Raw genomic sequence first — 56,506 nt, 5'->3', positions numbered from 1 at the left:
CCGCCCACGGCGACCCAAAATGGTTATAAGCCATTTGGCTTGTCTACTTTGTGACACAGTCTTGCCAGATTTGCCAGCGATTCCCCGGCGACAATCATTCCAGATTTGGAAACAATTGGAATTATCCCGAAAAACCGTTTGAAGGCAGTGGATTATACAATCTTTGAATTTCTGCGTTACTGTTCCCACCTTGGGTCACGTTTGCCCAAGAAGGCCGCAATTCCTTCTTCGGTGTCGCGGTCCAGCATATTCTCGACCATGACATTTCCGGTGAATGCATAGGCGGCATCGGTGGGCATTGCGATCTGGTCATAAAAGGCCTGTTTGCCGATTTTCACCGCAGAGCCCAATTTTGACGCCACAAGATCGGCCAGCGCCTTTGTCTCTGTTTCCAGATCCTCGGGCGGCACCGCGCGGTTGATCAGGCCAAGCGTTTCGGCGCGCGCAGCGTCGATGAATTTTCCGGTCGTTAGCATTTCAAAGGCATGTTTGCGCGCAATGTTGCGGGTCAGTGCCACCATCGGAGTCGAGCAGAAGAGGCCAATGTTCACACCGTTGACGCCAAAGCGGGTGTCTGAGGCCGCGATGGCCATGTCGCACGTCGCCACCAGTTGACAGCCCGCGGCTGTGGCGATTCCATGCACCTGCGCGATAACCGGCTGGGGCAGGGACTGGATGCGCGCCATCATGGATGCACAGCGGTTGAACAGGTCTGCAAAGTAGCCGCGCCCGCCGTCGGGGTTCTGACGGCCTGCCGTCATCTGTTTCAGATCGTGGCCTGCGCAAAACGCCTTGCCACTGCCGGACAGAATGACGGCGCGGATGCTTTTGGTTTCCGCGATTTCATCCAGGGCCTTGTGCAGGATCAGAATCATTTCGTCCGACAGCGCATTCAGCCGGCCGGGCGCGTTCAGTGTCAGATGCGCCACGTTGTTCGTGACCTTACGTTCAAGAATTGCCATCTTGCCCTCCGCCTGTTTCAGGAGAACCTTAGGCCAGAGGCAGACAGAGGAAAACCCATGCAAACGGTGATGGACGCAGAGGCACTGACCGCCTTTTTGGCAGCCGAGTTCGATCAGGTCGCGGATGATTTCGTCATCGAAGAGGTGAACGGCGGCAAGATTCGGGTGCGTTTGGCGGTGGCCGAGCGGCACTTGCGCCCCGGGGGCACCGTGTCGGGGCCGACGATGTTTGCGCTGGCGGATGTGGCGGCCTATCTGGCGACGCTGGCCCTGATCGGGCCCAAGGCGCTGGCGGTGACCACGAATTGTTCCATTGATTTCATGCGAAAACCGGCCGCTGGCGTCGATTTGATCGCCACTGCGACGGTTTTGAAGCTGGGCAAGCTGTTGTCGGTCACAGATGTATTGATACATTCCAAGGGCATGGAGCAGCCCGTGGCGCGGGCCACGCTGACCTATGCGATTCCGCCGCGCTGAATGCGAAAAGACCGCCGGGGCGAACCCGGCGGCAAGGAAGAGGTCTGGTTGACGTCACAGGGAAGTTACGCCTGCCAGAATCCCCTGCGCGACTCGGTAAAAGCCGCCCGCGGGGTCAGTCCCACATCGTCCAACTGCTGCGGTGACAGTTGGGTGAGTGCCAGGCGCGTGCGCCGGCGGGTGGCCCATTTTGACAGAACAACGGCCAGCTTGATCGCCAGGACAGAAATCACCGGCATCGTGCGTGTGTCACGCAGATGCGTCAGGATGTCAGCGGGCAGGGCGGTTGTCTGTGTCATGGGAAGTCTCCTTTGGTGTTCCGATGAATTGTATTGACACAATTTGGCGTTATTGCCATAATTATTGATACAAACTCTGGTACAAAGAATCTACGGAAATATTGTAATGGATACAATTTGGCCTCAGACGCTGCCGACAGGGGCGGGACCCAAATACAAGGCTGTGGTGCAGATCATTCGCGATGCGGTTTCGGGCGGCACGTTGACCCAGGGCACGCGGTTGCCGCCGGTGCGCGATCTGGCCTGGCGGCTCAAGATCACGCCGGGCACTGTGGCGCGGGCCTATACCGTCCTGACCGACGAAGGGTTGCTGAATGCCGAAGTCGGGCGCGGCACATTTGTGGCGGCACCCGTGGATGAAGAAGCTGCATTTGCCCCGCCGATCGAGGTCGACAGCGCCGCGCACAACCGCGAGGCACAAAGCTGGCGTGTGAACATGATGTCTCCGCATCTGCCCAGCGTCGGGCAGGCGGCGCTGATCCGCGGCCTGCTGGCTGACATCGCCCGTGATCCGCCGTCGGGCATGATGCACTACCCGAACCGTACAAATGCACGGCCCGCCCGCGAGGCGGTGGTGCAATGGCTTGCCGATGCGCAGGTGGGGCATCTGGATCAGGGCGACGTGGTGTTGGCCAATGGTGGGCAAAGTGCCATTTTGCTGGTGATGCAGGCGTTGCTGAAAGGGCGCAAGCCCGTGGTTCTGGTCGAGGAACTGTCCTATCCCGGATTCCGCCGTGCCGCCGAACTGGTGCGCGCCGATGTGGTTCCGGTGGCGATGGATGCACAGGGCGTCATTCCCGAAGCTTTGGCCCGCGCCACCGCCCAGCATGATGCGCAGCTGTTCTGCACCTCTCCGGCCGTGCACAACCCGACGTGTCTGTTCACGCCGCTTGAGCGTCGTCTTGAACTGGTCGAAGTGGCCCGCGCCCATGACCTGCAAATCATTGACGACGATTGTTATCAGATTGCCGCGGCCAAATCGCCCTCTTACCGGATGCTGGCACCGGAACGCGGCTGGTATGTCACGTCGATCTCGAAGTCGCTGACGCCCGCCTTGCGCGTTGGGGCGGCGATTGCGCCGCATGGCCGGGCGGCGCCGCTGCGGCGCGCCTCGGAACACGCCTTCTTCGGGCTGCCCACGCCGATCCTTGACCTGACGGCGGCCTTGCTGACGCATCCGCAGTTGCCTGTCCTGACCGAGCAGGTGCGGACGGGCATCAACCAATATGTGCAGGCCGCGGCGAATATTCTGGGCGGCTATGATCTGCACTGGCGTGAAAATGTCCCCTTTGTCTGGCTGCCATTGCCGGAGGGCTGGCGTGCCACGGCATTCTGTCAGGCCGCCGAAGCGCAGGGCGTGCAGGTGCGTGCCGGCGAGGAATTCGCCTGTCGCGAGGCGCGCAGCCCCCATGCGATACGTTTTGCGGTGAATGCCGGTGTAAAACTGGAGGCCTTTGAGGCCGCCATGGGCCGCCTGCGGGTGCTGTTGGACAATCCGCCCGAGCAGATCAACGTGTAAGGGGCTGGGGTATTATAATACCTTATTTGCAATGCGCTGATTTATAACGGTTTTAAAAGGTTTGCGCCGCTTGACCGCCCGCTTGCGTGCTATATAACCCGCCCATCGCATATCAGGGACACGTCCTGCGTGGCCCGCAACAGCAAACAGGAAACTCCTGCAATGAAAACCTTTACCGCAACACCTGCGGACATCGACAAGAAATGGATCCTGATCGACGCCGAAGGCATCGTTCTGGGCCGTCTTGCCTCGATCGTCGCAAGCCGCCTGCGCGGCAAGCACAAGCCGTCGTTCACACCGCACATGGACATGGGCGACAACGTGATCATCATCAACGCTGAAAAAGTGCAGCTGACCGGCAAGAAGCGTCAGGAAGAGCATTTCTGGCACACCGGCCACCCCGGCGGCATCAAATCGCGCACCAAAGAGCAGATCCTCGAAGGTGCACACCCCGAACGCGTGGTCACGCTGGCCGTCAAGCGGATGCTGCCCGGCAACCGTCTGAGCCGTCAGGTCATGACCAACCTGCGCGTCTATGCTGGCACCGAGCACCCGCACGAAGCGCAAAACCCCGAAGTTCTCGACGTTAAGTCGATGAACAAGAAAAACACGCGGAGCGCATAAGCATGGCCGACGAAATCAACACACTCGAAGACCTGCAAGCAGCCGTGACCGAAAACGCAGCTGCCGTGCAAGAAGCCGACCTGACCCCGCGCGAGCCCGTCCGTGACGAGTTTGGCCGGTCTTACGCCACAGGCAAACGGAAAGATGCGGTTGCCCGCGTCTGGATCAAACCCGGTTCGGGCAAGGTCACCGTGAACGGCAAAGAGATGAACGCTTATTTTGCCCGTCCGGTTCTGCAAATGATCCTGGCACAGCCCTTCACCGTTGCCGGTGTCGAAGGTCAGTTCGACGTTGTCGCAACTGTCAAGGGCGGCGGTCTGTCCGGTCAGGCCGGCGCGGTCAAGCACGGCGTGTCCAAGGCTCTGCAACTGTACGATCCCTCGCTGCGTGGCGCGTTGAAAGCCGCAGGTTTCCTGACACGCGACAGCCGCGTTGTGGAACGTAAGAAATACGGTAAAGCCAAAGCGCGTAAGAGCTTCCAGTTCTCCAAGCGTTAAGGCGTTTTTTACTGTTGGAAATCGGAAGAACCCGCACCTTGGTGCGGGTTTTTTCATGTCTGGCCTCCGGTCACAAAAAAGGCGCGCAATCCGTCAGGATCACGCGCCGTTTTCCGGTCAAGTGGCTGGCTTAGCCGCCGAATTCATAGGACACGGTAAAGCCCAGCAGGCCGCCGCTGTCGTTGGTGTCTTCGTACAGAACCTGAAACGCGGTATTGTCGTTGATCGCATAGACCGCGCCCAGTTCACCGTAGACGTTGTCGTCACGGTCCGAGTTGCCGACCAGACCCACCAGCGACCAGCGGTCGTTCAGGGGGGCTTCGAATGCAAATTCCTGATCGCTTTTGCCGGTGTCGGGGTCGACGATCACGGCAAAGGCACCATCAACGCTGTCGGTAACGGGGAAGGCCAGCGTCGCGGTGATCTCTTCGGAATGGCCCGACGTGTTGTTCAGCCAGATATAGCCATAGGTCAGATCCCACGACATGCCGTTGCCGAATTCCGCGCCGTAGCCAAGATTGGCTTCATATTCCACGTCATCTGCCGGATCCTGATAGAGCGTCGTGATGGTCAGACCGCCGTGAAAGCCGGAATAGGCCAGTTCGACAAAGCCTTCGATTTCGTTTTCGGCATGGTCGAAATCATCCGACGTGGCAAAGCGTGCCGTGGCCGCGATGCCTGCGGTCCATGACAGAACGGGACGGTCCTGAACCGGATCAAAGATCGGATCGGCGCCGACGGTGATGTTGTCTTGGGCCAAGGCGGCACCGGCAAGCAGCGTCGCGGACAGGCCCGCGCCGAGGAGGGTTTTAAACATCATAAGTGTGCTTTCAGTGAAAGGTCCGTAGCTGTTCGGGAGGAGTGGCTGGGACGGATTTTTGAGTGAGTCTTTCACTAAGGTACATGTGGGGGGCTTGCAATGTGAAAGCCTGCTGCGCGCGAGGGGCAGGCTGTTGAGCGGTGAAAACGCCGCTTTTTATGGCAGGTTACAAGTTCTTTCTTCAGACGGGTGAATGTCTGGTCTTCAGCTGTCCGGCGCCACCAGGCCCAAACCACGCAAATAAATGCCGATACCGCTTTCCAGCAAATCCTCGGGCGAAAACGGGCTGGCGCGGCCGGGGCTGTTGCGGGCAAACAATTCGACAACGCCGTGGCTCATTGCCCAGATGTGGGCGCTGAACATGGATGCAGGCGGGCGTTTGTCAGCCGGAATATGCTGCGACAGATCGCCCGCAGCCTTTTCCAGAACGCCGTTGGCGCGGTTGGCGGCAGCGGCCAGTTCCGGTGTGCGGTTGATCGAAATACCGCTTTCGAACATCGCGATGTAATGGCCCGGATGTTTACGTGCAAAGGCCAGATAGGCGCGCCCTGTCGCCTCGAATGCCGCCAGCGCCGAGGGTTGGCCCGACTGATAGGCGTATTCCATCAGGTCCGCGAAAATCTCGTAGCCTTGCAGGGCAGCGACGGCAATCAGGTCCTCGCGCCCTTCAAAGTGGCGGTAGACGGCGGCGGGGGTCACGCCGGCCTGTTTTGCCGCCTCCGACAGGGTAAAGCCGGTCGGGCCCCTAAGCTCGATCAACTCAAGAGCCGCATCGACCAGCGCCTGCCGCAGGTTGCCGTGATGATAACCGCGTTTAGGCATCCCAGATGTCCGGTCCGCCACAGATTGTTTCATCAATTTCGCCAATGGCCTGGGCGTCCTTGTTGGTATAGTCCAGCCCATGCAGCACACAGCGGATCGCGGCCAGCCGCGCGCGCCGCTTGTCATCCGAGCGCACGACGGTCCACGGCGCGTGGTCCGAATGGCTGAGGTCCAGCGTTTCGCGGATGGCGGCCGAATAGTCGTCCCATTTCTTCAGCCCCTCAACGTCGATCCAGCTGAGCTTCCATTGTTTCAGCGGATCGGCCTCGCGGTCCATCATCCGGCGCAGCTGCTCTTCGCGGCCGACGTTCATCCAGAACTTGAACAGGTGAATGCCGTCCTCGACCAGCATCTCCTCGAAGGGTTGGACCTGTTGAAAGAAATGGGCGCGCTGCGCGTCGGTGCAAAAGCCGAAGACTTTTTCCACGACACCGCGGTTGTACCAGCTGCGGTCAAAAAACGACAGGTTTCCCGCACTGGGCAGACGTCTGATGTAGCGTTGGAAATACCACTCTCCAGCCTCTTTTTCGGTGGGCTTGGGCAGGGCCACCACCTGTGCGCTGCGCGGGTTCAGGTTCTCGCGGAACCGTTTGATCGTACCGCCTTTGCCCGCCGCGTCGCGGCCTTCGAACACACAGGCAATCCGCGCGCCGCTTTCTTGCACCCAGGCCTGCATCTTGACCAGTTCGATCTGCAACCGTTCCATCTGCTTGTCATAGGCCTTGCCCGACATGCGTTCGGAATGCGGATAGCTGTCGGATAGCATATCGTCCTTGTCGGCCCGCGCGATGGTCTTGCGAATTTGCTCGGGGGCTTCGCTCTCGGCAAAGGCGCTGATCGCGCCGTCGAAGGGTTTGGTCACGCGGTATGCTCCCGTGAAGTGATTTCCATTAACATCAATATGGTGCGGCGTGACGATTAACGCAAACCCGCACGTAGCGCTGCACGGTCAATGGCATCGACAACGGCTTGGGGATCGACGTGATGGGGCATGTGGCCGACGCCGGGCAGCACGGTCAGATTGGTACCGGGCACCTGTTGCGACAGCGGGATCGAGTGGACCGCCAGCGGCACCGTGTCGTCTGCATCGCCGTGTATGATTTCCATTGGCATCGTCAGCGTGGGCAACTTGGGTTGCATTGCCACCATATGCGGGCGCAGCGTGTTCACCTGACGCACGTTGGCGCGCAGGGTGGTGCGGCGCATGGACAGGCCTGCGCCGATATAGTCGGCATAGCCTTCGGGGGCGGTCTGCGGGGCAAAAATGCTGTCGATGCGGTCCTTGACGTAAGGACGGGGGGTAAAGGCGGTGATCATCGGCACCACCAGCGCGCCGCCCCACGGGGCGCCCAAAACCGTGTAGAACGGCCCCAGATCGCCCGGCCATGGTTGTGCGACGCCCGCGATCATGACCACGGCAGCAGTGTCGTCGGGCCGCGCCAACGCCCAGGCGAGGGCGACCGAACCGCCAAAGCTGTGGCCCAGCACGATCGGATCGTGCACGTCCAACTGGTCGGCAGCGGCCTGCAACAAAGCGGCCTGTGCCTGGGGCGATGTCCCTTGCGATGCCCAAGCGCCGCTTGGGGCATCATGGGGCAGGTCGGTCCAGCCCAGCCCGGGACGGTCAAACAGGATCACGCGGTAGCGGTCTGTCAGCCGTTCGGCGAAATCAAAGGTAAAGTCGCGCAGGTTGCCGCCGGCGCCGTGGATCAGCACCAGATCGGGACCCTGGCCCATGACCATTGCGTGCACCTTGGTGCCGTCTACATCCAGGATCTGCCCCAAGGGCGGATGCGTCCGCGCGGCCCGTGCTTCGCGGTAACCCGCGGCGATTTGCACGGTGGCCACCAGGGCCAGCGCAAGAACAGCAATGGTTATCAACGCCTTACGTCCCAATTTTCGCCAGATCAAAAGGCGTGGACTGGTAGATTTCGTTGATCCAGTTCCCGTACAAAAGATGCGCATGACTGCGCCAGCGGTTTTGCGGTGGCTGGCTGGGGTCGTTGTTGGGGTAATAGTTGATCGGCACGTTGATCTCGGTGCCCGAGGCCACGTCGCGGTCGTATTCCTGTTTCAACGTGTCACTGTCGTATTCAAAGTGGTTAAAGATATAGAGCGCGCGATGGTCCACATCCTCGACCAGACAGGGGCCGACCTCGTCACTGCCCAGCAGGGTGCGCAGCGCGCCGACGTTGTCGACCTCGGCCTGACGCATTTCGGTCCAGCGGCTGACGGGGATCACGCAATCGTCTGAAAAGCCACGCAGATAGGGCGAGGCAGGGGCAAGGTTCTGGTGCCGGAAGCAACCGAATGCCTTCTTGTCCAGCATGTGTTTCTGCACGCCATGGAAGTGGTTGATCATCGCCATCCCGCCCCAGCACACGCCAAAGGTCGAATGCACGTTGGTCTGGGTCCAGTCCATCACGCGCTGCAATTCGTCCCAATAGCCGACCGCGTCAAAGTCGAGATGTTCAATCGGCGCGCCGGTGATGATCAACCCGTCGAATTTTTCGTCCACTACTTCCGAGACAGGGCGGTAAAACGCCTCCATATGTTCGGCGGCGGTATTCCGGGTGTTGTGATCGGTCATGCGCAGCAGGCTGAATTCGATCTGCAAGGGCGTCGCCCCGATCAGGCGGGCAAACTGGTTTTCCGTCTGGATCTTCTTGGGCATCAGGTTCAGCAGCGCGATGCGCAGCGGGCGGATGTCCTGACTGGCGGCCAGCTCCTCGTCCAGCACCATAACACCCTCGCGGGTCAGCACGTCGTAAGCGGGCAGGGTGGATGGGATTTTGATGGGCATTGGCTTGGTCCGAACTTGTATTGGAAAGGGTCAGATAGGGTGTTGTGCGCGCCGCTCAAGGGCTGTTGCGATCAGGTCGTTGAAATCAGTGGGTGACTTCATCGCAGCCACCTCGTCTGCGGTGACGGTGACACCCCAGCGCGCCATCGCCTCGTAGCGGGGCTGGCGGTGGGCCAACGCACGGGCATAGGTCCAGCGGATGAAGGTGTCGGGATTTACCTTGGCCTCGGACAGCCCTGATTCCGCAAGGTATTCTTCCCAGCACTGTTTCAGAAATGCAGGCTGATAGGCCATGGGTTTCGGCGCCTTGTCAAACCGGCGGATCAACTCGGCCGTGTGAGCGTCGTCGCCTTTGATCCAGACCGGCAGGCAGCTGGCCGAAAGCGCGCTCATCAGCGGATCGTGATCGTCGTCGGCATCCACCCATTCACAGATCGACCCGCCGGTATCGCAGATGAAATGCGGATAGCCGTATAGCTCACGGCCCCGCTGGGCAAAATAGGCGGTGTCGCGCAGGGCGTTGATCTCGGCCTTGCGGAACAGGTCCTGACGGCGGGTGTATTCTGCGATTTCCAGACCACCCAAGGCCGGATCGCCCGGTTTGCCCAGATAGGTGGCAACAGGCGACAGGTTGTCAAAGGTGATGTTCGACCCGATGTAAATGCTGTCGGTCATCAGCAGATCGCGCAGGAAGGGCACCTTCATCGCTTCGGCCTTGGCGTTGTCAGCGATATATTCGCCCATGTAGCGGGTGCCGATGCGGTAGTCGATCGAGTAGTGAAACCAGTCACCGGATGCGCGCAGCAGGGTCGACATATGGGTTTTGCCCAAACCTGACATGCCATAAACAAGCACACGTTTTTCATCGGCGTCGCGCCAGCTTGCGGCATCGGGGTATAGCATCGATCGGGGTCCGTTATCTGTTTGACCCCGTTCCTAACCGAGCGCTGCGAAAGACGCCAGTTCAGGCACAGCATCAGACAGAAAAACCCGCAGCCTTTGAGGCCACGGGTTTGCAAGTGTTCGCAACCGGGGTGGGGTCAGAATGTGTAACCGACCTTTACGCCGATGGCGATGGCGTGGTTGTCCTGAAAGTTCGAGGCCGCAGTCACGCCGTTCAGTGTGGTTTGGGCATCACCGATGTTGATATAGCGGATGCCGGTGGTGATTTTCATATTGTCCTGCGTATAGACCGCTGCCAGGGCGAGGCTCTTGAAGCCGTCGGTGGGGCCAAGGTTGCTGGCAAAGCCGCCGTTGGATTTTTCATAGCCGACCGAGGCCGACACAGCCCAATTGTCGTTCAAACGCCGCCCGACGCCCAGAGTATAGGTCAACACGTCATCGGCGTAGCTGACCAGAGAGGCACCGCCAGTCAGCGTGGCATAGTTGGCGGGGGAAATGTCAAATTCCGACCATTCCGCCCAGCGGATACCACCAAACAGCAATGTGTCCTGGGCGATACCGGTCTGGAAATCCAGATTCACCGATTGCGGTGTCTCGATCTGCGTGGTCGAGGTGGTGGTGCCAAAGGTGCCCGAATTTTCAGTGGTCGCAACGTCGTGTTCGATGCCCGAATTGTAGGTCAGGGCCACCCGCAACGCTATGTCCGGCCGCTCGTAGGCGACACCGGCCAGATAGCCCACACCGATATCGCGGCTGCCGTTCACACTATAGCCGTCAACGAAAGGCACGTTTGCGGCAGCTTCGATGCTTTGTACGCGAATACCGCCGTGAACGCTGAAATTGTTCTGGAATTTATAGCGCAGCAGCCCGGTCAGCGCATGGGATTTCAACTCGGCGGTCGCGCCGCCTGCGAAATAGCCGGTGCCCGTTGGATAGTCTACATCCGCGCCAAAGGGTTGGTCATAGATGAGCGCATAGGACAGACGGTCATTGATATCGGCCTTGTAGGCCGCACCCAGTTGCACAAAGCTGGATGTCATATCGCCCGAGCCGAAACCGCCCAAAGCGGCCACAGCCGTGCCCGAGGTGTCGGGCGACACGGCGCCAAGGCTGAATTCGGCGTAGCGCCCGTTTTCAAACAGGGCCAGAATCGATTGGCCCGAACGGTCGATGCCGCCTGCCTGCGCCATACAGGCCGAGCCAAGAAGTGCCGCAATGGCGACGTGACGAACTTTCATGTAACTCCTCCCCAGAAGTCGCTTCGCAATTTGTTATTTGGCGAAGTAGAAACAAGCTAAACGCAGTGCGTGGTCTTGGGTCAATTGGTGACGCGTGGGCAAGCGAAAGTGGCTTACGCAAAGTTAACCGGGCGCGCGTTCCGGTGGTGTCTGTTGTAAATAGTGCCTGAAGCAACTTCTACCTATAGGTGTGTCTGCGGTCAATCATCTTGCGCGCCACGCCGACCAGATACGCCCGTCCAGAACCAGCAACCCCAGCGCCAGCAGGGCAAATCCAGCATAGGCCTGCGCCCCCAATGTTTCGCCCCGCACCCAGGCACCCAGTGTGATTGCGACGGGCGGGATCAACAGGGTGACGATCATCAGATTCCCGCTGCCCGCCATCTGCAACACGCGATAATACAGCAAATAGGCCCCCGCCGTGGCGACAATCGCGTAATAGGCGATGGCCAGCAATGTGTCGGGGGCCATCGCCAGCGTGACCGGACCTTCGACGCTCCAGGCCAGAGGGATTGTGATCAGGCTGGACCCTGTCAACATGCCCGCCGCCGCCAGAACGGGGTGCAGGCCACCCAGGTATTTACGGGCCCAGACACTGGCCAGCGCATAGCTGGCAGCACCCGCCAGAACCGCCAGTTGGGCAAGGCTTTGCAGATCAAAGCTGCGCAGGCTGTCCAGTCCGATGGCCGTGGCTACCCCGGCAAAGCCCAAACCCACGCCAAGCGCGCGGCGCGCCGTCATGCGTTCGTCTGCAAAGAACAGGGCCGCCGCCAGAACGCCAAAGATTGCCGTGGCCGCGTTAAAGATCGAGGTCAGCCCGCTGGAGATGTGCAACTGGCCCCACGCCATCAGGCCAAAGGGGATCACATTGTTCAGCAGGCCCATCACCAGAAAGGCCCCCCAGACCCTCGTGTCCCGGGGCAGGGAGATGCGGCGCAACGCCACCACGCTCCACAGCACCAGCATGGCCCATCCGGTGCGGTGCGCCACGGCCCACAACGGTCCGATTTCGTCCAGTGCGACGCGGATCGACAGGAATGACCCGCCCCAGATCAGCCCCAGCAACAGCATTTCGGCCCATGCGCGGCCGGATATGGATTTTTGATCGCTCATGGTGCCAGACCTAGCAGGGCACACGCACCTCTGCGATCCGAATGCTGTGCAATCACCGGCGTCGGGTTTCGAACCAGATGTTCATATAGTTGCCCGCAAAGATCACCAAAGCGCCAACAAACACCCAAATATCAATGCTTTCGCGATACAGTAGCATTCCCACAATCGCGATGGTGGGCAGACGGATAAAGTCGATGGGCACCACCACGGTAGCCGGTGCGATTTTCAGCGCGTTGGTCAGACAAAAATGCGCCAACAGGCCCGCCAGCCCGATCAACACCAGAAACGGCAGTGTGGCGGCGGTGGGCAGCATCACGTCGCCGTCGTATCCGGCCATCACCAGCCCCATGACAAGCTGCATCGAGGTCAGCCAGAACAGGATACAGGTGATCGACTGGGTGCGGGTCAGCCGCTTGGTGAACATGATTGTCAGCGCGAAAAAGATCGCGGCGCTGGCCGCCGTAACAACGCCTGCGTTGATCGCACCCATATCGGGACGTGCCACGATCAGGATGCCGACAAAGCCCATGATGGCAGCCAGTGCACGCACCAACGTCAGTCGTTCGCCCAGTATCAGCGGCGACAGCACGATCACCCATATGGGCGAGGTGAATTCCAATGCAAAGACCTGCGCCAGCGGGATAACGGTCACCGCATAGAACCACAGGTTCTGGCCAGTAAAATGCGCCACGTTACGGAACAGATGGGTGCCCATTTGTTGGGTGTTGACCTGCCGCCATGTGCCGGTCACACCTGCCACCAAACAGACAATCACCACGCCCACAAGGCTGCGATACATCATGATTTCAAAGGTATCGAGCTCGAAGGCAACTTCGCGCCCCGCCACAGCCATGGCCGAAAACGACGCGATGGAGCCGCTCATCCAGAGGGCGGCCTTGAGGATGGGGTTCATGAGGTTAGCGCCTTGGCTGGGGTATATAAGACAGCCCCGCAGGCAGGGCTGAAGAAACGTTTATTCCCACTCGATGGTGCCCGGAGGTTTCGAGGTGATGTCATAGGTCACCCGATTGATCCCCGGCACTTCGTTGATGATCCGCGTGGCGGTTTCGCCAAGGAAATCGTGGGTAAAGGGGTAATAGTCGGCGGTCATGCCGTCCACCGATGTCACCGCCCGCAGTGCGCAGGCGAAATCATAGGTGCGCCCGTCGCCCATCACGCCCACGGTACGGACCGGAAGGATGGCGACAAAGGCCTGCCAGATTTCATCGTACAGCCCGTGCTTGCGGATCTGGTCGATATAGACTGCATCCGCCTCGCGCAGGATGTCCAGCTTGGCGCGGGTGATTTCGCCGGGGCAACGGATCGCCAGACCCGGTCCGGGGAAGGGGTGACGCCCGATAAAGCTGTCGGGCAGACCCAGCTCGCGGCCAAGCGCGCGCACTTCGTCCTTGAACAGTTCGCGCAGCGGCTCGACCAGCTTCATGTTCATCCGCTCGGGCAGGCCGCCGACGTTGTGGTGCGATTTGATGGTGACCGAGGGGCCGCCAGAAAAGGACACGCTTTCAATGACATCGGGGTAAAGTGTGCCCTGCGCCAGGAAATCCGCGCCTCCGATCTGCTTGGCGTATTTCTCGAACACGTCGATGAACAGGCCGCCAATGATCTTGCGCTTGGTCTCGGGGTCGCTGACGCCGTCCAGCTTGCCCAGGAACAGTTCGGATTCGTCGGCGTGGATCAGCGGCAGATTGTAATGTTCGCGGAACATGCCGACGACCTGTTCGCTTTCGTTTTTGCGCATCAGACCGTGATCGACGTAGACGCAAGTCAGCTGCTCGCCGATGGCCTCGTGGATCAGCACGGCAGCGACCGAGCTGTCGACGCCGCCCGAAAGCGCGCAGATCACCTTGCCGTCGCCCACCTGCGCGCGGATGCGCGCGATGGCTTCCTCGCGGTAGGCGTCCATGGTCCAGTCGCCCTTGAACCCGGCCAGTTTGACAAAATTCTCGTACAGCGTCTTGCCATTGGGGGTGTGGTGCACCTCGGGGTGGAACTGCACGGCATAGAAATTGCGTGCGACGTCGGCGGTGATCGCAAACGGCGCGTTGGGCGATGTGCCGTAGACCTCGAAACCGGGGGCCAATGCGCTGACATGGTCGCCGTGGCTCATCCAGACCTGTTCGCGGTCTTCCAGGAACCAGCCGTTCAGCCAGTCCAGCGGCTTGGCGCCCTTGCTGACATAGGCCCGGCCAAATTCGGCGGTGCCGTGGCCGCGTTCAACCTTGCCGCCCAGGCAATGCATCATAACCTGCTGGCCATAGCAGATGCCCAAAATCGGAACACCAAGGTCAAAGACCGAGGCGGGCGGCATTGGCGCACCTTCGGCAAAGACCGAAGACGGCCCGCCCGAAAAAATCACGGCTTTGGGCGCGAATTCGGCCAGAAAGGCATCGGTCACCGAATTGAACGGATGGATTTCGCAATAGACATTCAGTTCACGCAGGCGACGCGCAATCAGCTGCGTTACCTGGCTGCCGAAGTCGATGATCAGAAGGCGGTCATGGGAGCTTTGTTTCATGCAAACCTGTTAAGGCTGCGGGCAGTCTGTGGCAAGCGTCAGACGGCCCACAGGCCAACTGGCGCGGGATTATTTTGCAAGTTGGGGACGCACAGGGCCGGGATATGTCGCTTTTTGCCCTTGGCTGCCGTTCAGGGCGTGCTGTCCGGCGACTCGTCGGGTTAATCAGCAGGTCAGAAATAGCTTGAGCACGAGCAAGGGAATGGAATCATGACAGATACAGAAGCACGTGGACGGCGCGGACGCGGTGGTGGCGGAGCTGCACGGCGCGCCGAGCGCAGCGCTGTGTCGTTCGAAACGGCCAAATACATCGAGCGCAACATTCCCAATCTGGAAATCCTGAACGAGGAAGCGCTTCAGATTATCGAAGCCAATGCCGATACGATCCTGGAAGAGATCGGTGTGAATTTCCCCGATAACCCCAAGGCGCTGGAACGCTGGCGCGAAGCGGGTGCAAACGTCGACGGCGAACGGGTGCGCATTCCCAAGGGGCTGGCGCGCGAGCTGTGCAAGACGGCCCCGTCAGAATATACCCAACACGCCCGTAACCCCGAGCGCAACGTCGTCGTCGGCGGCCGCAATCTGGTGCTGGCACCTGTCTATGGCCCGCCCTTTGTGCGTGATGCCGCCGGTGGCCGCCGCTATGCGACGCTGGCGGATTTCCAGAAGTTCGTGAAACTGGCCTATATGTCGAAATGGCTGCACCATTCGGGCGGCACCGTGTGCGAACCCACCGACATCCCGGTGAACAAACGCCACCTGGACATGCTGTATGCCCACATGACCCTGTCGGACAAGCCGTTCATGGGCTCGGTCACCGAACCCAGCCGTGCGCAGGATTCTGTGGACATGTGCGGCGTGTTGTTCGGTGACGACTTTGTGCAGCAGAACACTGTGATGACCTCGTTGATCAACATCAACTCGCCCATGACATTCGATGACGTCATGATGGGCGCGCTGGAAGTCTATGCGCAGAACAACCAGGCCTGCATCATCTCGCCCTTTATCGTCGGCGGTGCGATGGCGCCGGTGTCCGTCGTGGGCACGCTGACGCAGGTGCTGGCCGAAGTTCTGGCGGGCATCGCCTATAGCCAGCTGTGCCGCAAGGGTGCACCGGTAATCTTTGGGGCGTTTGTAACCTCGATCGACATGAACTCGGGCGCGCCGACCTTTGGTACACCCGAAGCGGCGCACATCACCTATGGCGCGGGCCAGCTGGCGCGGCGCATGGGGCTGCCGTTCCGCTCGGCGGGGTCGTTCTGTGGTTCGAAACTGCCCGATGCGCAGGCGGCTTATGAGACATCGAACTCGCTGAACATGGGTCTGTTGTCGGGTGTGAACTTCATGCTGCACTCTTGTGGCTGGCTTGAAGGCGGTCTGGTGTCGTCGTTTGAAAAATTCGTGATGGACGCCGACCAGCTGGGCACGCTGCACCACATTGCCAAAGGCGTTCAGATTGATGAAAACGCCCAAGCCATGGACGCGATCCGCGAAGTCGGTCCGGGCGGGCACTATCTGGGCTGCGCCCATACGCAGGCGAACTTTAAATCCGCGTTCTGGAAGTCCGATCTGCTGGACTACAAGCCGTTCGAGACATGGCAGGACGAAGGCGCGCGCGACACGCAGGCGCTGGCCTCGGTCCGGGTCGAGAAGATGCTGAACGACTACCAGCAGCCGCCGATTGACCCTGCGGTTGTCGAGGCGCTGGACGCCTTTGTGGCCAAACGCAAGGCCGCCGAACCCGATTCGTTCATGTAATCGACCCGCGCATCGCCCTAGTTCTGGGCGGTGCGCAACACGCGCGCCTCGGCCACAATGGCGATCAGAATATCGATGTGACGGGTCAGGCTATAGGCTGCGTCATCCTCCTTGCGCTGGGTATTCAGCGCCGCTTCCATATCCATCAGTTGTATCAGCGCCGCACCATAGCGGGGCAGTTTGCCATAGCCCAACAGGCGCGGCAGATGCACGTCGCGACGGTACTCCTCTGCTCCGAAACGTGCGGCCCGCATCAGCAGGCGCGGGCGTTGAATGGTGGCGAGCATCGACAGGATATCTTGCATGGTCTGGTTCCTTTGCACTGACTGAACTGCGGGCCACAGATGGCCTGCCAGCGGTCACTTTGGCACAGCCAGAGCGGGTGTTGCGCGCAGAGGTTGGAGAGCGTTCGCCGCTTTCACCATAATTTATCTTTTAGAAACAATGATTGCTGTATCACCGGTTCATTAAGAAATGAGTAACCAGTGCACCCCAAGGTTGTGGGGGTAAGTCTGTGGATAACTCAACGGACCCAATTCAGGGGAGAATGAAGACAATGGACCGATTTTCGGATCAGCGGTCGTTGGTTGCTGACGCGCCACGCTGGGTGCCCGAGTCAGCGCAGGCCTATTTGGCCCATACCGAAGCGGGGCTGACCATCAGGGAGCTGGCCCGCATTTCGGGCTGTCATGCATCGACAGTCCTGCGACAGGTCAGACGTCTGGAAAGCCGTCGCGACGACCCGTTGGTTGACGCTGCCTTGCAAAACCTGGGGGCCCGGCTGTTTCAGAAAGCCGCGACAAATGCCCATTTGAACACGCACGCGATTGACCGCTCCGGTGATGCAGTTGGTGAAAATGCTTCAGAACAAAAGGACGGTCCAGACATGAACCAGATCTGTAGAACGAGCGATCTGCAAGACGCAGACCATTTGGCACAGGATGCGTGCAGGGTGCTGCGGCGTATGTGTGAAAAAGGGGCGGTTCTGGCCGTGGCCGAAGATATGGAAAAGGCGGTGGTCGTGCGTGATGGAACCACGCGCACCGCTGTGGTGGACCGTAATGTTGCCGAGGCGATGGCGCTTAAGGACTGGATCGCGCCTGATGGGCAGGGGCGGATCATACGCTACCGCATAACGGCTGCGGGGCGTCAGGCATTGACGCAGATGATCAACGATGCGGGCGAGGGCGATTTGGCCGACGGATTTGCCGAAGCACCGGCGCATTTTAGGGGACAGCACGCGCGGGGGGACACCAAGGCGCAAGAATCGCAAGGGCCGGGTGCACCCGGTCGGATACGCTATAGCCTGTCGGATTCACCGCTGACCGCGCTGGCGCGGCGGCGCGACAAGGACGGGTCGCGGTTTCTAAGTGCCGACTTGGTGGGTGCTGGCGAACGCCTGCGCGAAGACTTTGAGCTGGCCAATATGGGCCCGAACGTCACGCAGAACTGGGAAGGTTTTCTGACCGGCGGGGCGCGTGGCAGCGTCGCACCAGACAACAGTGTCGGCACCGGCCCCGAGGCGGCGCGCGCGCGCGTTTCCGCAGCACTGGCCGAACTGGGGCCGGGGCTGTCGGATGTGGTGCTGCGTTGCTGTTGCTATCTTGAAGGTTTGGAAACGGCCGAAAAACGGCTGGGTTGGTCGGCACGCTCGGGCAAGATCGTGCTGCGGATCGCGCTGATACGGCTGAAACGGCATTATGATGAGGTGACGGGCGCAGGTGGCGGCCTGATCGGTTAGTCTGTGCCTGTGGATTGTCGGGGGCCAGCCCCCGCGCCTTGCGGCGCTCCCCCGGAGTTTTCTATAGCTTTTTGGGAAAATCTAAAACCACAAGGCAGCACTTTTCGCGTTTGAGCCGAAGGCAAAGGCAGCGAACAAGTGATTCAGGCTTTTCCCGAAACGCTTTTGCAAGATGAAGCCGGAGCGTCCAAAGAAAAGGGCGCCCCGGAAGTAAACCGGAACGCCCCTTGGTTTTGTGTGGAAATGATCAGGCCAGATCGAAGCGGTCGGCGTTCATCACTTTGGTCCATGCGGCGACAAAGTCACGAACAAAGCGTTCGCCTGCATCGTCCTGACCATAGATTTCAGCCAGTGCGCGCAGTTGCGCATGCGAGCCGAACACCAGATCGGCACGGGTGCCGGTCCAGACGACCTCACCGCTGCTGGCATCCTTGCCTTCAAAGGACGACTGTGCCTCGTTCGACGCGCCCCAGCGGATGTTCATGTCCAGCAGGTTTGTGAAGAAGTCGTTGGTCAGCTGACCGGGACGATCTGTCATCACGCCGTCTTTGCTGTCGCCATAGTTGGCGCCCAGAACACGCAGGCCACCCACCAGAACCGTCATTTCCGGCGCGGTCAGGTTCAGCAGTTGGGTGCGATCCAGCAGCAGCTTTTCAGCCTTTACGGTGATGCCGTCGGCCACATAGTTGCGATAGCCGTCGGCCACCGGTTCCAGCAGGTTGAAGCCGTCAATGTCGGTCTGTTCCTGCGTTGCGTCCACGCGGCCCGGCGTGAACGGCACGGCGACCTTGTGGCCGGCGTCTGCGGCGGCCTTTTCAATGGCAGCCACACCACCCAGCAAGATCAGGTCGGCCATCGACACGCCGTTGCTGAAAGACGCCTGCACGCCTTCCAGCGCTTTCAGCACCTTGGCCAGCTTGGCAGGTTCGTTGACGGTCCAGTCTTTCTGGGGGGCCAGGCGGATGCGCGCGCCGTTGGCGCCACCCCGGTGGTCCGACCCGCGATAGGTCGACGCCGAAGCCCATGCGACCGACACCAGCTCGGACACCGACAGGCCGGTGGCCAGAATGTCGGACTTCAGCTTGGCAATATCCGACTCGCTCAGCGGCGCGTGGGTCGCGGCGGGCAGCGGGTCTTGCCAGATCAGGTCTTCGGCAGGGACGTCGGCACCCAGATAACGTGCCTTGGGACCCATGTCGCGGTGGGTCAGCTTGAACCACGCGCGGGCAAAAGCATCGGCGAACAGGGCAGGGTCGGCATGGAAGCGGCGCGAGATGGCGGCAAAGCCTTCGTCCATCTTCATCGACATATCTGCCGTGGTCATCATCGGCGGGTGCTTTTTGCTTGGGTCGTGCGCGTCGACGACCATGTCGGCCTCTTCGACGTCGATGGGGGTCCATTGCTGTGCGCCTGCGGGGCTTTTGGTCAGTTTCCATTCGTATTTGAACAGAACGTCGAAATAGCCCATGTCCCACGTGGTGGGGTTGGGTTTCCATGCGCCTTCGATGCCGGATGTGGTTGCATGTGCGCCAACGCCCGAGCCCAGAGCGTTGGCCCAGCCCAGACCCATCTGCTGCAATTCACCTGCTTCGGGTTCGGCACCGACAAGGGCAGGATCGCCCGCACCGTGCGCCTTGCCAAAGGTATGACCGCCAGCAACCAGCGCAACGGTTTCGTCGTCTTCCATGCCCATGCGGCTGAACGTGTCGCGCACGTCAAAGCCGGATGCGACAGGGTCGGGGTTTCCGTCCGGCCCTTCGGGGTTCACATAGATCAGACCCATCTGCACAGCGGCCAGCGGGTTGTCCAGCTGGCGGCCTTCGGAATAACGGGTGCCCGGCTGGTCAGATGTGGCCAGCCATTCGGTTTCGGCACCCCAGTGGATGTCTTCCTCGGGTTCGTAGATGTCGACACGACCGCCGCCAAAACCGAACACCTTGCCGCCCATCGATTCGATGGCGCAGTTGCCGGCCAGAATCATCAGGTCGGCCCAGGACAGGGCGTTGCCGTATTTCTTCTTGATCGGCCACAGCAGACGGCGCGCCTTGTCCAGGTTGCCGTTGTCGGGCCAGGAGTTCAGCGGCGCAAACCGCTGGTTGCCGGTCGAGGCACCGCCACGGCCATCGGCCGAGCGGTAGGTGCCGGCACTGTGCCATGCCATGCGGATGAACAGCGGACCGTAATGCCCGTAATCCGCAGGCCACCATGGCTGGCTGTCGGTCATCAGCGCGAACAGGTCCTGCTTGACCGCTTCCAGATCCAGAGTGCCAAAGGCGGCGGCATAGTCGAATTCTTCGCCCAGCGGGTTCACCAGCGCCGAATGCTGGCTCAGCACTTTGAGGTTCAGCGCATCAGGCCACCAATCGCGGTTGTTTACCTGTTTCTTGCTGTTGAAGGGGCATTTCATTTCGCCGTCCATCGTGGAATCTCCGATTTGTTTCGAGCTTGGTCTATGTTGTGCGACGGGACCCTGCGGGCAGCCGGGGCCTTTCTAGAATCAATCTAAACTAACGGGCGCGGGGGTGAAATACCCCAGTTCGAATATCGCACTAAAATAATCGTGTTTTCCTCAGAGGCATTGAAAACGCTTGAAAATTTGACCGCAGCATCGGAGAAATAGTGCAGATTACGCGCAAACATAGCTGTCATGCGCAGGCTGGTGTTCATTCTTCAATTGCATATGGTATAGACAGTTCAACGTTAAACCATCTGCCGAAAGCGATGTCTGATGCGCGATCTCAAAATCCCCGAGCAACGCCACCCTGAAAAGGCGCGTCGCCCCGACAACCCGCAGCCCAAGAAACCCGACTGGATCCGTGTCAAGGCGCCGGGCGGCAAGGGCTATGCCGAGACGCGCAAGATCATGCGCGACAACAACCTGACCACCGTTTGCGAAGAGGCCGGTTGCCCCAACGTGGGCGAATGCTGGTCGCAAGGGCATGCCACCATGATGATCATGGGCGAGGTCTGCACCCGCGCCTGCACCTTCTGCAACATCGCCACCGGCAAGCCGCCCGAGGCGCTGGACGCCTTCGAGCCGGGCCGCGTCGCCCATGCGGTCGAGAAACTGGGGCTGAACCATGTGGTCATCACCAGCGTGGACCGCGATGACGTGACCGATGGCGGGGCAGATCACTTTGCCCAGACCATCCGCGCCATCCGCCACCGCAGCCCCGACACCACCATCGAGATCCTGACGCCGGACTTTATCCGCTGCGATCCGTCAGTGTTGGAAGTCGTGGTCGAGGCGCGCCCCGATGTGTTCAACCACAACCTTGAAACCGTGCCGGGTCTCTACCCCGAGGTGCGCCCCGGTGCGCGCTATTTCCATTCGTTGCGTCTGTTGCAGCGGGTCAAGGAACTGGACCCGACCATGTTCACCAAATCGGGCATCATGGTGGGCCTGGGCGAGGACCGTCAGGCCGTGATGCAGGTCATGGAAGACATGCGCGCCGCCGACATCGATTTTCTGACCATCGGGCAGTACCTGCAACCGACGCCCAAACACCACCGCGTTGACCGTTTCGTGCATCCAGACGAATTTGCCGCCTATGAAAAAGCGGCTTACGGCAAGGGCTTCCTGATGGTTTCGGCCACACCGCTGACGCGCTCGTCCTATCACGCGGGCGACGATTTTGCCCGGTTGCGTGCGGCGCGGTTGGCCAAGTTTGGCTGAGGTCAAAGCGGGTGCAGGCTATGCGGCGCGCGCGCGCCTGACCGGCGTTCTGTTCGGCCTGTCTGCGGTGGTGATGTGGGCGCTGTATTTCGTCTATGCCCGCGAGGCGGCGCAGACGGGGTTATTGCCGATTGATGTGATCGTTTTGCGCTATGGCATGGCGGGGGTGATCCTGTTGCCGTGGCTGGTGCGCAAGGGCCTTGGCAATCTGGGTGGCGTTGGCTGGGGCAGGGGCATTGTGGTTGCGATCATTGTCGGGCCGCTGTTCCTGATGTTTGCTGCGGGCGGTTTCCACTATGCGCCTTTGGCGCACGGAGCGGTTATACAGCCCTCGACCGCCGCATTGGTCGGCACTTGCGCAGCCATCCTGTTTCTGGGTGAAAAACTTCAAGCGACGCGCATCGCCGGCATTGTCATGGTGCTGGGCGGCATTGCATTGATTTCATTGACCGGCACCACGGCTGCGGCCCCGGATGCGTGGAAAGGCCAGCTGATGTTCGTTGCAGCGGGCAGCTGCTGGGCCATCTTCACGATATTGCTGCGCATCTGGCAGCTGGGAGCCATCGCGGCCACGGCGGCGGCTTCGGTTCTGTCGGCTGTCGTTGTGTTGCCGGGCGTCTGGATGTTTGGCACTTTCGCGCGTCTGGCGGCATTGCCGACGGAAAAGCTGCTGTTGCTGATTTGTGTGCACGGCGTGATGTCGGGCGTTCTGGCGATGGTCTTTTACGCGCGTTCGGTCGAAATTCTGGGCGTGGGATCGGCGGCCTTGTTTCCGGCGGTGGTGCCTGCGGTCGCGCTGATCCTTGGCATTCCGCTGGCAGGTGAAGTGCCCTTGGCGCCCGAATGGCTGGGCGCTGTGCTGGCGACCACCGGTCTTGCGGTGGCGCTTGGGGGCATTCCGGGGCTGCGCCGCGTCGGGGCCTGATCTTCATCTTGCCCGATAAACTCCGGGGGAGACGCGCAGGCGTCGGGGGCAGCGCCCCCGCTCATAAGAAACTTGGGCAGCGCTCCCGCTCATCAAGAACGACGGGCAGCGCCCCCAAGACCCCGCGTCAGGGCCGTGCGCGCGTTGCTGTGGCCTAGTCGGGCCACCAGCCCATTTTCTCGATGCCCCAGATCATCAGCAGCACCGCGATGATCCCGAAGACCAGCCGGACCCGCGCCGATGACGGCGGGTTGCGCGCCCAACGGGCCATGCGCACGAACCAGATCGGGTTCATGTAAAGCGCACCTTGCCGATATAGCCCAGGTTGCGGTTGCGTTGGGCAAAGTCGATGCCATAGCCCACGACAAATTCGTCGGGAATCTCAAAGCCGGTCCAATCCGCTTTCATGTCGATCTCGCGGCGCTCGGGTTTGTCCAGCAGGGCGATGGATTTCAGCCGCGCAGGCCCGCGCGAGCGCAGCAGGTTGACCACATGGTGCAGGGTGTGACCGGTGTCGACGATGTCCTCGACCACCAGCACGTCGCGCCCTTCAATGGCGCCGCGCAGGTCCTTGAGGATGCGCACCTCGCGGCTGGATTCCATCGCATCGCCATATGAGGACGCTTCAAGGAAATCGACCTCGATGGGCAGGTCCAGCTCGCGCACAAGGTCGGCAATGAACACAAACGAGCCGCGCAACAGGCCCACGACGACCAGCTTGTCGGTGTCGCGAAATTCGTCCTGAATTTCCGCGCAGAGCTCTTCGATCCGCGCGGCAATCATCTTGGCCGAAATCATCTGATCAATCACATAAGGCCGGTCCGGCATGGCGTTCCCCTTGAACTCTGGTCTGTTTCGTAACACATGGGCCGGAACCCTTGCCATAACTCATAGCGTGATGCCGACACATTCCGAAACCCGTTTCCTGCCCTATACCGCCCAACAGATGTATGATCTGGTGGCCGATGTCGGCTCTTACCCGCAGTTCCTGCCGTGGTGCGCCGCCGCGCGCGTCAAGTCAACGACGCCACAGGGCGATCATGCGGTGATGGAGGCCGATCTGGTGATCAGCTTCAAAGTGTTCCGCGAACGCTTTACCAGCCGCGTGGTGCTGTGGCCTGCGGCACGCAAGATCGACACCGAATATCTGGACGGGCCGTTCCGCTACATGAAATCGAACTGGGCGTTTTCGGATGCAGAAGGCGGCTGTGATGTGTCGTTTTTCGTCGACTTCGAATTCCGCAACCGCGTGTTGCAGGGCATCATCGGGGTCGTGTTCAACGAAGCGATGCAACGGATCGTGCGGGCGTTTGAACGGCGGGCCGCCGAGCTTTACGGATAGGGGCGGGCCGCCGCGCTTTTACTGCAAAGCGACCCTCCGGGGGGAGTTTTCCTGGCAAGATGAAGGCGGGCTTTGGGGCCTGCCTTTTTCGTTTGCGTCAGCTGGTGATGTCGTAGGCACGTTCGCCGTGCACGGCCAGATCAAGCCCGTTGGTTTCGGTTTCGGCGTCCACGCGCAGCGGGGTGATGGCGCGCACAACAACGATCAGGATGACAGTGACAACCGTGGTGAACACCCCGACAATCGCCAGCGATCCCAGTTGCGCGGCCCATGTGCCTGCGCCAAAGGCCGCGATCATGATGGTGCCAAAGATACCGCCGACACCGTGCACGGCAAAGACGTCAAGCGTGTCGTCGATGACGACCTTGTTGCGGATAAAGTTGACCGCTTCCTGACACAGGATGCCCGCGACCGCGCCGATTACCAGCGCCGCGACCGGACCCACGAAACCCGATGCGGGGGTGATCGATGCAAGACCTGCGATGGTCCCGGTGACGATGCCCACGAGCGACGATTTCCCGAACTTCAACCGTTCCCACAGCGCCCATGTCAGCGATGCGGTGGCCGCCGAGATATGGGTGACCGTCAGCGCCATCGCGGCCCCGCCGTCTGCCGCCAGTTGCGAGCCGCCATTGAAGCCGAACCAGCCGACCCACAGCATCGCGGCCCCGATCATCACCATGCCGGGATTGTGCGGCGGGGTGGTGTGGTTGCGCCGCTTGCCCAGGAAGACAGCGAGGATCAGCGCCGCCAGACCTGCGGTTTCATGCACCACGATGCCGCCGGCAAAGTCGCGCACGCCAACCTCGCCAAAGATACCGCCATCGGCCAGAAATCCGCCGCCCCAGACCCAGTGGACAACCGGCGCATAGCACAGAAGCATCCATAGCCCCGAGAACAGCAGCACAAAGCCAAAGCCGATGCGTTCGACATAAGCGCCGACGATCAGTGCGGGGGTGATGATGGCAAATGTCATCTGGAAGGCAAAGAACAGCACTTCGGGCAGGGTGCCGGTCAGGCTGTCGGCGGTGACACCCAGCAACAGCAGTTTGTCCAATCCGCCCCAGAGTCCGCTGTCGCCGCCGCCAAAGGCGATGGAATAGCCGACAACGAACCACAGCAGGCTCATCAAACAGGCGATGGCATAGACGTGCATGAACACGCTCAGCACGTTGCGGGCGCGCACAAGGCCGCCGTAAAACAGGGCAAGCCCCGGCAATGTCATGAACAGCACAAGGGCTGTTGCGGTGATGATCCATGCTGTGTCAGCGGCGTTCATTTGGGTCCCCTCCCGATTGCTTTCGGGGGACGTGCCAAGGCGGGCAGCAGAGGGAAAGCGTGTTATTGCATCAGGGCGATGAAAAAGTGGGCGATTTTACGATTGCACAAAATTCGGGCGAAAATTGCGCACCTATGCCCTTATTTTACGCATCTTGGAAAGGCACGCTTTAGAGGCGCGTGAGGGCTGCCAGCAGCAGGCCAAGGGCGTGGTCGCGGGCGGCTGCGCGTACATTTGCGCGGCCCTGCGCGCCGAATTCGACTGTTTGTAACTTCACGCCCAGCGGGCCAGCGACGGCGAAACATACGCGCCCCTCGGGTTTGTGGTCGGACCCGCCGGGGCCTGCGATTCCGGTGATGGATACGGCCAGCTGCGCGTGACTGTGGCGCAGCGCGCCCGTGGCCATTTCGGCGGCGGTTTCCTCTGACACGGCGCCGAACGCGTCCAGTGTTGCGGGCGACACGCCCAGCATCTCGACCTTGGCGGCGTTGGTATAGGTGACCATGCCACGGTCGACCACCGCCGATGATCCGGGAATGTCGGTCAGGGCCGCGGCCACCATGCCACCTGTGCAGCTTTCGGCGGTGGCAATCATCACGCCGCGCGCCTTGGCGGCTTCCAATACGCTGACAGGCAGGCTCATCGCATCAGCACCCCATGCGCCAGCCCGGCCATCAGCACCACGCCGATGGCGGCAAAGATGCCCGCGATCACGTCGTCCAGCATCACACCCAACGGATCGCCGCGCCGGTCGGCCCGGCCCACCAGCCACGGCTTCCAGATGTCGAACAGACGGAACAGCACAAATGCCGCGACCCAGCCCGGCCACATGGCCAGCATCGACACGCCGTTGTTCGCAGCACCGATCGACAGCGGCAGCAGGGCGATCCACTGGCCGACAACCTCGTCCGCGACAATCTCGGAGGGGTCATGGTCGGTCTTGCCCTTGGTCATCACACCCGTGGCCCACCATCCGGCGGCAAAGATCACCACGATCCCGGCCATCAACAGCGGCCAGCCGCCGATCACATGCAGCAGCCACGCCCAGGGCAGCGCCACCAGCGACCCCCAGGTGCCCGAGGCGGGGCGGATATAGCCGACACCCAGAACGGTGCCGATGGCCTTTGCGAGTTTGTCTGTCATGTCTTCACCAATGTGCAGGTTGCCAGCGACGCGATGCCTTCACCGCGTCCGGTAAAGCCCAGGCGTTCCGATGTGGTCGCCTTGACCGAGATGCGGCTGCGCTCGACGCCGGTAATCCGTGCCATTTCGTGGCGCATGGCGTCGCTGTGCGGGCCGATCTTTGGAAACTCGCAGATGATCGTGCAGTCGATGTTGCCGATGGCAAAACCGTGCTCTTGCGCCAGTTCAACCGCGTGGGTCAGGAAAATGTGGCTGGCGGCCCCTTTCCACTGCGGGTCCGAGGGCGGGAAATGCTGGCCGATGTCGCCCATCGCCAGCGCGCCGTAGATCGCATCGGTGACGGCGTGCATGGCAACATCCGCATCCGAATGGCCCTTCAACCCCTGATCGTGGGCAATGCGCACCCCGCACAGCGTCACATGATCGCCGTCGTCAAAGGCATGTACGTCAAAGCCGTTACCCAGTCTGATGTCCATTGCGTCCTCTTAAAATGCGTGCGGCACGGTCAAAGTCGGCCGGATGGGTGATTTTCAGGTTGTCCTCGTCCCCCGCGACGATGGCCACGTCAAGCCCTGCGGCGCGCGCCACCTCGACATCGTCGGCGGCGTTGCCTGCATGGGCCGCGTGGGCGGCGGTGATGGCGGCACGCTCGAACCCTTGGGGGGTTTGCGCACGGAACAGGCCGGTGCGGTCCTGTGTGCCGGTTACATGGCCATCTGCGCCGGTCCACAGCGCGTCGGTGACGGGCAAGGCAGGGGCGGCGCCGGAGGCGTGTTCCAGCGCGGCAATCACATCGCTGATGGTGCGCGCGGTGATGCAGGGACGGGCGACATCGTGGATTAGCACATGGGTGATGTCCGGATCTGGCAGCGCCGCCAGCCCCGAGCGCACCGATGCGGCACGGTCGGCACCGCCCGTGGTGCAGGTGACATCGTCAAAGGCGGCCGCTGCAAGGTCATCGGCGTGCAGCACCAGCACCACATGGGAAATGAGCGGGTGGTCTTGAAAAGCCGCCAGCGTATGGTCGATCACGCGGGCCCCTTCCAGCGGTTGCCATTGCTTGGCCACATCCCCGCCGGCACGCAGCCCGCGGCCTGCCGCCACGATGATGGCGGCGCAGGTCATGCAGGGGGCGCGGGGTGTTGAAGTCATGATTGATGTGTAGGGGGAATGGCGCGGACTGGCAATTCACCTGTTGTTGTGCTTAATTATTAGGCTACTGCTGCCGGGCTGGGCGTAATTCGGTCATGCAGCATTGAGGATGACCAGCCGGTCGGCTAACCCGAAAAGACGCACAAGGATTAGGCATTTGCCCCAACCCCATAACCCATTGACCATGATTGCCCCTGTGATGCTGGCCCCGATGGCCGGAATCACCGACCTTCCGTATCGCCAGCTTGTGGCACGGTTCGGCGCGGGCATGGTGGTGTCCGAGATGGTGGCCAGCACCGATATGCTGAACGCGCGCCCCGGCACCCGTGAAAAGGCCGAGCTGGGTCTGGACCAGCAGGGGACCGCTGTACAGCTTGCAGGCCGCGAGGCCGCGCCCATGGCCGAGGCCGCGCGCATGGTCGAAGGGCAGGGCGCTGCGGTGGTCGACATCAACATGGGCTGCCCCGCCAAGAAGGTCACCCAAGGCTATTCCGGCTCGGCGCTGATGAAGACGCCGGATCATGCGCTGGCCCTGATCGAGGCGGTGGTGAATGCGGTTAGCATCCCCGTGACGCTGAAAACACGGCTGGGCTGGGACGACGACATGCTGAACGCCCCGCAGATTGCCGCACGGGCCGAGGCGGCGGGTATCCGCCAGATCGTCATTCACGGGCGCACCCGCTGCCAGTTCTACAAGGGCCGCGCCGATTGGGCGGCGATCCGGGGCGTGAAGGATGCGGTGAGCATTCCGGTGATCGCCAATGGCGACATCGTCGACGTGGCCAGCGCGCGTCAGGCTTTAGAGCAATCCGGTGCCGATGGCGTGATGATCGGGCGTGGGGCACAGGGGCGGCCTTGGTTGCTGGCAGATGTGGCCCATGCGCTGTATGGCACGCCTGCGCCGGACGTCCCCACGGGTGAGGCTTTTGCAGAGATGGTCCTGGCGCATTATGCCGAAATGCTGCGCTTTTACGGCGCGGTTCTGGGCCTGCGCGTGGCGCGCAAACATCTGGGCTGGTACATGGACACGGCAGGCACGTCGCCCGACCTGCGCCGTGCTGTGCTGACGGCCAAAACGCCCAACGAGACGATGCGTCTGTTGACCGATGCGCTGTCGCCCTGGACCGGAGAGGTGGCCGCATGAGCCCTGCCGCAGATATCTGGGCCTCGCTGCCCGTTCCGGCGCTGTTGATTGATGCGGACGACCGTATTCTGGAAATCAACGCCGCGGCCGAAGGGTTCCTGAACGTTTCGGCCAAATCTGTGGCCGGGGTGCCGGTCTGGGATCAGGTCAACGTGGATTCGCCGCTGGAAGAGGCCTTTGCCCGCGCCCGCACCTATGAAACGCCGCTGTTCGTCAACGACGTGGACGTGGGCGGCGGCCAGCGCGCGCCGTTGCAATGCGCGCTTCAGATTGCACCGCTTCAGGGTGCGCCGGGGCAGATGATCATGCTGATCAGCCCGCGTGAGCTGGCCGGGCGCATCACCCAGCACGACAGCGTGAAATCGGCGGCCAAATCCGCCATCGGCATGGCCGAAATGCTGGCCCACGAGATCAAGAACCCGCTGGCCGGCATCACAGGTGCCGCGCAGCTGCTGAGCATGAGCCTGAGCAAGGACGATCTGGAGCTGACCGATCTGATCGTCGAGGAAAGCCGGCGCATCGTCAAACTGCTGGAACAGGTCGAACAGTTTGGCAACCTGTCGCCCCCCGACTTCCGCGAGGTGAACATCCACGACGTTCTGGACCGGGCGCGGCGTTCGGCACTGCTGGGGTTTGGCGCGAACATGAAAATCATCGAGGATTACGACCCCTCGCTGCCGATGGCGCAGGGTGATCCCGACCAGTTGCTGCAAGTGGTGCTGAACCTGCTCAAGAACGCCTCGGAAGCGGCGGGCAAGGAGGGCGGTACGATCCGGTTGCACAGCTATTTTGAACATTCGTTCCGCCTGCGCCGTGCCGATGGCACGGGTCGCTCGCTGCCCTTGCAGATCGAGATCATCGACGACGGCCCCGGCCTGCCCGAGGCGATCAAGGCCGATGTGTTCGACCCGTTTGTGTCGGGCCGCGAGAACGGCACCGGTCTGGGGCTGGCGCTGGTCAGCAAGATCATTTCCGACCACGGCGGGTCGATCTCGGTCACCTCGGTGCCCGGGCGCACGGTGTTCCGGTTGTCGCTGGCGCGCGCAGCCAAGCAAATAAAGATGAAAAAGGAAGAATAGAGCATGGACGGCACGGTTCTGGTTGCAGACGATGATCGCACAATTCGCACGGTTCTGACGCAGGCGCTGACGCGGGCAGGGTGCAAGGTGCATGCCACATCGTCCCTGACCACGTTGATGCGCTGGGTTGGCGAGGGCAAAGGCGACGTTGTCATCACCGATGTGATGATGCCCGATGGCAACGGGTTGGAAATGCTGCCCAAGATCGGACAGGACCGCCCCGGCCTGCCGGTGATCGTGATTTCGGCGCAGAACACGATCATGACGGCGATTCAGGCCGCCGAGGCCGAAGCCTATGATTATCTGCCCAAGCCGTTCGATCTGCCCGACCTGATGAAGCGCACGGCACGGGCGCTGGAAAACAAACACAAGCGTCCCCAGACCCAACAATCGGAAGGCGACCGTCCCGATGATCTGCCGCTGGTGGGGCGCACGCCGGTGATGCAGGCGCTGTACCGCGTGGTGGCGCAGGTGATGAACACCGATCTTCCGGTTCTGATCTGGGGTGAAAGCGGCACAGGCAAGTCGTTGATTGCGCGCGCCATTCACGATTTTTCCGACCGTCGCTCGATGCCCTTCGTCGCGGTCACGCCCGCCGATCTGCAAGATCTGGAAGGCCCCGCGCGGGTAATGGCACGGGTGCGCGGGGGTACGCTGCTGATCGACGAGATTGGCGATATTCCCGATGAAATTCAGGCGCGTATCGTGCGCATGACCGATGCCTCGGGCGATGATGTGCCGCGTTTTCTGGCCACCAGCCAGACCGATCTGGCTGCCGCCATGGAAAGCGGCGCGGTGCGCAAGGATCTGTATTACCGCCTCAGCGGTGCAACGTTGCATGTGCCTGCCTTGCGCGAACGGGTTGATGATATTCCGCTGCTGGCGCATCACTTTCTGGCCCGAAGTGAAAAATCGGGTGCCGCCCAGCGGACCCTGTCGGACGAAGCCGCCGAAGTGTTTCGCACATATTCCTGGCCCGGCAACGTGCGCCAGCTGGAAAACACCGTACGCCGTCTGGGGTTGACCAGCCGTCTGCCCGAAATAGCCGCCGCCGAGGTCAAACAGGCCCTTGGCAACCAGCCCGAGATGGAGCCGCTGCAATCGGTGGGCGACACCGAGAAACTGGGTGCATCCGTGGCACGCCATTTGCAGCGCTATTTTGATCTGCACGGCGATATGTTGCCACCTGCGGGCCTGCACGGCAGGATATTGCGCGAAGTCGAAGCGCCACTGATCGAGATTGCCCTGTCGGCAACCGCAGGAAATCAGGCAAAAGCGGCCGAACTTCTGGGGATCAACCGAAATACATTGCGCAAGAAGATCACCGATCTTGGAATACAGGTGACACGCGGTCGAAAGATGATGTAAAACTGCCACATCAAACCGTGGCCATCCGGACACTTGCGGGTTAGGACCACGATATATGGCGGTAGGTGCTTGCGGGCACCGCATCAACAGGTGGGCGCAGGGTGGCAACCCGGACACGGCAATCACGTTGGGTGACTCTGGGGCGTTTGCGCCGCCAAAAGCGTGTGCGCAACGCCGCGACGCTGGGTTTGGTGGTTCTGGGGCCTGTGCTGGCGCTGGCCACATTTCTGATTCTGGGGCCGCTGGATCAGGGCAGTGGCAACATGTCGTTGCGTCTGATTCTGCTGGCCGACTTTGTCTATATCCTGGTGGTCGCCGCCCTGGTCATGAGCCAGGTCGCCCGTTTGATCGCGGCGCGCCGCGCAAAATCCGCAGGGTCGCGGCTGCATTTGCGGCTGACCGGCGTGTTTGCGCTGATGGCGCTGATCCCGACGGTGACCGTTGCGGTTTTCGCCGGGCTGACGGTGAACATCGGGCTTGAGGGCTGGTTTTCGGACCGTGTCAGCAATGTTGTCGGCTCGTCTCTGGCGGCTGCCGAAGCCTATGAGGCCGAACAAAACGATGATCTTGTGGAAGATGCCCGCGCGCTGGCCGAGTTTATCGACCGTGTCCGTCGCACGCAGCCCATTAAAAACGATATTGAGATTCTGACCGAGGGCCAGCGCCAGATCCAGCGCGGCCTGCGCGAGGCCTATCTGATCGACGGCACCGGCGAAATTCGAGCCCGTGGCGACAGATCCTATTTGTTCGATTTCGAAAAGCCGGAGGAAAGCAAATTTGATGAGGCCCGCAAAGACGGGCTGGTGATTATCGAAGACTGGCCCAACAATGAATTTCGCGCGTTGGTGCCGCTGACCAGTCTGGTTGACCGTTTTCTGTATGTCAGCCGCGATGTCGACGGCGAAATCCTGTCCTTGCTGGACGAAACCCAGGAAACCGTGCGCCTGTACCAACAGCTTGAAAACGAACGTGGCCGCGTTTTGTTCGAATTCGGCCTGCTGTATCTGGGCTTTGCCGTGATCCTGATCCTGGCCGCAATCTGGTTGGGTCTGTGGTTCGCGGAACGGCTGTCTGGCCCCGTGGGCCGGCTGACCGGCGCCGCGCAGCGCGTGGGCGCGGGTGACATGGACGTGCGCGTGCCCGAGGAAGAGGGCGACGACGAGATTGCCATGCTGGGGCGCTATTTCAACCAGATGACCCTGCAATTGAAAGGCCAGCGTGACACGCTGATGGACAACACCCGCCAGATCGAGCGCCGCCGCCGTCTGTTCGATTCCGTCCTCAGCTCGGTCACCTCGGGCGTTGTCGGACTGGACCCGGAAGGGCGCGTCGCCTTTGTGAACCGGTCTGCGGAACGACTGTTGGATTGGAAGGATGACAATCAATCGGTTGCGCTGGTCGTTGCGATTCCAGAGTTCGGGCCTCTTTTCAATATGTTGAAAGCCAATCTTCAAGAGGTCGCGCAGGGCGAGGTCAAGGTCAGCCGTCATGGCCACCTTGAAAACCTGCTGGTGCGCATGGCGACGCGGCGCACCGAAGACGGACGGCTTGAGGGCTATGTTGTGGCCTTTGACGATGTTACCGATCTGGTCAGCGCGCAGCGGATGGCGGCCTGGGGCGATGTCGCCCGCCGCATCGCCCACGAGATCAAGAACCCGCTGACCCCCATCCAGCTGAGCGCCGAGCGGATCAAGCGCAAGTTTTCGTCCAAAGTTGGCGACGACAGTGACAGTCTGGAGCAGATGACAGATGTGATTGTGCGCCAAACCAATGACTTGCGCCGCATTGTTGACGAGTTTTCGAAATTCGCAAGGATGCCCGAACCCGACCGGCAAAGCCATGATCTGGTGCAGATCGTGCGCGATGCGGTCACGTTGCAAAGCGCGGGGCAACCCGGTGTCATCATCGACGCCGACCTTCCAGAGGCACCTCTAACCACCGATCTGGATGCAACCATGATTGGTCAGGCGCTGACAAACCTGATCAAGAATGCCGGTGAAGCAATTGAAACGCTTGCCGAAAACAATCCCCCCCAAGGTCTTGAGCCGCGTATTCGCGTCCGCCTTGAAACTCAGAACACGCGCGCCATCATTCAGATCGCCGACAACGGGATCGGTTTGCCGGAGGATCGTGCGCGTCTGTTCGAGCCCTATGTAACCACGCGCTCCAGCGGGACGGGTCTGGGGTTGCCAATTGTGAAGAAGATTATCGAAGAGCACGGCGGCACGCTGGTGCTGGAAGATGCGCCCGTATTTGAAGGGCAAACGCATTTCGGTGCGATGGCAGTGATCGCACTGCCACTGACGCCGACACATAAAAAAGGTGAGGTAACATGAGTGATATTCTGATTGTCGACGACGAACGCGATATCCGCGAATTGATTTCCGATATTCTCAAGGACGAAGGGTTTGCCACACGGCTGGCAGGCAATTCCGACGAGGCGATGAACGCCATCAATTCCGAGGCACCGGCCCTGATGATCCTGGACATCTGGCTGAAAGACAGCCGGATGGACGGGATCGACATTCTCAAGACGGTCAAGCGCGACAACCCGGATGTGCCGGTGGTCATCATTTCTGGCCATGGCAACATCGAGATCGCGGTCGCGGCGATCAAACAGGGGGCCTATGATTTCATCGAAAAGCCGTTCAACATCGACCAGCTTCTGGTGGTGATCCGCCGCGCCATGGAAACCTCGCGCCTGCGGCGAGAAAACCAGAGCTTGCGGCGTCAGGACAGCGGCCCGATGCAGATGATCGGGTCAAGTGCGGCGTTCAAAGGGTTGATTTCGCAACTGGACAAGGTCACCAAATCCAACGGACGTGTGATGCTGACCGGCCCCGCAGGTGCGGGCAAGGAACTGGCTGCGCGTTATATCCACGCCCATTCCAACCGTGCCTCGGCGCCTTTTGTCACGATCAACTGCGCAGGCATCGCCCCCGACCGCATGGAAGAGGTACTGTTCGGCCGCGAAAATGCCGAACGCGGAGTCGAGCCGGGTCTGCTGGAACAGGCCCATGGCGGTGTCATCTATTTCGACGAGGTCGCGGATATGCCGCTTGGCACCCAGTCCAAGATCCTGCGCGTGCTGGTTGACCAGCAATTCACCCGTGTTGGCGGCAACGACAAGGTGCGCGTCGATCTGCGGGTGATTTCCTCGACAAACCGCGATCTGGAACAGGCGATCGCCGCCGAAACCTTCCGTCAGGAACTGTTTCACCGGCTGAACGTGGTGCCCATTGCTGTGCCTTCGCTGGAAGACCGGCGCGAGGATATTCCGGTGCTGGCCGAACATTTCATCGACGAATTCAACGCCACGCAGGGCTTGCCCAAACGCCACATCAGTGACGAGGCGCAGGCCTTGCTGCAAACCATGATCTGGCCCGGCAACGTGCGCCAGCTCAAGAACCTGGTCGAACGGGTTCTGATCCTGGGGGACGGCACCGGTCCCATCGAGGCGCGCGAACTGCCCGGCACCGAAGAGGCGGCCGAGGGTGACGAGGGCCGCGTGGTGCTGTCCGGCTCGCTGGCCACCTTGCCGCTGCGCGAGGCCCGCGAGGCCTTTGAACGCGAATACCTTCTGACCCAGATCAACCGCTTTGGCGGCAACATCAGCCGCACTGCCAATTTTGTCGGCATGGAACGCTCGGCGCTGCACCGCAAACTCAAAAGCCTCGGCGTGGTCACCTCGGCCAAGGCCGGTGCGCGCGTGGCCCATATGGATGACGCCGAAGACGCAGACTAGGGTCCAGACCCCAAGTCATATCTTCATCTTGCCGGATAAACTCCGGGGGAGCGCCGCAAGGCGCGGGGGCAGCGCCCCCGAAGGCGCCCTGTCAGCCCTGATTGACGATCTGGAAACTGCCGTCGCGATTGCGGATGGCGCAGGATTTGGGTGTGAGGCGGGGCAAGGTTGCCGTCGCCGCCAGCGGCGCCGCCTGTTTCACACCCTGCGGACAGGCCGGAATGCTGGCGGGGCTATAGCCACGGTCGGCCATACACTGGTTTTCAACCTTTTTGCGCAGGGCGCTGTTCACATCCACGGTATAGACTTCGCCGGGCAGGTAATAGCCGGCCGTGGTTGTGCAATTTCCCGCCGAGTCGCAGGAGCGGCGCGGCGGCACATAGGTGGGCGGCGTGCGGCGCACCTGATTGGCCACCGGCGCATCACGCAGCGCCTGCACCTGGCACGCGGTCGTATCCCGCTCAACCGTTGCGACAGGCGTGCCTGCCTTGTAATACAGCGTCAGCGGCGCACAGGCGGGCAGCGCAAGCGTCAGCAACAGGGTGGAAAGTCGGGTTCTCATATGGCAAGACTGCCGGAAATCCTTAGGGTTTACAATTGAATTGACCCGGTTTCGGCCATCTGTCATTCAGATGTTTCGGATCACTGTGGTTGCGGTTGCCAAAGGGGCAAGGAACGCATGAAGGTCATCATTTGCGGTGCAGGTCAGGTTGGCTGGCAGATCGCACGTCACCTGTCGAATGAACGCAACGATGTCACCGTGGTCGATAACGACCCCGATCTGGTGCGCCGTGCCACTGACTCGCTGGATGTGCAGGGGGTCACCGGCTATGCCAGCTACCCAAACATTCTGGACCGTGCAGGCGCGCGCGACGCCGACATGATCATCGCCGCCACCTATTCGGACGAGGTCAACATGGTCACCTGCCAGGTGGCGCATTCGGTTTTCGGCATCAACCGCAAGATCGCGCGGCTGCGCTCGCAGTCTTATCTGGATGCAATCTATTCCGACCTTTACCGGCGCGATCACATGCCGATTGATGTGGTCATCAGCCCCGAACGCGAGGTGGCTGCGGCCGCGTTGCAGCGCTTGCATACAACGGCAGCCTTTGACACCGAACGGTTCATGGATGGCAAGGCGCACCTGCTGGGCATCACCATCGAGGAAGAATGCCCGGTGGTGAACACGCCCCTGCGCCAGCTGACCGATCTGTTCTCGACCTTGCGGGCAGTGGTGGTGGGGGTGCGCCGCGACGGCACCCTGTTCACCCCCGAGGCCAAGGACCAGCTGTTTGTCGGTGACGATTGCTATGTCTTTGCCCATGTCGACGACGTGAACCGCACGATGGAAATCTTCGGCAAGAAGATGGCCAAGCAGGAACGCATCGTTCTGGTGGGGGGCGGCAATGTCGGTCTGGCTGTCGCGGCCGAACTGGAAAAACGCACCAGCCGCGTGCGCACCAAGATCATCGAGAAAAACCGCAAATGCGCCGAACGTGCCGCCGAGGCGCTTGAGCGGACCATTGTTCTGAACGGCGACGGTCTGGACGTGGCCCTGCTGCACGAGGCGGGCGTGTCGCGCGCTGATGCGATGCTGGCGGTGACGGATGACGACAAGACCAACATGCTGGCGGCCGTGCGCGCCAAGACCGAAGGCTGCCCCTATGCCATCGCGCTGATCAACGACCCGACGCTGGTGCCGATGATGGGCCCCCTGGGCATCGACGCCTATATCAACCCGCGCGCCACCACCGTGTCGTCGATCTTGCGCCACATCCGCCACGGGCGTGTGCGCTCGGTCTATTCCATCGGGGATGCCGAAGCCGAGGTGATCGAGGCCGAAGTGCTGTCGACCTCGCCGCTCGCGGGCCGCAAGATCGGCGAAATCGAGTTTCCCGAAGGGGTGCTGGTGGGCGCCGTGCGCAAGGGCGGCGAAGTGATCCGCCCGCTGTCCTCGACCCGCATCGACGAGGGCGACGTTATCGCGATTTTCAGCATGGCCAAAGATGTTCCCGAGGTGGAGCGGCTGATGCAAGTGTCCATCGACTTTTTCTGATATGGAGCGCACGGCCAGCCTTCAGGACCGCGTCTTGCAGCTGCCGCTGTTCCTGCTGATGTTCGGGGTGGCATCGCTGGCGATGCTGGTGCCTGCGATCCATGGCGGGGTGATCCGCGAATTGCCGACGGCGCGGGCGTTCCTGTACTCTGCGGTGCTTGGGATCGTTCTGTTCGGCCTGATCGCTCTGGCCCATGCCGGACGTGCCCCGCGCCATGGCACGCTTGGCCCGTTGATGAGCCTTTTTGCCGCCTATACCTTTCTGCCAGCCTTTCTGGCGGTGCCTTTCTACGAAGGTCTGGGCACCACGTCGTTCCTGAACGCCTATATTGAAATGGTCAGCTCGTTCACCACCACTGGCGCGACGTTGTTCGACATGCCGGGGCGGTTGAACGATACCTTGAACCTGTGGCGCGCACAGGTCGGCTGGATGGGCGGGCTGTTGATGTGGATCGCCGCCAGCGCCATTCTTGCGCCCCTGAACCTCGGCGGTTTCGAGGTCACGGCCCGCGCCGAACCGGGCCGTTACGACGAGCGCAACATGCGTTTTCAGCATCCCGAAGGGCGGGCGCGGCTGGTCAAGGTGTCAAAGGCACTAGTGCCGATCTATGTGGGGTTGACGATCCTGTTGTGGATCTTGCTGATCGCGGGGGGCGACCGGTCGTTGGTGGCGCTGTGCCACGCCATGTCGGTGATGGCGACATCGGGGATTTCGCCCGTGGGCGGTGCATCGGGGGCAGGTTCGGGGATTGGCGGTGAAATGGTGATGGCGCTGTTCATGCTCTTCGCCCTGTCGCGCATGACCTTTTCCACCGATACCGTCACTTCGGAAAGCGGCGGCTTGCGCCATGACCCTGAATTTCGCATTGGCATCGCGCTGGTGCTGGGGGTGCCGCTGATCCTGTTCCTGCGCCATTTCATCGGTGCCATCGACATCGGCGAACAAGACCGTTTGATCGCGGCCGGGCAGGCGCTGTGGGGCAGCGTGTTCACGGTGCTGTCCTTCCTGACCACCACCGGATTTGCCAGCGCTCATTGGGAAACCGCGCAAAACTGGTCGGGGCTGGCCACACCGGGGATGATTCTGATGGGCCTTGCGTTGATGGGCGGCGGCGTGGCCACCACGGCGGGCGGTGTCAAATTGCTGCGGGTCTTTGCGCTGTATCAGGCAGGGCTGCGCGAAATGGAAAAGCTGGTGCATCCGCATTCGGTCGGGGGGGGCACATCGTTGGGGCGCCGCGTGCTGAAGGGCGGCGCATTCATTGCCTGGGTGTTTTTCATGCTGTTCGCGATCAGCATTGCGCTGGTCACCACGGTTCTGGGCGCCCTGGGCGTGGGGTTCGAAGCGTCGATGACCATGGCCGTGGCAGCGCTGTCGACCACGGGGCCGCTGTTGGAGTGGGCGGGCGATGCACCCATCCGCCTGCAAGAGCTGGGGCCTGCGGCCAAATCGGTTTTTGCGGCGGCCATGGTGCTGGGGCGGCTGGAAACGCTGGCCATCATCGCGCTTTTAACCCCTGATCTGTGGCGCGGTTGACGCACTGGGCTGTGCCCCAAACGTATCGGCACCGCTAACATCTGTTTTTGGGCTGGAAACTCCGCAACTTGGCCTTCATACTCAGCCGCAATGAGGGATGGCTTGGTCCGCAAGCCTACGACAAGAAAAAAGGTAAGAACCGACATGGCTTCGGACAGACAGAATTTGCAGGATGCCTTCCTGAACCACGTGCGCAAAACCAAGGTGCCCGTGACCATTTTCCTGATCAATGGTGTAAAGTTGCAAGGCGTCATCACATGGTTTGACAACTTCTGCGTGCTGCTGCGCCGCGATGGTCAATCGCAACTGGTGTACAAACACGCGATTTCGACAATCATGCCGAGCCAGCCGATCAGCCTGTACGAGGGCGAAGACGCCTCTTGAGCAAACCTCCGTTTCAGGTGGACGAAAGCGAAGGGCCCCGTTTCACACGGGCCTTTGTGCTGCATCCCGATATAAAATCCGACCGCGACCGGCGCGGCGCCGCTTTGGCGCTGGCCGAAGCCGTGTCGCTGGCCCATGCGCTGCCGCATCTTGATGTGGTGGGCGATCTGATCGTGCCGCTGCCCAAGGTTCATGCAGGCATGTTGTTCGGCAAGGGCAAGATCGAAGAGCTGCGCGCGCGGTTCGAGGCGGAAGAGGTCGAACTGGTTCTGGTCGACGGCCCCGTCACGCCCGTGCAACAGCGCAACCTTGAAAAGGCATGGGGGGTCAAGCTGCTCGACCGCACCGGCCTGATTTTGGAAATTTTCAGCGACCGTGCCGCCACCCGCGAGGGCGTGTTGCAGGTCGAGATGGCGGCGCTGAACTACCAGCGCACCCGCCTTGTGCGCGCCTGGACCCACCTCGAGCGTCAGCGCGGCGGGCTTGGCTTCGTCGGCGGCCCCGGCGAAACCCAGATCGAGGCGGACCGCCGGGCGATTGATTTGCAACTGGTGCGCCTGCGCCGCCAACTGGACAAGGTGGTCAAGACCCGCACCCTTCACCGCGCCGCGCGGGCCAAGGTGCCGTTCCCGATCGTGGCGCTTGTGGGCTATACCAACGCGGGCAAATCGACATTGTTCAACCGTCTGACCGGCGCCAATGTGATGGCCGAGGATATGCTCTTTGCCACGCTGGACCCGACCATGCGCCGTGTGGAACTGGACAACGGCCCCGAGATTATCCTGTCGGACACGGTGGGTTTCATTTCGGACCTGCCCACGGAACTGGTCGCCGCCTTCCGCGCCACGCTTGAAGAAGTGCTGGCCGCGGACATCATCTGCCACGTGCGCGACATCTCGCACCCCGAGACCGAGGATCAGGCCGCCGATGTGCGCGAGATCCTGACCACGCTGGGGGTGGGCAACGAACGCCCGATGTTCGAGATCTGGAACAAGATCGACCTGCTTCCGCAAGCCGAGGCAGACGCCGCCCAGGCCCGCGCCGCGCGCGATCAGGACATCATCGCGATTTCGGCGCTCAAGGGCACCGGTGTCGAAAGCTTCATGTCGATCATTTCCGAGGCACTTCAGGGCCGCGTCAGCCAAGAGGTGCTGCGCCTGAGTTTTGCCCAGGGCAAGAAACGCGCCTGGCTTTTCTCCGAAGGCGTGGCCGTGGACGAAGTGCAGAACGAAGACGGTTTTGTCGTCACCGTCCGCTGGACCCCGAAACAGCGCGCCCAGTTCGAACAGGTCTGATCCCGCTTTCTTTTGGCCTCAAATATCCCGGGTGCCCGGGGGCAGCGCCCCCGTGCAACCTGTCAAACCGCGATCTCGCGCCACATGCCGCTGTCCAGCCCCTCAAGCGTCCAGTCGCCGATGCTGGCGCGCACCAGCCGCAGTGTGGGCAGGCCCACGTGCGCGGTCATCCGGCGCACCTGGCGGTTGCGGCCTTCGGTCAGGGTCAGTTCGATCCAGCCATCCGGCACCGTCTTGCGCACGCGGATCGGGGGCGTGCGGGGCCACAGGCCGGCAGGTTCGTCGATCAGCCGCGCCTTTGCAGGCAATGTTGGCCCGTCCTTCAACGTCACACCATCCCGCAGCTGCGCCATATGCGCCTCGGTGGGGGTGCCTTCGACCTGCACCCAATAGGTTTTCGGCTTCTTGAACTTCGGGTGCGCGATGCGGGCTTGCAAGGCACCGTCCGAGGTCAGCACCATCAGCCCTTCGCTGTCCCGGTCCAGACGGCCTGCGGGGTAGACGCCGGGCACGTCGATGTAATCCGACAGGGTGGGGCGGTTCGTCGGGCTGCCCCGGTCGGTGAACTGCGGCAGCACGCCAAAGGGTTTGTTGAACAGGATGGTCGTCATTGCGTGGCCGGTTCCAGCTTGGTGATGCCCACGGATGCCGCACGCGCCAGCCCCTGATCCAGCGACATCGGGATATATTCGCCGCGCCGCCACAGCTGTGCCATGTCGTCATAGTGCCGCGACAGAAAATGGCCGGATTGCCCGGTGGATTCGATAAAGACCGAACTGTCGGGATCGGCAAAGTCGTAGACACCGCGATACCCCGCCCCATGCACGTTCTCGAAGGCATCCGCCCCTGCGCCGCCGCGCGTCAGCCCGCGTTGCAGGGTGTTGTCGCCGCCCGAGGTGCTTTGACGGATGTTCACGAAATAACGCAGCACCGGCACATCGCCCAGCACTGGATGGTCCTGAATGGCCTGATGCGCGTCACCCCAGCGCAGGGATTCCAGTTGGGTGCCATAGGTCTCGCCGATCCAGATCAGCGCATCGTCCAGCGCCATGCGGGCCATGTCGGGGCAGGTCTCGACCGGCGCGCTTTGGCGCACGTCGCACCAGACCGACGCCCCGCCCACGTCGCGAAAGGCGCGTTCGATGAACAGTGGCTCGACATGGGTCAGCTCGCCCGCCAGCGGGCCGATGTCGTCACGCACCATGCGGTCCTGGAGGGCGCGCAGCCACGCGGCGTAGATCAGCGGTTCGGGCAGGTGTTCGTTCATCTCGCCGTTCCAGTCGGCCAGCAGGGTCAGCGCGCGCTGGCGCTGGCGTTCTGCGGTGCCGTCGGGCGCGGCCTCTCCGGTGAACCACAACTCGGCCCCGATCAGGGGCAGCAGGGTGCGCGCCGTGGCGCTGACCGTGTCCAGTTGCGCCTCGATAAAGCTGTCGCGGGTGTGGACCTGCCGTGCCTGCATCAGCCGTTGCCAGCGTTGCACCCGCTGGGTGTCGCCCCAGCGAAAGCTGATGTGGTTGGGAAAGGGCCGTTCAACCGTCTTGTTGTTGGTATTGCCCAGAATGCCGCCCAGCGGCGCGACAAAACCGGGGTTCGAGGCAAAGGACATCACCCCCTGCCAGCGGTTCTGCGGCATGTAGCCCAGCGATGGCATCCGTCCCTGCGACTGGTGCGCAGCATCGCGGCGCGGCACTGCCCCGACGGTTTTCATGGCGATGGTGTCGGTGTCTGCCAGCGTCAGGTTCTGCGCCGGCGCCACCACCAATTCTGCGGCATTGATCGCCTCGGCCACGTTCTGCGCCGACATCAGTTCGACCGCGGCACTGACCGAGGTGTCGTTGGGCGTCAGCACTGTCCAGCTGAGTGCGGCCACATGGCCCGCAGGAGTGACCGTGCCGATGTTCTTGAAGCGGCCCGGCAGCACCGGCCCGTTGTCGGTCCAGCGCAGGGTCAGGGTGATGGGGGCGGCGTCCTTGATGGTGATGATCGACTTGCGCGTTTCAAAGTCTTTCCAGCCGTCCGGCGTGCGATATTGCGTTTGGTTGTCTGGATTCAACTGCTCGATGAACAGATCCTGATCGTCGACATAGGCTGATGTGACCCCCCAACCCAGCGCATTCGACCGGCCCGTCAGCACAGAGGGCATACCGGGAATGGTGGCGCCGATCACGGCGCCTGCCTGAAGGTCAAGCCGTGCCAGATACCAGATTCCGGGGGCGGTAAAGCCCAGATGCGGGTCATTGGCCAGCAAGGTGCCACCCGACGCTGAACGCGAGGGTGCCGCGGCCCATGCGTTGGACGCGCCGGCAAAGGCTTCGGGACCAAACGGCGACAGCGGGTTGATCTGTTGCGGAAGTGCGGCGGCATAGCGCGGCACATCCGGTACAAGGGCCGCATATTCCGGCAGCGCCGCCACGCCTGCGCCCGGTGCATCGGGCAGAATGTCGACCAGACGGTCCTGATCCGGCAGCGCCAGCGACATGCGCGCGCGCAGCACTTCGGCGTCCAGCTGGCCCGACAGTTGCAGCGCCATCAACTTGCCGATGGCGATGCTGTCGGCAGGCTGCCAGGGGGCCAGTGCCATAGGAAAGACAAAGAACTCGGGCGCACCACGGCCCAATGCCTCCTGGTTGATCTGCGCGATGCGGGCGTTCACACCGGCGGAATAGGCTTTGAGCGCGGTGCGCGTCCGCGGCGTCTGCGCGGCGACAGACTGCACCGCAAGATTATAGATATCGAGACGGCGGATGAAACTGTCGGTCTCGACCGTCTTGGTGCCGAACACCTCGGACAACCGCCCCTGCGCGGTGCGCCGCAGCAGCATCATCTGCCACAGACGGTCCTGCGCATGGACAAACCCCAGTGCAAAGAAAGCGTCCGCATCGTTCTGCGCAAGGATATGCGGCACATTTGCATTGTCGCGCACAATCTCGGTTTCTGCGGCCAGCCCGTCGACCTGAAGCGTCGCGTCATAATCGGGCAGCGAGCGCGAGGCGAGATAATAGATCATCCCGACGCCCAGCACGGCCAGCACGATCAGCCCGGCGGTCAGACGGACCAGCCACTGAAATACGACAGCCATAGACGCACTCTCACTTTGCTTGCACAGTTGACCCGATGTGCCTGACTGTTAGGAAAGGCGCAAGTAATAGGCAATACCGACGTAAAAGGAAGAACGAATGGCAAAGCTGGCATTTCTGGGGTTGGGCGTCATGGGCGCACCGATGGCGGGGCATCTGCAAAAGGCGGGCCACGACGTGACGGTCTATAACCGCACCGCTTCCAAGGCGCAGAACTGGGTCGAGGATCACGGCGGCAAGATGGCCAAAACCCCGTTCGAGGCGGCCAAGGGTGCCGATTTTGTGATGGCCTGTGTGGGCAACGACGACGATTTGCGCTCGGTCTGTCTGGGCCCGGACGGCGCATTTGCGGGCATGACCAGCGGCGCGATCTTTGTCGATCACACCACAGTGTCGGCGCAGGTCACGGCCGAGCTCTATGCGGCGGGTGACGTGGCGCAAATCAGCTTTGTCGATGCACCGGTGTCGGGCGGGCAGGCGGGGGCTGAAAACGGTGTCCTGTCGATCATGTGTGGCGGCGATCAGGGCGCCTATGACCGCGCGCTGCCGATTATGGAGGTCTATTCCAAGACCTGCCGCCGTATCGGTGCCAGCGGCGCGGGTCAGAAAACCAAGATGTGCAACCAGATTGCCATTGCCGGTCTGGTCCAGGGCCTGTCCGAAGCGCTGCATTTTGCCGAGAAAGCGGGGCTTGACGGGCGCGCGGTGGTCGAGGTGATCAGCCAGGGGGCCGCCGGGTCGTGGCAGATGGCGAACCGCTATGAAACCATGCTTGATGACAAATTCGACCATGGTTTTGCGGTGGACTGGATGCGCAAGGATCTGGGCATTTGTCTGGACACGGCAGATGAAAACGGCGCGTCGTTGCCGGTGACGGCGCTGGTCGACCAGTTCTATAAAGACGTGCAAAAACTGGGCGGCGGGCGCTGGGACACATCGAGCCTGATCAAACGCCTGCGTGCGATGGGCTAGGGGCCGGATCGGGGCTTTGGCGCGACATTGCCAGAGCCCCGGAAATTGGCAGGCGGTTTAACCAACTGGAAACTTTGCGCGGCTAGGCTGTGGGGGAATGTCCCTGCTGAAAGCTGTGCTATGTCTGCCGAACCCGCCACCCGTGAAACGGACCGTCTCAAGATGGAAAACCTGTTCTTTTCGCGTACCGATCCGCGCGGGGTGATCCAGGCCGCCAACGGTGTTTTTGTCACGGTGTCGGGCCATGAGTGGTCGGCGTTGAACGGGGCACCGCACAAGGTCGTGCGCCATCCGGATATGCCGGCAGGCGTGTTTCATCTGATGTGGGAAGAAATTGGCGCCGGCCGTCCCTTTGGCGGCTATGTCAAGAACCTTACAGCAGACCACGCGCATTACTGGGTCTTCTCGGTTGTTCTGCCGCTGGACGACGGCTTTGTCTCGATGCGGTTGAAACCCAGCAGTGAAATGTTCGAACAGATGGATGATCTGTATTCCGACCTGCGCACAGAGGAACGTGAACAGGGCGCAACGCCGGAAGAATCGCAGGCGCTGTTGCTGCAAAAGCTGCGCGATCTTGGCTATACCGACTATCCGGACTTTATGAGCATCGCGCTGGCGAAAGAACTGGGCGCGCGCGCGCGCGCTTTGCGACACCGGCTTGATCCTGCGTTGCAAGAAATGTGTGGGCTGGCAGATACGGTGCTGAAGATGCGCGATTATGGCGACATGATTGATACGATTTTTCACAGCACGGCGTTGATCCCGAACAATCTGAGCATTCAGGCGCGCAGCCTTGAGGGGGCCAACGGGCCAATCAGCGTGATTTCGACAAACCATCAGGTCATGGCGCAGTCGCTGGGTGATATTCTGTCTCGGTTCCGCAAGGCGGTGGATGATGGGGTGGCCCATACGACCCTGGCGCGTTTCAACGCCGGTGTGCGGCTTTTGACGCAAGAGGTCGCCGCGCAGTTTCGCAACCAGCCCAAGATGGAAGGCATTGATCCCGCGGCCGAAGCCCGTCGGTTGGCGGTATTGGCGACCGATTCCCAACTGCGCGAGCACGCATCCGTCGGCAAGGTCATGGGGGCCGCCGCGATTTATCGCGGGATGTCCACGGATATGCGGCGGGTGATGTCCGGTCTGGAGATGAGCCGTGTCATGTGCAAGATCGAACAGTCGAAATATGCTTCGAACATTGACGGGCTGAACGAGATCGTGGGCAGGCTGCACCGCGCCGAACGGCAGTTAAGCGAAGTGATCGATTCCATCGAAACCGGCGTGTGTTATATCGAAGACCGGACCAATCGGCTGACGCCGGGCCGTGCGGCTTGAAAGAAGATACAAAAACACCCGCCAGAGGCGGGTGCATGTGATTTGGGCAGGACGCGCGAAATTCCGGCGTGCCTGTCATAGATTTGCGATCAGATCACGGAATAATCCGCGAATACTTGGTGCCTTCCAGCGTCGCACCAATGCGCAGACCCGCGCGGCCAAAGACCGCGGCCAGAACAGGGGCCAGTGCGGTTGTGGTTTCGGCGTTCAGGCTGTCGCCCTGATCCGAGATGACATATTCCAGATCGGCACCGGCGGCCCATCCGGGCGAACGGCGGAAATCTGTCAGCGCCTGTTCGGTCATGAAAAACAACACATGCGCATATTGCTGCGCACCGATTTGCAGACCGCCCGAGGCTTTGGTCACCGAGTAATAGTCCACCGTCACATTGTTTACCCGCAACGCACCACGCCCATAGGCGCCGCCCAGACCAAGTCCTGCTTCGGTCACCAGTGGCATGACCAGCATGCCGTTGGCCTTTTGCGCCAGGGATTGGGTGTTGGGGTAAAGCCGGTACATTTCGGCCAAAGTTGCGTCAACGCGCGCGTCGATGGTGGCCGGACCACGTCCGCCGACACCGTTGCCGCAGGCCGCCAGAGCTGCCGTCGAAGAAATCGCACCAAGGGCAAAAGCCCGTCGTGTGAGGGAAGGTAAGGTCATTGTGAACCGCCTGTGATTGTTGCTCGATTGCCGGTTGTCCGGTCTTGGCGGGAACTATAGGCGCAAGATTGCCACCTGTCACGCAGGAAGGCGCCCATGGGCGGGGCTGTGCCTGTTGTTTCGGCCTGCGCGTGCAGGGGGGATGGCAAAGGGGGCGCTGCCCCCACGCCTTGCGGCGCTCCCCCGGAGTTTTTCCGGCAAGATGAAGGGCGTCAGCCCTTGGCCAGCAGACGCGCGGCGGCGGGGGCGAAATAGGTCAGAATGCCGTCACAGCCCGCACGTTTGAAGGCGGTCAGGCTTTCAAGCATAACGCGGTCGCCGTCGATCCAGCCGTTTTGCGCGGCAGCCTGGATCATCGCGTATTCGCCTGACACCTGATAGGCAAATGTGGGCGCGCCAAAAGTGTCGCGGGCGCGCCGACAGATGTCGAGATAGGGCAGGCCGGGCTTGACCATGATCATGTCGGCCCCCTCGGCCAGATCGCGTTCGATCAGGCGCATGGCCTCATCCGCGTTTCCGGGGTCCATCTGGTAGGTGTTCTTGTCGCCCGTCAACGCGGCCGAAGCACCGACCGCATCGCGGAAGGGGCCGTAAAAGGCGCTGGCGTATTTGGCGGCATAGCTGAGGATCATCACGTTCTGGTGACCTGCGGCCTCGAAAGCGCTGCGCATGGCACCGATGCGTCCGTCCATCATGTCAGAGGGGCCGATGATGTCGGCGCCCGCGTCGGCCTGTGCCAGTGCCATCTTGACCAGTGCGGCAACCGAACGGTCGTTGACGATTTCGCCATCTTCGACAAAGCCGTCGTGGCCGTTGATATTATAGGTGTCCAGCGCCACGTCGGTCATGATCGCGATATCGGGCACGGCGGATTTGATCGCGCGGATGGCGCGGTTGGTGTGGTTGTCAGGGTCCCATGCGCCGGCGCAATCTTCGGTGCGGTCCTCAAGCCCGGTGTAGGGGAACAGGCAGATCGCCTTGATCCCCAGATCGGCCGCTTCGCGCGCGGCCTCGACCACCATGTCGACCGAGCGGCGAAAGACGCCGGGCATCGAGGGGACAGGTTCCATGATACCTTCTCCGGCACGCACGAAGACGGGCCAGATGAAATCATCAACCGACAGCGTGTTCTGGCGCACCAGCGCCCGGATTTGTGGTGTCGCACGGGTGCGGCGCAGGCGGGTGGCTGGGTAGGGTGCAAGCGTTGGGCGCATGATGTGTTGCCTTTTTGAAAGTCATTGTTGGGTGCCATGTAAATTTGCACCGTGCAAGGGTAGGAATTGGCACACAGCGGCGGTATGAGGGGCTAATCCCACGCAAAAGGCAGCGGCGTTGAACTGGCACCAAACGATTTTCGAACTGATCGACATGCGGTCTTTTTCCAACCTGTGGTACTGGATTGTGCTCGCGGTGGTGTGGTCTACAGCCAGCCACTGGGTGCTTGGCGTGCCCTTTGACATGGTGACACGGGCGCGCAAGGCCGGCGGGCAGATCGAGGAAGATCTGGAAGATCTGGTACGGATCAATGTGAACCGGTTCTTGTATATTGCGCGGCTGTCGGGTCTGTGGCTGTTGGGAATGGTGTGTTTTGTGCTGACCATGCTGGTCCTGCTGGGCTGGGTTTATGATGTCGAATTTGCGCAGGCCGTGTTCCTGCTGGCGTTCCCGATGTCGCTGGTCGGGGCCTTGAACCTTTCTACAGCGCGGCTGATCGAGCGGGACGCGCTGAGTGGTGAAGGCTTGCGGCGTCGACTGACGCGCCACCGCACCTATACACAGGCCATCGGCATGGTGGCGATTTTTGTCACGTCAATGTGGGGCATGTACCAGAACCTGAGCGTCGGGGCGTTGGGCGGTTGACAGTTGGGAAGACCGCCCCACATGAGGCACGCTTATGACTGACCCCGCGCATATCACTGTTTCCGGTGCGCCGGAAGGCTTTGATGCCACCCGCATTCTGGGCGAACTGGCCCATGGCCGGCCCGTTTGCCATGTTGCGCGCGATGACAAGCGTCTGGCGGCGATGCGCGACGCGCTGCGGTTTTTTGCGCCTGATGTGCCGGTTGTCACTTTTCCGTCGTGGGACTGTCTGCCCTATGACCGTGTGTCGCCCAACGCCGACATCTCGGCGCAGCGGATGGCGACGCTGGCGGCACTTGCGCATGGGATGCCGGACAAGTTTGTCTTGCTGACCACCTTGAACGCCGCCACGCAAAAGCTGCCTGCGCGCTCCGTGCTGCGCGAAGCGGCTTTTTCGGCGCGGGTGGGCGACCGGATTGATGATGCGGCCTTGCGCGGATTTCTGGTGCGTATGGGGTTTGTGCAATCGCCCACAGTGACAGAGCCCGGCGATTACGCGGTGCGCGGCGGTATCATCGACATCTATCCCCCCGGCGATCTGGGGCCGGTGCGGCTGGACCTGTTCGGCGATGTGTTGGACGGGGCGCGCCGGTTTGATCCGGCGACCCAGCGGACCACGGAAAAGCTGGACGTGATCGAACTGGCCCCGGTGTCCGAGGTGATATTGGACGAGGCAGCGGTTACGCGGTTTCGCCAGAACTACCGGCTGGAATTTGGCGCAGCAGGCACCGACGATCCGCTGTACGAGGCGATCAGCGCGGGGCGCAAGCATCAGGGTGCCGAACACTGGCTGTCGTTTTTCCACGATCATCTTGAGACGCTGTTTGATTACCTGCCGGATGCCGCGATCACGCTGGACGATCAGGTCACACCTACGCGGCTGGCACGCTGGGACACGATTGCCGACCAATACGAGACGCGCAGGCTGGCGATGCTGAACCGCTCGAAGATGGATTCGGTCTATAAACCCGCGCCGCCGCAGGGGCTGTATCTGGACGATGCCGCATGGGAGGCCGCTGTTCAGGGCCGTCGCGTGGTGCAGTTTCGTGCGCTCGCGCAGTCGACAGGGTTGGGTGTGGTCGATGCAGGCGGGCGCATCGGGCGCAATTTCTCGCCCGAGCGACAGCAGGAAAGTATAAGTCTTTTCGGGGCTTTGGCGGCACATATTAAAGCAAAGCTTGCAGATGGTCCGGTGGTGGTTGCCAGCTATTCGGCAGGTGCGCGCGAGCGGCTGAGCGGGCTGATCGAAGATGAGGGGCTGGCCGAAACGATCCCGATCACCGACGCCACGCGCATCGGCAAACATGGGCTGCATCTGGTGGTTTGGGCGCTGGAGCACGGCTTTGAAGGGCCGGTGGGCGACAAGCAGCTGACCGTGATTTCGGAACAGGACGTGCTGGGCGACCGGCTGATCCGCCAGCCGAAACGCAAGCGTCGCGCCGACAATTTCCTGACCGAAGCGACCAGCCTGACACCCGGCGATCTGATCGTGCATGTGGATCACGGCATTGGCCGCTATCACGGCATGGAGGTGATCACCGCCGCCGGGGCCGCGCATGAATGTCTTCTGCTGGAATATGCCGAGAATTCAAAGCTGTATCTGCCGGTGGAGAACATCGAACTGTTGTCGAAATACGGCCATGACGAGGGTCTGCTTGACCGTCTGGGCGGCGGCGCGTGGCAGTCGAAAAAGGCCAAGCTGAAAGAGCGCATTCGCGAGATGGCGGACAAGCTGATCCGCATTGCAGCCGAACGTGCCCTGCGACGTGCGCCGGTGCTGGAGCCGCCGCCGGGCATGTGGGACGCATTCAGCGCGCGCTTTCCTTACGAGGAGACCGATGACCAGCTGAAGGCCATCGGCGACGTGATCCAGGATCTGACCAGCGGCGCGCCGATGGACCGGCTGGTGGTGGGCGACGTGGGCTTTGGCAAGACCGAGGTGGCGATGCGCGCGGCCTTTGTCACGGCGATGGCGGGCGTGCAGGTGGCGGTGATTGCGCCCACGACCCTGTTGGCGCGGCAACACTACAAAAGTTTTTCGGAACGGTTCCGTGGTTTCCCCATCGAGGTGCGCACGCTCAGCCGGTTTGTCAGCGCCAAAGAAGCCTCCGACACCCGCGAGGCGATGTCGCGCGGCACGGCAGATATTGTCATCGGCACCCACGCGTTGCTGGCCAAGAACACGCGGTTCAAGGACCTGGGCCTGCTGATTATTGATGAAGAACAACACTTTGGCGTCGGTCACAAGGAACGGCTGAAACAGATGCGGTCGGACGTGCATGTGCTGACGCTGACCGCCACGCCGATCCCGCGGACGCTGCAACTGTCGCTGACGGGGGTCCGCGATCTGTCGATCATCGGCACGCCGCCTGTGGACCGTCTTGCGATCCGTACCTATGTCAGCGAGTTTGACGCGGTGACGGTGCGCGAGGCATTGCTGCGCGAACATTATCGCGGGGGGCAGTCGTTTTATGTGGTGCCGCGCCTGTCGGACCTGCCCGAAATCGAGGAGTTCCTGAAGGCGCAACTGCCCGAGCTGACCTATGTCGTCGCCCACGGCCAGATGGCGGCAGGCGAGCTGGATGACCGGATGAACGCATTCTATGATGGCAAATTCGACATTCTTCTGGCCACCACGATTGTTGAATCCGGTCTGGATATTCCCACGGCCAACACGATGGTGGTGCACCGTGCGGATATGTTCGGGCTGGCGCAGCTGTATCAAATTCGCGGACGTGTGGGGCGGTCGAAAACCCGCGCCTATGCCTACCTCACGACCAAACCGCGCGCCAAGCTGACGGCGGTGGCCGAGAAACGCCTGCGGGTGTTGGGCAGCCTTGATACGCTGGGCGCGGGGTTCACGCTGGCCAGTCAGGATCTGGACATTCGTGGTGCGGGCAACCTGCTGGGCGAGGAACAGTCGGGCCAGATGCGCGATGTTGGGTTCGAGCTGTACCAGTCGATGCTGGAAGAGGCGATTGCCAAGATCAAAGCCGGCGAGATGGAAGGTTTGAGCGAGGCCGACGAGCAATGGGCGCCGCAGATCAATCTGGGTGTTCCTGTACTTATTCCCGAGGATTATGTACCGGATCTGGATGTGCGTCTGGGCTTGTATCGTCGTCTCAGCGGCCTGAGCACCAAGGTCGAGCTGGAAGGCTTTGCCGCCGAGCTGATCGACCGGTTCGGCACGCTGCCGCGCGAGGTCAATACGCTGATGTTGGTGGTGCGGATCAAGGCGATGTGCAAACGCGCCGGTATTGCCAAGCTGGACGGCGGCCCCAAGGGGGCTGTGATCCAGTTCCACAACGACAAGTTTGCGTCGCCTGCGGGGCTGGTCAGCTTTATTCAGGACCAGCGCGGGCTGGCCAAGGTCAGGGACAACAAGATCGTGGTGCGCCGCGATTGGAAATCCGAGGCGGACAAGATCAAAGGTGCCTTTGCCATCGCCCGTGATCTGGCGGAAAAGGTCATTGCCGAAAAGAAAAAGGCCAAGGCCAAGGGTTAAGCCTGCGCCCCGGCGCGCTCGATCCGGCCCATCCACAGCATCAGCGCATAACCCACCGCCACGAACAGCAATGCGGCAAGGGCCAGTGGCCGTGCCGTGCCGTCATAGAACAGCGCCACAGGCGATGCGATGGCCGCGGCGGCCAATGTGGAAAACGCGCCAATCACCGATGCCGCCATGCCCGCAATATGGCCCATCGGGTCCATGGCGATGGCGTTTAGGTTGCCGATGGCAAAGCTGGCGGTGCAGAACAGCGACAGCTGCCACAACAGGAACAGGTAGAACTCGCCCGGCAGATGCGCGGTGGTCAGCGCCAGCATCGCGCCCGCCAGAACGACTTGGGTGGCCAGCGCCCAGGTGACCAGCCGACGCATACCCAGCCGCACCACCACCAGCGCGTTGGTCAGGCTGGCCAGCCCCGAAATCAGCGCCACCAGCCCGAACCAGAACGGAAAGCTGTCACCGCGCCCGTAGACATCGGCATAGATTGGCTGGATCAGCATCAGCGTGCAGAACAGCATCGCAACGATCAGGGTTTGCACGATGATCGACAGGCGCACGGTGGGATGGCGGAACATCTCGATCACCGCGTCGCGCATCAGGCGGAATCGCAGCGGGCGGCGGGCTTCGCGGGGCAGGGTTTCGGGCAGCCGCAGGCCAAGCCATCCCACCGAGATGATCGAGAACAGCACAAAGGCCCCGAAAATCCCGCGCCAGCCGGAAAAGCCCATGATCACCGCTCCCATTGCGGGGGCAAAGGCGGGCACCAGTGTAAAGATCATCATCACGATGGACATGATCCGCGCCATGCCACGGCCTGCGTATAGATCGCGGATGATCGCCAGCGCCACGACGCGGGGACCGGCAGCGCCAAGTCCCTGAAAAAACCGGGCGATCAGCACCGGCACAAAGCTGTCTTCGTACCAGCCCACGGCGGCGGAGAGGATATAGAGGGCTGCACCGGCATAAACCACCGGCTTGCGTCCCAGTGCGTCGGACAAGGGGCCGGTGAAGAATGTGCCCAGACCCATACCCATCAGGAACACCGTCAGGATCAGCGCGGCCCGTGCCGCATCGCCATCTGTCAGGTCGTCTGCGATCTGCGGCAGGGCGGGCAGCATCGCGTCGATGGAAAAGGCGATGGTGGCGAACATCATGCCCATCAGCGCGATGAATTCGACACGGCCGATGGCGGGCGTTTTGGGATTGGACACGGGGTGCGGCTCCTGAACTGGCGCGCAACGGCGTCATACACGCGCAGGTTTAACGCAGTGGTTTCGGGATCGCAACACGGGCCAAATCACAACAGCGGTCCAGACCCTAAGGGGCGTGACGGGCCAGCTTGGTGGCCTAGGTTTGGTTTGCATCCTGCGTGACCTTGCTACACAGGGCAGCGCCCACCCGTCCGGGCGGTCGGGCAGGCGGCATTGCGTGCCTTGAATCCGGTCTTGGTGGATGTCTGCAAAGTCCCGCTTGCCGAGCTTACGCTGCGGACACCCGTTGCTGAATGCGTGTTTTCAGTTCGGTGGTGGACACATCCGGCGTGCGCGGCAAATACAGAACCCGTGTCAGGTCGCCCAGATCGTCAAAATGTCCGGTCCAGTCGTCGCCCATCGCAAAAATCGACACGTTGTGGTTCACGATGTCCGAGCGTTTCTGCTCCCATGTTTCTTCGGGGATCACCCGCGTGACATAGCGGCAGGCCTCCAGCACCTCGCGCCGTTGCGAAAAGGGCATCACGCAGCGTTTGCCTTTGATGTCGTTAAATTCGTCTGTCGAGCAGCCGACAATCAGCTCGTCACCCAGCTGCGACAGGCGTTGCAACAGACGGACATGGCCGTGATGAAACAGATCGAAGGTGCCATAGGTCAAGACGGTGATCGGGGTGCGGGTCATTGCGCCAGCCTTTCCAGGAAAGGGGCAAAGCGGTCGTTCGCCGCAGCCCAGGGAAATTTGAAAAGCGGATCGGGTTTTCCCCATTCCGCGCCATAGTTCAGTGTCAGCATCTTTTCGGGCGCCGCGGGCAGGGCGTTGCCCGTAACGGCGCATTTGCGCAGGGGCAGCACATCTTCGCGCGCCAGATCGCCATGGGTGTGCGGATAGACAAAAACCTTGTCGTCCTGCACCCATGCAGGGAACAGGTCGATCTGCGTCGGGCCTGCGGGCGTCAGTTTGTAGATCGCGGCCTGATTGTGGTTGTCTTCGTCAAACAGGTCCAGTTCCTGCAAACGGCCCTTCAGGTCACGCCACTCTTTGGCGGCCTCTTCCTCGGTGCCTGCTTTCAGGATCACGGCAAGGTCGATGTCGTCGTCATGTGCAATCAGTTTTTCATCACGCACCACCCCCAGCAGGGTGCCCGAGTTCAGGAACACCTCGTAGCCTTCGTCGCGCAGCGCACTGAGGTGGTTTTCGACCTGTGCCCAGACGCTGTCGTGGTCCAGATCGGCAAAGGTCTGACGGTCATAGCCGTGGTTGGTCAGCGTTTCGGGATAAAGATAGCTGCGCAGCCGTGCTTCAAAGGTGTCAAAGACGTCGATCTGGCCGACTTTTTCGCGTTTTTCGCGCAGTTTCTTCATCCAGCCAAAGACGCGGGCCGGACGGATGCGCCCGATAACAGCCAGCATCACCACCGCTTCCAACCATTCGATCGTCAACGGACGACGCTTCAGCTCGTTCACTTCGATGTAATAGGACCAATGGTCCAGATCTGTCGATTTTGTTGCAATTTCCGCCAGTGCGATCATCCGGATTTCGGATATGCGCAGGTTGCGCGCCTCTGTGGGCGTTACCTCTTTTTCTGCCATGTCACCCGCTCAATAGGTTATTTTTATAATTTATTTCGGAGGCTTGTGCCCCTCGTTGAGCTTAGATTACGGCAGCTTGTCTGTGTTTGCTACAAATTTGTTAAAAATGAGACATTGAACAGAAGTCAGTTGTTGCTTTCTTGTGCCGCGAGTTCGGCAATCACCTTTGACCACAGTTCGGGCGGCTGTGCGCCGGGCACCGCATGTTGGCCTGCGACGATGAATGTAGGCACCGATGTGATGCCCATCTTGCGGCTGTGCGCGTCGCGGTCGATGATCTGTTGTTGATCGGCGTCGGACTCGAGCAAACGGCGGATCACGGCCGCGTCCAGTTCGATGCCGTCGGCAATGTCGGCCAGCGTGTCGATGTCGCCAATGTCGCGGCCTTCGACGAAATAGGCCTTGAACAGGGCAGACACGGCGGCGGTCTGGCGGCCTTCGATGCCGGCCCAGTGGATCAGCCGGTGGGCGTTCAGGGTGTTGGGCGTGCGCTTCATCGCTTCAAAGTCGATTTTCAGGCCTGCCTTTTGCGCGTGTTCGACCACGGGCGCATAGGCTTTGACTGCGCCTTCCTTGCCACCGAACTTGCCTTCCAGATAGGCGCGGCGGTCCATGCCTTCGGCGGGCATGTCGGGGTTCAGCTGGAAGGGATGCCATTCGATGACAAAGGGATGATCCGGGTTCTGCTCAAGCGCGCGGTCCAGATAGGTTTTGCCGATATAGCACCACGGGCAAATCGGATCGGACATGATATCAAGCTTGATGGCGGCTGCGGGCATCGGGGTCACCTTGGTTGTTTGGGATCACATAGCGGGGTTTGGGGCTGGATGCACCCCCGCTTACGTGGGTGTGATCTGGCCCGGAATCTGGCCGGCGTCAAAGGCCGCGCGCAACTGGCGGCGCAGGATCTTGTTGTTGGCACCTGTGGGCAGGGCGTCGATATGGATATACAGACGGGGGCGTTTGTATTGCGCCAGGCGCGGTTCGGCCCAGGCTTTCAGTTCGGTTTCGTCCAGTGCTGTGGGTCCGGTGTAAAAGGCGGCGATCACGCGGGTGTCTGCTTTGACCAATACGTCGGTCGCGGCGACGGCGGTGATGCCGCCATGTGACAACAGGGCCTGTTCCACCTCGATGGGAGAGACACGGTAGCCGCCTGCGTTCATCATATCATCAGCGCGGCCCAGATAGGTGATCTGATAATCGGCGTCCATCTGCGCCTCGTCTCCGGTCAGGAACCAGTCGCCTGCAAATTTCTGGGCGGTTTCCTCGGGCGCGCCGATATATTCCAGCATCAGGCCAGGATCGCTGCGATGCACGGCAATGATACCGGGCTGGTCGATGGGTTGGGGGGTGCCGGTGTCATCGACAATGGCGATGTGGCGGCCCGGTTGCGGCTGGCCGGATGCGCCTGCGGTGGCGGGATTGGTCGGGCTGGACGAGATGAAGGTGGAACATTCGGACATGCCGTAAGCCTCGTAGACAGGCGTGCCCGTGGCCGCGACCCATGCGTCGCGAATGCGGTCGGGCAGCTTTTCCCCCGCGCTCAGCCCGTGGCGCAGGACGGGCAGGGGCAGCGTTTCGCGACCCTTCAGCATCTGGCGGTAGACGCCGGGAGCGGCGGCAAAGATGGTGGCGCGGTGGCGGGCCAGCAGATCGGGCAGATCCGCCGCAGCGGTGCCCGGCGCGGGGATCAGCGCCGTGGCGCCCAGTGTCCAGGGATCCATCAGGCCGGTGCCCAGCGTATAGGTCCAGTTGAACGCACCCGCATGGCACAGCCGGTCATCGCTGCGCAGCCCGTACCAGCCCTGATGCATCATCCCGCGCGCCCAGATCGCACGGTGCGCATGGGCCACGGCGCGCGGCTTGCCGGAGGTGCCCGAGGTGTAGATGACATAGGCCAGCCGGTCGGGATCGCCCATGGCAGCATTCGCAGGAGGCAGAGTACGCATTGCTTGCAGGTTGTCCAGCGGGATGCAGCGCGGATCATCCGGGCAGGACACAGCCGAATCGCGCAGGATCGCGGCCACGGGCAATTCGGCCAGGATCGCCGCAACCTCG

Annotated in this window: 53 protein-coding genes (1 of these 53 running past the window's edge); 22 read left to right on the top strand and 31 right to left on the bottom strand. The window is 61.5% G+C overall.

From position 1 onward, the window contains the following. Window positions 1-176: 176 nt before the first annotated feature. Window positions 177-962 carry an enoyl-CoA hydratase gene (locus DSM107133_RS10870; protein ID WP_114295481.1) on the bottom strand — a complete coding sequence of 262 codons (786 nt, stop codon included), beginning with the start codon at window positions 960-962 and terminating at the stop codon, window positions 177-179. Between the two features lie 57 nt (window positions 963-1,019). Between DSM107133_RS10870 and DSM107133_RS10865 the strand changes: the two genes are divergently transcribed. Further along, window positions 1,020-1,439 (top strand): PaaI family thioesterase, encoded by a 420-nt coding sequence (locus DSM107133_RS10865; protein WP_114295480.1) that lies wholly within the window; start codon window positions 1,020-1,022, stop codon window positions 1,437-1,439. A 65-nt stretch (window positions 1,440-1,504) separates the two neighbouring features. Here the strand turns inward: DSM107133_RS10865 and DSM107133_RS10860 are convergent, their stop codons facing one another. Continuing rightward, the gene (locus tag DSM107133_RS10860) at window positions 1,505-1,738 is read right to left on the bottom strand and encodes a DUF1127 domain-containing protein (RefSeq protein WP_114295479.1); all 234 of its coding nucleotides are present in this window, start codon (window positions 1,736-1,738) and stop codon (window positions 1,505-1,507) included. Between the two features lie 106 nt (window positions 1,739-1,844). Between DSM107133_RS10860 and DSM107133_RS10855 the strand changes: the two genes are divergently transcribed. The 3 genes from DSM107133_RS10855 to rpsI all read left to right on the top strand — a co-directional run bounded on the left by DSM107133_RS10855 (window position 1,845) and on the right by rpsI (window position 4,378). Further along, window positions 1,845-3,257, top strand: a complete 1,413-nt coding sequence (locus tag DSM107133_RS10855; RefSeq protein ID WP_114295478.1) for a PLP-dependent aminotransferase family protein — start codon at window positions 1,845-1,847, stop codon at window positions 3,255-3,257. Between the two features lie 162 nt (window positions 3,258-3,419). Then, complete coding sequence (rplM, locus tag DSM107133_RS10850) at window positions 3,420-3,881, top strand: 50S ribosomal protein L13 (protein WP_114295477.1); 462 nt, start codon at window positions 3,420-3,422, stop codon at window positions 3,879-3,881. A gap of 2 nt (window positions 3,882-3,883) precedes the next feature. Beyond that, complete coding sequence (gene rpsI / locus DSM107133_RS10845; protein WP_114295476.1) at window positions 3,884-4,378, top strand: 30S ribosomal protein S9; 495 nt, start codon at window positions 3,884-3,886, stop codon at window positions 4,376-4,378. A 130-nt stretch (window positions 4,379-4,508) separates the two neighbouring features. Here the strand turns inward: rpsI and DSM107133_RS10840 are convergent, their stop codons facing one another. From DSM107133_RS10840 to guaA, 10 genes are all read right to left on the bottom strand, one after another. Next, window positions 4,509-5,198, bottom strand: coding sequence for a hypothetical protein (locus DSM107133_RS10840; protein WP_114295475.1), 690 nt, complete (start codon window positions 5,196-5,198; stop codon window positions 4,509-4,511). Window positions 5,199-5,402: 204 nt separating this feature from the next. Beyond that, window positions 5,403-6,020: a TetR/AcrR family transcriptional regulator gene (locus DSM107133_RS10835; protein WP_114295474.1), complete on the bottom strand. Its 618-nt coding sequence runs from the start codon at window positions 6,018-6,020 to the stop codon at window positions 5,403-5,405. Next, complete coding sequence (gene ppk2, locus DSM107133_RS10830) at window positions 6,013-6,882, bottom strand: polyphosphate kinase 2 (RefSeq protein ID WP_114295473.1); 870 nt, start codon at window positions 6,880-6,882, stop codon at window positions 6,013-6,015. The genes DSM107133_RS10835 and ppk2 overlap by 8 nt, the downstream gene beginning before the upstream one ends. A 56-nt stretch (window positions 6,883-6,938) precedes the next feature. Continuing rightward, window positions 6,939-7,901: an alpha/beta hydrolase gene (locus DSM107133_RS10825; RefSeq protein ID WP_240310693.1), complete on the bottom strand. Its 963-nt coding sequence runs from the start codon at window positions 7,899-7,901 to the stop codon at window positions 6,939-6,941. 4 nt (window positions 7,902-7,905) lie between these two features. Further along, window positions 7,906-8,823, bottom strand: a complete 918-nt coding sequence (metA, locus tag DSM107133_RS10820; RefSeq protein WP_114295471.1) for a homoserine O-succinyltransferase — start codon at window positions 8,821-8,823, stop codon at window positions 7,906-7,908. 30 nt (window positions 8,824-8,853) lie between these two features. After that, the gene (locus DSM107133_RS10815; protein WP_114295470.1) at window positions 8,854-9,726 is read right to left on the bottom strand and encodes an ATPase; all 873 of its coding nucleotides are present in this window, start codon (window positions 9,724-9,726) and stop codon (window positions 8,854-8,856) included. Between the two features lie 137 nt (window positions 9,727-9,863). Next, on the bottom strand, window positions 9,864-10,964 hold the full coding sequence (locus DSM107133_RS10810; RefSeq protein WP_114295469.1) for an outer membrane protein transport protein: 1,101 nt from the start codon (window positions 10,962-10,964) through the stop codon (window positions 9,864-9,866). Window positions 10,965-11,168: 204 nt separating this feature from the next. Beyond that, window positions 11,169-12,077, bottom strand: a complete 909-nt coding sequence (locus tag DSM107133_RS10805) for a DMT family transporter (protein WP_114295468.1) — start codon at window positions 12,075-12,077, stop codon at window positions 11,169-11,171. A 52-nt stretch (window positions 12,078-12,129) separates the two neighbouring features. Beyond that, window positions 12,130-12,990, bottom strand: coding sequence for a DMT family transporter (locus tag DSM107133_RS10800; protein WP_114295467.1), 861 nt, complete (start codon window positions 12,988-12,990; stop codon window positions 12,130-12,132). A 60-nt stretch (window positions 12,991-13,050) separates the two neighbouring features. Beyond that, the gene (gene guaA / locus DSM107133_RS10795; RefSeq protein ID WP_114295466.1) at window positions 13,051-14,613 is read right to left on the bottom strand and encodes a glutamine-hydrolyzing GMP synthase; all 1,563 of its coding nucleotides are present in this window, start codon (window positions 14,611-14,613) and stop codon (window positions 13,051-13,053) included. Window positions 14,614-14,823: 210 nt separating this feature from the next. Between guaA and DSM107133_RS10790 the strand changes: the two genes are divergently transcribed. After that, window positions 14,824-16,371: a trimethylamine methyltransferase family protein gene (locus DSM107133_RS10790; RefSeq protein ID WP_114295465.1), complete on the top strand. Its 1,548-nt coding sequence runs from the start codon at window positions 14,824-14,826 to the stop codon at window positions 16,369-16,371. Between the two features lie 17 nt (window positions 16,372-16,388). Here the strand turns inward: DSM107133_RS10790 and DSM107133_RS10785 are convergent, their stop codons facing one another. Beyond that, window positions 16,389-16,676 (bottom strand): DUF6477 family protein, encoded by a 288-nt coding sequence (locus tag DSM107133_RS10785; RefSeq protein ID WP_114295464.1) that lies wholly within the window; start codon window positions 16,674-16,676, stop codon window positions 16,389-16,391. 251 nt (window positions 16,677-16,927) lie between these two features. On the opposite strand from DSM107133_RS10785, the gene DSM107133_RS10780 reads away from it, so the two are divergent. After that, window positions 16,928-18,112 (top strand): DUF6456 domain-containing protein, encoded by a 1,185-nt coding sequence (locus tag DSM107133_RS10780; RefSeq protein ID WP_114295463.1) that lies wholly within the window; start codon window positions 16,928-16,930, stop codon window positions 18,110-18,112. A 247-nt stretch (window positions 18,113-18,359) separates the two neighbouring features. Here the strand turns inward: DSM107133_RS10780 and katG are convergent, their stop codons facing one another. Then, window positions 18,360-20,531 (bottom strand): catalase/peroxidase HPI, encoded by a 2,172-nt coding sequence (katG, locus tag DSM107133_RS10775; protein ID WP_114295462.1) that lies wholly within the window; start codon window positions 20,529-20,531, stop codon window positions 18,360-18,362. Between the two features lie 309 nt (window positions 20,532-20,840). Between katG and lipA the strand changes: the two genes are divergently transcribed. Both lipA and DSM107133_RS10765 read left to right on the top strand, forming a co-directional pair. Further along, entirely contained in the window at window positions 20,841-21,788 is a 948-nt protein-coding gene (gene lipA / locus DSM107133_RS10770) for a lipoyl synthase (RefSeq protein ID WP_114295461.1), read from the top strand. Then, on the top strand, window positions 21,781-22,713 hold the full coding sequence (locus DSM107133_RS10765; RefSeq protein ID WP_114295460.1) for a DMT family transporter: 933 nt from the start codon (window positions 21,781-21,783) through the stop codon (window positions 22,711-22,713). Before lipA ends, DSM107133_RS10765 begins: the two co-directional genes overlap by 8 nt. Window positions 22,714-22,867: 154 nt before the next feature. Here DSM107133_RS10765 and DSM107133_RS10760 read toward each other — a convergent pair whose 3' ends face one another. Beyond that, the gene (locus DSM107133_RS10760; protein ID WP_205387910.1) at window positions 22,868-23,008 is read right to left on the bottom strand and encodes a hypothetical protein; all 141 of its coding nucleotides are present in this window, start codon (window positions 23,006-23,008) and stop codon (window positions 22,868-22,870) included. Next, window positions 23,005-23,541 (bottom strand): hypoxanthine phosphoribosyltransferase, encoded by a 537-nt coding sequence (gene hpt, locus DSM107133_RS10755; protein ID WP_114295459.1) that lies wholly within the window; start codon window positions 23,539-23,541, stop codon window positions 23,005-23,007. The genes DSM107133_RS10760 and hpt overlap by 4 nt, the downstream gene beginning before the upstream one ends. A 70-nt stretch (window positions 23,542-23,611) precedes the next feature. Here hpt and DSM107133_RS10750 point away from each other — a divergent pair, with 70 nt between their 5' ends. Beyond that, window positions 23,612-24,055: a type II toxin-antitoxin system RatA family toxin gene (locus DSM107133_RS10750; protein WP_114295458.1), complete on the top strand. Its 444-nt coding sequence runs from the start codon at window positions 23,612-23,614 to the stop codon at window positions 24,053-24,055. Window positions 24,056-24,152: 97 nt separating this feature from the next. Here DSM107133_RS10750 and DSM107133_RS10745 read toward each other — a convergent pair whose 3' ends face one another. From DSM107133_RS10745 to ispD, 5 genes are all read right to left on the bottom strand, one after another. Beyond that, window positions 24,153-25,334, bottom strand: coding sequence for an ammonium transporter (locus DSM107133_RS10745; RefSeq protein WP_114295457.1), 1,182 nt, complete (start codon window positions 25,332-25,334; stop codon window positions 24,153-24,155). A 169-nt stretch (window positions 25,335-25,503) separates the two neighbouring features. Further along, window positions 25,504-25,977, bottom strand: coding sequence for a CinA family protein (locus DSM107133_RS10740; RefSeq protein ID WP_114295456.1), 474 nt, complete (start codon window positions 25,975-25,977; stop codon window positions 25,504-25,506). Next, the gene (locus tag DSM107133_RS10735; RefSeq protein WP_114295455.1) at window positions 25,974-26,477 is read right to left on the bottom strand and encodes a phosphatidylglycerophosphatase A; all 504 of its coding nucleotides are present in this window, start codon (window positions 26,475-26,477) and stop codon (window positions 25,974-25,976) included. Before DSM107133_RS10735 ends, DSM107133_RS10740 begins: the two co-directional genes overlap by 4 nt. Continuing rightward, window positions 26,474-26,953 (bottom strand): 2-C-methyl-D-erythritol 2,4-cyclodiphosphate synthase, encoded by a 480-nt coding sequence (ispF, locus tag DSM107133_RS10730; protein ID WP_114295454.1) that lies wholly within the window; start codon window positions 26,951-26,953, stop codon window positions 26,474-26,476. Before ispF ends, DSM107133_RS10735 begins: the two co-directional genes overlap by 4 nt. After that, the gene (gene ispD, locus DSM107133_RS10725) at window positions 26,934-27,602 is read right to left on the bottom strand and encodes a 2-C-methyl-D-erythritol 4-phosphate cytidylyltransferase (protein ID WP_114295453.1); all 669 of its coding nucleotides are present in this window, start codon (window positions 27,600-27,602) and stop codon (window positions 26,934-26,936) included. The genes ispF and ispD overlap by 20 nt, the downstream gene beginning before the upstream one ends. Before the next feature lie 211 nt (window positions 27,603-27,813). Between ispD and dusB the strand changes: the two genes are divergently transcribed. The 5 genes from dusB to DSM107133_RS10700 all read left to right on the top strand — a co-directional run bounded on the left by dusB (window position 27,814) and on the right by DSM107133_RS10700 (window position 34,965). Continuing rightward, the gene (gene dusB, locus DSM107133_RS10720; RefSeq protein WP_114295605.1) at window positions 27,814-28,773 is read left to right on the top strand and encodes a tRNA dihydrouridine synthase DusB; all 960 of its coding nucleotides are present in this window, start codon (window positions 27,814-27,816) and stop codon (window positions 28,771-28,773) included. After that, complete coding sequence (locus DSM107133_RS10715) at window positions 28,770-29,852, top strand: ATP-binding protein (protein ID WP_114295452.1); 1,083 nt, start codon at window positions 28,770-28,772, stop codon at window positions 29,850-29,852. Before dusB ends, DSM107133_RS10715 begins: the two co-directional genes overlap by 4 nt. 3 nt (window positions 29,853-29,855) lie before the next feature. After that, entirely contained in the window at window positions 29,856-31,220 is a 1,365-nt protein-coding gene (locus DSM107133_RS10710; RefSeq protein ID WP_114295451.1) for a response regulator, read from the top strand. A 101-nt stretch (window positions 31,221-31,321) separates the two neighbouring features. Further along, window positions 31,322-33,556 (top strand): PAS domain-containing sensor histidine kinase, encoded by a 2,235-nt coding sequence (locus tag DSM107133_RS10705; protein WP_240310692.1) that lies wholly within the window; start codon window positions 31,322-31,324, stop codon window positions 33,554-33,556. Continuing rightward, the gene (locus tag DSM107133_RS10700) at window positions 33,553-34,965 is read left to right on the top strand and encodes a sigma-54 dependent transcriptional regulator (protein WP_114295449.1); all 1,413 of its coding nucleotides are present in this window, start codon (window positions 33,553-33,555) and stop codon (window positions 34,963-34,965) included. Before DSM107133_RS10705 ends, DSM107133_RS10700 begins: the two co-directional genes overlap by 4 nt. 91 nt (window positions 34,966-35,056) lie before the next feature. Here the strand turns inward: DSM107133_RS10700 and DSM107133_RS10695 are convergent, their stop codons facing one another. Continuing rightward, on the bottom strand, window positions 35,057-35,527 hold the full coding sequence (locus DSM107133_RS10695; protein WP_114295448.1) for a hypothetical protein: 471 nt from the start codon (window positions 35,525-35,527) through the stop codon (window positions 35,057-35,059). Between the two features lie 117 nt (window positions 35,528-35,644). Between DSM107133_RS10695 and trkA the strand changes: the two genes are divergently transcribed. From trkA to hflX, 4 genes are all read left to right on the top strand, one after another. After that, window positions 35,645-37,021 carry a Trk system potassium transporter TrkA gene (gene trkA / locus DSM107133_RS10690; RefSeq protein ID WP_114295447.1) on the top strand — a complete coding sequence of 459 codons (1,377 nt, stop codon included), beginning with the start codon at window positions 35,645-35,647 and terminating at the stop codon, window positions 37,019-37,021. A gap of 1 nt (window position 37,022) precedes the next feature. Beyond that, window positions 37,023-38,558 carry a potassium transporter TrkG gene (locus DSM107133_RS10685; protein WP_114295446.1) on the top strand — a complete coding sequence of 512 codons (1,536 nt, stop codon included), beginning with the start codon at window positions 37,023-37,025 and terminating at the stop codon, window positions 38,556-38,558. A 144-nt stretch (window positions 38,559-38,702) separates the two neighbouring features. Next, a complete protein-coding gene (gene hfq, locus DSM107133_RS10680; RefSeq protein ID WP_007119530.1) occupies window positions 38,703-38,942 on the top strand; it encodes an RNA chaperone Hfq in 240 nt (79 codons plus the stop codon). Continuing rightward, the gene (gene hflX / locus DSM107133_RS10675) at window positions 38,939-40,237 is read left to right on the top strand and encodes a GTPase HflX (protein WP_114295445.1); all 1,299 of its coding nucleotides are present in this window, start codon (window positions 38,939-38,941) and stop codon (window positions 40,235-40,237) included. Before hfq ends, hflX begins: the two co-directional genes overlap by 4 nt. Before the next feature lie 62 nt (window positions 40,238-40,299). On the opposite strand, the gene DSM107133_RS10670 is transcribed toward hflX, so the two are convergent. Next, window positions 40,300-40,848 carry an rRNA large subunit pseudouridine synthase E gene (locus DSM107133_RS10670; protein ID WP_114295444.1) on the bottom strand — a complete coding sequence of 183 codons (549 nt, stop codon included), beginning with the start codon at window positions 40,846-40,848 and terminating at the stop codon, window positions 40,300-40,302. Beyond that, complete coding sequence (locus DSM107133_RS10665) at window positions 40,845-43,316, bottom strand: penicillin acylase family protein (protein WP_114295443.1); 2,472 nt, start codon at window positions 43,314-43,316, stop codon at window positions 40,845-40,847. Before DSM107133_RS10665 ends, DSM107133_RS10670 begins: the two co-directional genes overlap by 4 nt. Window positions 43,317-43,413: 97 nt before the next feature. Here DSM107133_RS10665 and DSM107133_RS10660 point away from each other — a divergent pair, with 97 nt between their 5' ends. Together DSM107133_RS10660 and DSM107133_RS10655 are read left to right on the top strand one after the other, a co-directional pair. Then, window positions 43,414-44,286 carry an NAD(P)-dependent oxidoreductase gene (locus DSM107133_RS10660; protein ID WP_114295442.1) on the top strand — a complete coding sequence of 291 codons (873 nt, stop codon included), beginning with the start codon at window positions 43,414-43,416 and terminating at the stop codon, window positions 44,284-44,286. Window positions 44,287-44,406: 120 nt separating this feature from the next. Beyond that, window positions 44,407-45,618, top strand: coding sequence for a hypothetical protein (locus DSM107133_RS10655; RefSeq protein WP_114295441.1), 1,212 nt, complete (start codon window positions 44,407-44,409; stop codon window positions 45,616-45,618). 94 nt (window positions 45,619-45,712) lie between these two features. Here DSM107133_RS10655 and DSM107133_RS10650 read toward each other — a convergent pair whose 3' ends face one another. Together DSM107133_RS10650 and hemB are read right to left on the bottom strand one after the other, a co-directional pair. Next, entirely contained in the window at window positions 45,713-46,279 is a 567-nt protein-coding gene (locus tag DSM107133_RS10650) for a YSC84-related protein (protein WP_114295440.1), read from the bottom strand. 212 nt (window positions 46,280-46,491) lie between these two features. Beyond that, window positions 46,492-47,493, bottom strand: coding sequence for a porphobilinogen synthase (gene hemB, locus DSM107133_RS10645; RefSeq protein ID WP_114295439.1), 1,002 nt, complete (start codon window positions 47,491-47,493; stop codon window positions 46,492-46,494). 118 nt (window positions 47,494-47,611) lie between these two features. Here hemB and DSM107133_RS10640 point away from each other — a divergent pair, with 118 nt between their 5' ends. Next, entirely contained in the window at window positions 47,612-48,139 is a 528-nt protein-coding gene (locus DSM107133_RS10640; RefSeq protein WP_114295438.1) for a component of SufBCD complex, read from the top strand. A 34-nt stretch (window positions 48,140-48,173) separates the two neighbouring features. After that, window positions 48,174-51,644: a transcription-repair coupling factor gene (gene mfd, locus DSM107133_RS10635; protein WP_114295437.1), complete on the top strand. Its 3,471-nt coding sequence runs from the start codon at window positions 48,174-48,176 to the stop codon at window positions 51,642-51,644. Here the strand turns inward: mfd and DSM107133_RS10630 are convergent. The 5 genes from DSM107133_RS10630 to DSM107133_RS10610 all read right to left on the bottom strand — a co-directional run. Next, a complete protein-coding gene (locus tag DSM107133_RS10630; protein WP_114295604.1) occupies window positions 51,641-52,807 on the bottom strand; it encodes a multidrug effflux MFS transporter in 1,167 nt (388 codons plus the stop codon). The two genes, mfd and DSM107133_RS10630, sit on opposite strands and share 4 nt — an antisense overlap. 319 nt (window positions 52,808-53,126) lie before the next feature. After that, on the bottom strand, window positions 53,127-53,540 hold the full coding sequence (locus DSM107133_RS10625) for an adenylyltransferase/cytidyltransferase family protein (protein ID WP_114295436.1): 414 nt from the start codon (window positions 53,538-53,540) through the stop codon (window positions 53,127-53,129). Beyond that, complete coding sequence (locus tag DSM107133_RS10620; RefSeq protein WP_114295435.1) at window positions 53,537-54,448, bottom strand: LicD family protein; 912 nt, start codon at window positions 54,446-54,448, stop codon at window positions 53,537-53,539. The genes DSM107133_RS10625 and DSM107133_RS10620 overlap by 4 nt, the downstream gene beginning before the upstream one ends. Window positions 54,449-54,573: 125 nt before the next feature. Further along, the gene (locus DSM107133_RS10615; protein ID WP_114295434.1) at window positions 54,574-55,227 is read right to left on the bottom strand and encodes a DsbA family oxidoreductase; all 654 of its coding nucleotides are present in this window, start codon (window positions 55,225-55,227) and stop codon (window positions 54,574-54,576) included. Window positions 55,228-55,287: 60 nt separating this feature from the next. Further along, window positions 55,288-56,506, bottom strand: the 3' portion of a protein-coding gene (locus tag DSM107133_RS10610) for a class I adenylate-forming enzyme family protein (RefSeq protein ID WP_114295433.1). The gene runs 320 nt beyond the window's last position; 1,219 of the gene's 1,539 nt are visible here — the last part of the coding sequence; its start codon lies off the right edge, out of view — the gene reads right to left on this strand; its stop codon occupies window positions 55,288-55,290.

Origin of the sequence: Pseudosulfitobacter sp. DSM 107133 (assembly GCF_022788695.1) — a bacterium.
In the GTDB taxonomy this organism is placed as follows: Bacteria; Pseudomonadota; Alphaproteobacteria; order Rhodobacterales; family Rhodobacteraceae; genus Pseudosulfitobacter.
Note: the sequence above shows the minus strand (reverse complement) of the source record. Positions and strands in the feature narration are given on the sequence as shown.

Bases quoted from the DNA above. Each gene is read 5' to 3' on its own strand.
- DSM107133_RS10870 (WP_114295481.1), bottom strand. From the start codon at position 962: ATGGCAATTCTTGAACGTAAGGTCACGAACAACGTGGCGCATCTGACA.
- DSM107133_RS10865 (WP_114295480.1), top strand. From the start codon at position 1,020: ATGCAAACGGTGATGGACGCAGAGGCACTGACCGCCTTTTTGGCAGCC.
- DSM107133_RS10860 (WP_114295479.1), bottom strand. From the start codon at position 1,738: ATGACACAGACAACCGCCCTGCCCGCTGACATCCTGACGCATCTGCGT.
- DSM107133_RS10855 (WP_114295478.1), top strand. From the start codon at position 1,845: ATGGATACAATTTGGCCTCAGACGCTGCCGACAGGGGCGGGACCCAAA.
- rplM (WP_114295477.1), top strand. From the start codon at position 3,420: ATGAAAACCTTTACCGCAACACCTGCGGACATCGACAAGAAATGGATC.
- rpsI (WP_114295476.1), top strand. From the start codon at position 3,884: ATGGCCGACGAAATCAACACACTCGAAGACCTGCAAGCAGCCGTGACC.
- DSM107133_RS10840 (WP_114295475.1), bottom strand. From the start codon at position 5,198: ATGATGTTTAAAACCCTCCTCGGCGCGGGCCTGTCCGCGACGCTGCTT.
- DSM107133_RS10835 (WP_114295474.1), bottom strand. From the start codon at position 6,020: ATGCCTAAACGCGGTTATCATCACGGCAACCTGCGGCAGGCGCTGGTC.
- metA (WP_114295471.1), bottom strand. From the start codon at position 8,823: ATGCCCATCAAAATCCCATCCACCCTGCCCGCTTACGACGTGCTGACC.
- DSM107133_RS10815 (WP_114295470.1), bottom strand. From the start codon at position 9,726: ATGCTATACCCCGATGCCGCAAGCTGGCGCGACGCCGATGAAAAACGT.
- DSM107133_RS10810 (WP_114295469.1), bottom strand. From the start codon at position 10,964: ATGAAAGTTCGTCACGTCGCCATTGCGGCACTTCTTGGCTCGGCCTGT.
- DSM107133_RS10805 (WP_114295468.1), bottom strand. From the start codon at position 12,077: ATGAGCGATCAAAAATCCATATCCGGCCGCGCATGGGCCGAAATGCTG.
- DSM107133_RS10800 (WP_114295467.1), bottom strand. From the start codon at position 12,990: ATGAACCCCATCCTCAAGGCCGCCCTCTGGATGAGCGGCTCCATCGCG.
- guaA (WP_114295466.1), bottom strand. From the start codon at position 14,613: ATGAAACAAAGCTCCCATGACCGCCTTCTGATCATCGACTTCGGCAGC.
- DSM107133_RS10790 (WP_114295465.1), top strand. From the start codon at position 14,824: ATGACAGATACAGAAGCACGTGGACGGCGCGGACGCGGTGGTGGCGGA.
- DSM107133_RS10785 (WP_114295464.1), bottom strand. From the start codon at position 16,676: ATGCAAGATATCCTGTCGATGCTCGCCACCATTCAACGCCCGCGCCTG.
- DSM107133_RS10780 (WP_114295463.1), top strand. From the start codon at position 16,928: ATGGACCGATTTTCGGATCAGCGGTCGTTGGTTGCTGACGCGCCACGC.
- katG (WP_114295462.1), bottom strand. From the start codon at position 20,531: ATGGACGGCGAAATGAAATGCCCCTTCAACAGCAAGAAACAGGTAAAC.
- lipA (WP_114295461.1), top strand. From the start codon at position 20,841: ATGCGCGATCTCAAAATCCCCGAGCAACGCCACCCTGAAAAGGCGCGT.
- DSM107133_RS10760 (WP_205387910.1), bottom strand. From the start codon at position 23,008: ATGAACCCGATCTGGTTCGTGCGCATGGCCCGTTGGGCGCGCAACCCG.
- hpt (WP_114295459.1), bottom strand. From the start codon at position 23,541: ATGCCGGACCGGCCTTATGTGATTGATCAGATGATTTCGGCCAAGATG.
- DSM107133_RS10750 (WP_114295458.1), top strand. From the start codon at position 23,612: ATGCCGACACATTCCGAAACCCGTTTCCTGCCCTATACCGCCCAACAG.
- DSM107133_RS10745 (WP_114295457.1), bottom strand. From the start codon at position 25,334: ATGAACGCCGCTGACACAGCATGGATCATCACCGCAACAGCCCTTGTG.
- DSM107133_RS10740 (WP_114295456.1), bottom strand. From the start codon at position 25,977: ATGAGCCTGCCTGTCAGCGTATTGGAAGCCGCCAAGGCGCGCGGCGTG.
- DSM107133_RS10735 (WP_114295455.1), bottom strand. From the start codon at position 26,477: ATGACAGACAAACTCGCAAAGGCCATCGGCACCGTTCTGGGTGTCGGC.
- ispF (WP_114295454.1), bottom strand. From the start codon at position 26,953: ATGGACATCAGACTGGGTAACGGCTTTGACGTACATGCCTTTGACGAC.
- ispD (WP_114295453.1), bottom strand. From the start codon at position 27,602: ATGACCTGCGCCGCCATCATCGTGGCGGCAGGCCGCGGGCTGCGTGCC.
- dusB (WP_114295605.1), top strand. From the start codon at position 27,814: ATGATTGCCCCTGTGATGCTGGCCCCGATGGCCGGAATCACCGACCTT.
- DSM107133_RS10715 (WP_114295452.1), top strand. From the start codon at position 28,770: ATGAGCCCTGCCGCAGATATCTGGGCCTCGCTGCCCGTTCCGGCGCTG.
- DSM107133_RS10710 (WP_114295451.1), top strand. From the start codon at position 29,856: ATGGACGGCACGGTTCTGGTTGCAGACGATGATCGCACAATTCGCACG.
- DSM107133_RS10700 (WP_114295449.1), top strand. From the start codon at position 33,553: ATGAGTGATATTCTGATTGTCGACGACGAACGCGATATCCGCGAATTG.
- DSM107133_RS10695 (WP_114295448.1), bottom strand. From the start codon at position 35,527: ATGAGAACCCGACTTTCCACCCTGTTGCTGACGCTTGCGCTGCCCGCC.
- trkA (WP_114295447.1), top strand. From the start codon at position 35,645: ATGAAGGTCATCATTTGCGGTGCAGGTCAGGTTGGCTGGCAGATCGCA.
- DSM107133_RS10685 (WP_114295446.1), top strand. From the start codon at position 37,023: ATGGAGCGCACGGCCAGCCTTCAGGACCGCGTCTTGCAGCTGCCGCTG.
- hfq (WP_007119530.1), top strand. From the start codon at position 38,703: ATGGCTTCGGACAGACAGAATTTGCAGGATGCCTTCCTGAACCACGTG.
- DSM107133_RS10670 (WP_114295444.1), bottom strand. From the start codon at position 40,848: ATGACGACCATCCTGTTCAACAAACCCTTTGGCGTGCTGCCGCAGTTC.
- DSM107133_RS10665 (WP_114295443.1), bottom strand. From the start codon at position 43,316: ATGGCTGTCGTATTTCAGTGGCTGGTCCGTCTGACCGCCGGGCTGATC.
- DSM107133_RS10660 (WP_114295442.1), top strand. From the start codon at position 43,414: ATGGCAAAGCTGGCATTTCTGGGGTTGGGCGTCATGGGCGCACCGATG.
- DSM107133_RS10655 (WP_114295441.1), top strand. From the start codon at position 44,407: ATGTCTGCCGAACCCGCCACCCGTGAAACGGACCGTCTCAAGATGGAA.
- DSM107133_RS10650 (WP_114295440.1), bottom strand. From the start codon at position 46,279: ATGACCTTACCTTCCCTCACACGACGGGCTTTTGCCCTTGGTGCGATT.
- hemB (WP_114295439.1), bottom strand. From the start codon at position 47,493: ATGCGCCCAACGCTTGCACCCTACCCAGCCACCCGCCTGCGCCGCACC.
- mfd (WP_114295437.1), top strand. From the start codon at position 48,174: ATGACTGACCCCGCGCATATCACTGTTTCCGGTGCGCCGGAAGGCTTT.
- DSM107133_RS10630 (WP_114295604.1), bottom strand. From the start codon at position 52,807: ATGGGCATGATGTTCGCCACCATCGCCTTTTCCATCGACGCGATGCTG.
- DSM107133_RS10625 (WP_114295436.1), bottom strand. From the start codon at position 53,540: ATGACCCGCACCCCGATCACCGTCTTGACCTATGGCACCTTCGATCTG.
- DSM107133_RS10620 (WP_114295435.1), bottom strand. From the start codon at position 54,448: ATGGCAGAAAAAGAGGTAACGCCCACAGAGGCGCGCAACCTGCGCATA.
- DSM107133_RS10615 (WP_114295434.1), bottom strand. From the start codon at position 55,227: ATGCCCGCAGCCGCCATCAAGCTTGATATCATGTCCGATCCGATTTGC.